At 75.8% G+C, this 56,294-nt stretch carries 56 protein-coding genes and 2 riboswitches (2 of these 58 only partly in view); of the genes, 31 read left to right on the forward strand and 25 right to left on the reverse strand.

Features of this window, described 5'->3' with window-relative positions:
* Together ABDB74_RS00270 and ABDB74_RS00275 are read left to right on the forward strand one after the other, a co-directional pair.
* Positions 1–231, forward strand: partial view of a dynamin family protein gene (locus ABDB74_RS00270; protein WP_346620885.1) — the 3' end only. It extends 1,608 nt beyond the left edge of the window; 231 of the gene's 1,839 nt are visible here — the last part of the coding sequence; its start codon lies off the left edge, out of view; the stop codon is at positions 229–231.
* Positions 228–1,760: a dynamin family protein gene (locus tag ABDB74_RS00275; RefSeq protein ID WP_346620886.1), complete on the forward strand. Its 1,533-nt coding sequence runs from the start codon at positions 228–230 to the stop codon at positions 1,758–1,760. Before ABDB74_RS00270 ends, ABDB74_RS00275 begins: the two co-directional genes overlap by 4 nt.
* Here the strand turns inward: ABDB74_RS00275 and ABDB74_RS00280 are convergent.
* The gene (locus ABDB74_RS00280) at positions 1,728–2,318 is read right to left on the reverse strand and encodes a hypothetical protein (protein ID WP_346620887.1); all 591 of its coding nucleotides are present in this window, start codon (positions 2,316–2,318) and stop codon (positions 1,728–1,730) included. The two genes, ABDB74_RS00275 and ABDB74_RS00280, sit on opposite strands and share 33 nt — an antisense overlap.
* Before the next feature lie 46 nt (positions 2,319–2,364).
* Complete coding sequence (locus ABDB74_RS00285) at positions 2,365–3,141, reverse strand: enoyl-CoA hydratase-related protein (RefSeq protein ID WP_346620888.1); 777 nt, start codon at positions 3,139–3,141, stop codon at positions 2,365–2,367.
* Positions 3,142–3,535: 394 nt separating this feature from the next.
* Here ABDB74_RS00285 and ABDB74_RS00290 point away from each other — a divergent pair, with 394 nt between their 5' ends.
* Positions 3,536–5,134, forward strand: coding sequence for a protein kinase domain-containing protein (locus ABDB74_RS00290; RefSeq protein WP_346620889.1), 1,599 nt, complete (start codon positions 3,536–3,538; stop codon positions 5,132–5,134).
* Between the two features lie 18 nt (positions 5,135–5,152).
* On the opposite strand, the gene ABDB74_RS00295 is transcribed toward ABDB74_RS00290, so the two are convergent.
* Entirely contained in the window at positions 5,153–5,884 is a 732-nt protein-coding gene (locus ABDB74_RS00295; RefSeq protein WP_346620890.1) for a hypothetical protein, read from the reverse strand.
* A gap of 148 nt (positions 5,885–6,032) precedes the next feature.
* On the opposite strand from ABDB74_RS00295, the gene ABDB74_RS00300 reads away from it, so the two are divergent.
* The 9 genes from ABDB74_RS00300 (at position 6,033) to ABDB74_RS00340 (ending at position 17,625) form a co-directional block, all read left to right on the forward strand.
* Positions 6,033–7,316 (forward strand): competence/damage-inducible protein A, encoded by a 1,284-nt coding sequence (locus ABDB74_RS00300; protein WP_346620892.1) that lies wholly within the window; start codon positions 6,033–6,035, stop codon positions 7,314–7,316.
* A 90-nt stretch (positions 7,317–7,406) separates the two neighbouring features.
* Positions 7,407–9,026, forward strand: a complete 1,620-nt coding sequence (locus ABDB74_RS00305) for an acyl-CoA dehydrogenase family protein (protein WP_346620894.1) — start codon at positions 7,407–7,409, stop codon at positions 9,024–9,026.
* A gap of 120 nt (positions 9,027–9,146) precedes the next feature.
* Positions 9,147–11,258, forward strand: a complete 2,112-nt coding sequence (locus ABDB74_RS00310; RefSeq protein WP_346620895.1) for an EAL domain-containing protein — start codon at positions 9,147–9,149, stop codon at positions 11,256–11,258.
* A gap of 125 nt (positions 11,259–11,383) precedes the next feature.
* Positions 11,384–12,085, forward strand: coding sequence for an NYN domain-containing protein (locus ABDB74_RS00315; RefSeq protein ID WP_346620897.1), 702 nt, complete (start codon positions 11,384–11,386; stop codon positions 12,083–12,085).
* A 107-nt stretch (positions 12,086–12,192) separates the two neighbouring features.
* Positions 12,193–12,456, forward strand: a complete 264-nt coding sequence (locus tag ABDB74_RS00320) for a hypothetical protein (protein ID WP_346620899.1) — start codon at positions 12,193–12,195, stop codon at positions 12,454–12,456.
* Complete coding sequence (locus ABDB74_RS00325; RefSeq protein ID WP_346620901.1) at positions 12,453–13,454, forward strand: GGDEF domain-containing protein; 1,002 nt, start codon at positions 12,453–12,455, stop codon at positions 13,452–13,454. Before ABDB74_RS00320 ends, ABDB74_RS00325 begins: the two co-directional genes overlap by 4 nt.
* 163 nt (positions 13,455–13,617) lie before the next feature.
* On the forward strand, positions 13,618–14,256 hold the full coding sequence (locus tag ABDB74_RS00330; RefSeq protein WP_346620902.1) for a PilZ domain-containing protein: 639 nt from the start codon (positions 13,618–13,620) through the stop codon (positions 14,254–14,256).
* A gap of 52 nt (positions 14,257–14,308) precedes the next feature.
* On the forward strand, positions 14,309–16,012 hold the full coding sequence (locus ABDB74_RS00335; RefSeq protein WP_346620904.1) for an ABC transporter: 1,704 nt from the start codon (positions 14,309–14,311) through the stop codon (positions 16,010–16,012).
* Entirely contained in the window at positions 16,009–17,625 is a 1,617-nt protein-coding gene (locus tag ABDB74_RS00340) for a GTPase (protein WP_346620906.1), read from the forward strand. The genes ABDB74_RS00335 and ABDB74_RS00340 overlap by 4 nt, the downstream gene beginning before the upstream one ends.
* Before the next feature lie 7 nt (positions 17,626–17,632).
* Here ABDB74_RS00340 and ABDB74_RS00345 read toward each other — a convergent pair whose 3' ends face one another.
* Positions 17,633–18,142 (reverse strand): ATP-binding protein, encoded by a 510-nt coding sequence (locus ABDB74_RS00345; protein ID WP_346620908.1) that lies wholly within the window; start codon positions 18,140–18,142, stop codon positions 17,633–17,635.
* A 128-nt stretch (positions 18,143–18,270) separates the two neighbouring features.
* Between ABDB74_RS00345 and ABDB74_RS00350 the strand changes: the two genes are divergently transcribed.
* Positions 18,271–18,963 carry a GAF and ANTAR domain-containing protein gene (locus ABDB74_RS00350; RefSeq protein ID WP_346620910.1) on the forward strand — a complete coding sequence of 231 codons (693 nt, stop codon included), beginning with the start codon at positions 18,271–18,273 and terminating at the stop codon, positions 18,961–18,963.
* On the opposite strand, the gene ABDB74_RS00355 is transcribed toward ABDB74_RS00350, so the two are convergent.
* On the reverse strand, positions 18,960–19,907 hold the full coding sequence (locus ABDB74_RS00355) for a nucleoside hydrolase (protein WP_346620912.1): 948 nt from the start codon (positions 19,905–19,907) through the stop codon (positions 18,960–18,962). The genes ABDB74_RS00350 and ABDB74_RS00355 overlap by 4 nt on opposite strands.
* A 2,119-nt stretch (positions 19,908–22,026) precedes the next feature.
* On the opposite strand from ABDB74_RS00355, the gene ABDB74_RS00360 reads away from it, so the two are divergent.
* Entirely contained in the window at positions 22,027–24,576 is a 2,550-nt protein-coding gene (locus tag ABDB74_RS00360) for a SpoIIE family protein phosphatase (RefSeq protein WP_346620913.1), read from the forward strand.
* Between the two features lie 36 nt (positions 24,577–24,612).
* Here ABDB74_RS00360 and ABDB74_RS00365 read toward each other — a convergent pair whose 3' ends face one another.
* From ABDB74_RS00365 to ABDB74_RS00395, 7 genes are all read right to left on the reverse strand, one after another.
* Positions 24,613–25,038, reverse strand: a complete 426-nt coding sequence (locus tag ABDB74_RS00365; RefSeq protein WP_346620915.1) for an ATP-binding protein — start codon at positions 25,036–25,038, stop codon at positions 24,613–24,615.
* A 98-nt stretch (positions 25,039–25,136) separates the two neighbouring features.
* Complete coding sequence (locus ABDB74_RS00370) at positions 25,137–25,742, reverse strand: thiamine phosphate synthase (protein ID WP_346620916.1); 606 nt, start codon at positions 25,740–25,742, stop codon at positions 25,137–25,139.
* Complete coding sequence (locus ABDB74_RS00375) at positions 25,742–26,554, reverse strand: thiazole synthase (protein ID WP_346620917.1); 813 nt, start codon at positions 26,552–26,554, stop codon at positions 25,742–25,744. Before ABDB74_RS00375 ends, ABDB74_RS00370 begins: the two co-directional genes overlap by 1 nt.
* Positions 26,555–26,558: 4 nt before the next feature.
* Positions 26,559–26,759, reverse strand: a complete 201-nt coding sequence (gene thiS / locus ABDB74_RS00380) for a sulfur carrier protein ThiS (RefSeq protein WP_346620919.1) — start codon at positions 26,757–26,759, stop codon at positions 26,559–26,561.
* A 5-nt stretch (positions 26,760–26,764) separates the two neighbouring features.
* A complete protein-coding gene (gene thiO / locus ABDB74_RS00385; RefSeq protein WP_346620921.1) occupies positions 26,765–27,883 on the reverse strand; it encodes a glycine oxidase ThiO in 1,119 nt (372 codons plus the stop codon).
* Positions 27,880–28,506, reverse strand: a complete 627-nt coding sequence (gene thiE / locus ABDB74_RS00390; protein WP_346620923.1) for a thiamine phosphate synthase — start codon at positions 28,504–28,506, stop codon at positions 27,880–27,882. Before thiE ends, thiO begins: the two co-directional genes overlap by 4 nt.
* The gene (locus ABDB74_RS00395) at positions 28,503–29,849 is read right to left on the reverse strand and encodes a cytosine permease (protein WP_346620925.1); all 1,347 of its coding nucleotides are present in this window, start codon (positions 29,847–29,849) and stop codon (positions 28,503–28,505) included. The genes thiE and ABDB74_RS00395 overlap by 4 nt, the downstream gene beginning before the upstream one ends.
* Positions 29,839–29,950: riboswitch (TPP riboswitch) on the reverse strand. It overlaps the preceding gene by 11 nt.
* 46 nt (positions 29,951–29,996) lie before the next feature.
* Here ABDB74_RS00395 and ABDB74_RS00400 point away from each other — a divergent pair.
* Complete coding sequence (locus ABDB74_RS00400) at positions 29,997–30,590, forward strand: TenA family transcriptional regulator (RefSeq protein WP_346620927.1); 594 nt, start codon at positions 29,997–29,999, stop codon at positions 30,588–30,590.
* A complete protein-coding gene (locus ABDB74_RS00405; RefSeq protein ID WP_346620929.1) occupies positions 30,587–31,204 on the forward strand; it encodes a TenA family protein in 618 nt (205 codons plus the stop codon). The genes ABDB74_RS00400 and ABDB74_RS00405 overlap by 4 nt, the downstream gene beginning before the upstream one ends.
* A 33-nt stretch (positions 31,205–31,237) precedes the next feature.
* On the opposite strand, the gene ABDB74_RS00410 is transcribed toward ABDB74_RS00405, so the two are convergent.
* The 3 genes from ABDB74_RS00410 to ABDB74_RS00420 form a co-directional block, all read right to left on the reverse strand.
* A complete protein-coding gene (locus ABDB74_RS00410; RefSeq protein WP_346620931.1) occupies positions 31,238–32,002 on the reverse strand; it encodes an energy-coupling factor transporter transmembrane component T in 765 nt (254 codons plus the stop codon).
* Positions 31,999–33,420 (reverse strand): ATP-binding cassette domain-containing protein, encoded by a 1,422-nt coding sequence (locus ABDB74_RS00415; protein WP_346620933.1) that lies wholly within the window; start codon positions 33,418–33,420, stop codon positions 31,999–32,001. Before ABDB74_RS00415 ends, ABDB74_RS00410 begins: the two co-directional genes overlap by 4 nt.
* Before the next feature lie 54 nt (positions 33,421–33,474).
* Entirely contained in the window at positions 33,475–34,098 is a 624-nt protein-coding gene (locus ABDB74_RS00420) for an ECF transporter S component (protein ID WP_346620934.1), read from the reverse strand.
* Positions 34,096–34,199: riboswitch (TPP riboswitch) on the reverse strand. Its footprint overlaps the gene before it by 3 nt.
* Positions 34,200–34,451: 252 nt before the next feature.
* On the opposite strand from ABDB74_RS00420, the gene ABDB74_RS00425 reads away from it, so the two are divergent.
* Positions 34,452–34,739 (forward strand): hypothetical protein, encoded by a 288-nt coding sequence (locus ABDB74_RS00425; protein ID WP_346620935.1) that lies wholly within the window; start codon positions 34,452–34,454, stop codon positions 34,737–34,739.
* Positions 34,740–34,874: 135 nt separating this feature from the next.
* Here the strand turns inward: ABDB74_RS00425 and ABDB74_RS00430 are convergent, their stop codons facing one another.
* Complete coding sequence (locus ABDB74_RS00430) at positions 34,875–36,164, reverse strand: Nramp family divalent metal transporter (RefSeq protein ID WP_346620936.1); 1,290 nt, start codon at positions 36,162–36,164, stop codon at positions 34,875–34,877.
* Between the two features lie 117 nt (positions 36,165–36,281).
* Positions 36,282–37,007: a Mut7-C RNAse domain-containing protein gene (locus ABDB74_RS00435; protein WP_346620938.1), complete on the reverse strand. Its 726-nt coding sequence runs from the start codon at positions 37,005–37,007 to the stop codon at positions 36,282–36,284.
* A gap of 117 nt (positions 37,008–37,124) precedes the next feature.
* Here ABDB74_RS00435 and ABDB74_RS00440 point away from each other — a divergent pair, with 117 nt between their 5' ends.
* Positions 37,125–37,928 carry an SDR family NAD(P)-dependent oxidoreductase gene (locus tag ABDB74_RS00440; protein WP_346620940.1) on the forward strand — a complete coding sequence of 268 codons (804 nt, stop codon included), beginning with the start codon at positions 37,125–37,127 and terminating at the stop codon, positions 37,926–37,928.
* A gap of 62 nt (positions 37,929–37,990) precedes the next feature.
* On the opposite strand, the gene ABDB74_RS00445 is transcribed toward ABDB74_RS00440, so the two are convergent.
* Together ABDB74_RS00445 and ABDB74_RS00450 are read right to left on the reverse strand one after the other, a co-directional pair.
* A complete protein-coding gene (locus tag ABDB74_RS00445; protein WP_346620942.1) occupies positions 37,991–38,677 on the reverse strand; it encodes an alpha/beta fold hydrolase in 687 nt (228 codons plus the stop codon).
* Positions 38,674–38,883 (reverse strand): hypothetical protein, encoded by a 210-nt coding sequence (locus tag ABDB74_RS00450; RefSeq protein WP_346620943.1) that lies wholly within the window; start codon positions 38,881–38,883, stop codon positions 38,674–38,676. Before ABDB74_RS00450 ends, ABDB74_RS00445 begins: the two co-directional genes overlap by 4 nt.
* Positions 38,884–38,997: 114 nt before the next feature.
* Between ABDB74_RS00450 and ABDB74_RS00455 the strand changes: the two genes are divergently transcribed.
* Both ABDB74_RS00455 and ABDB74_RS00460 read left to right on the forward strand, forming a co-directional pair.
* Positions 38,998–39,735 carry a hypothetical protein gene (locus ABDB74_RS00455; RefSeq protein ID WP_346620944.1) on the forward strand — a complete coding sequence of 246 codons (738 nt, stop codon included), beginning with the start codon at positions 38,998–39,000 and terminating at the stop codon, positions 39,733–39,735.
* Complete coding sequence (locus ABDB74_RS00460) at positions 39,720–39,944, forward strand: hypothetical protein (RefSeq protein ID WP_346620946.1); 225 nt, start codon at positions 39,720–39,722, stop codon at positions 39,942–39,944. The genes ABDB74_RS00455 and ABDB74_RS00460 overlap by 16 nt, the downstream gene beginning before the upstream one ends.
* A 19-nt stretch (positions 39,945–39,963) precedes the next feature.
* Here the strand turns inward: ABDB74_RS00460 and ABDB74_RS00465 are convergent, their stop codons facing one another.
* Positions 39,964–40,980: an NADP-dependent oxidoreductase gene (locus ABDB74_RS00465; RefSeq protein ID WP_407062148.1), complete on the reverse strand. Its 1,017-nt coding sequence runs from the start codon at positions 40,978–40,980 to the stop codon at positions 39,964–39,966.
* A gap of 89 nt (positions 40,981–41,069) precedes the next feature.
* On the opposite strand from ABDB74_RS00465, the gene msrA reads away from it, so the two are divergent.
* The 6 genes from msrA (at position 41,070) to ABDB74_RS00495 (ending at position 47,425) form a co-directional block, all read left to right on the forward strand.
* A complete protein-coding gene (msrA, locus tag ABDB74_RS00470; RefSeq protein ID WP_346620947.1) occupies positions 41,070–41,723 on the forward strand; it encodes a peptide-methionine (S)-S-oxide reductase MsrA in 654 nt (217 codons plus the stop codon).
* 93 nt (positions 41,724–41,816) lie between these two features.
* Positions 41,817–42,734 (forward strand): haloalkane dehalogenase, encoded by a 918-nt coding sequence (locus tag ABDB74_RS00475; protein WP_346620949.1) that lies wholly within the window; start codon positions 41,817–41,819, stop codon positions 42,732–42,734.
* Positions 42,735–42,742: 8 nt separating this feature from the next.
* Positions 42,743–43,873: a methyltransferase gene (locus ABDB74_RS00480; RefSeq protein WP_346620950.1), complete on the forward strand. Its 1,131-nt coding sequence runs from the start codon at positions 42,743–42,745 to the stop codon at positions 43,871–43,873.
* Between the two features lie 118 nt (positions 43,874–43,991).
* Positions 43,992–45,575, forward strand: coding sequence for a methyl-accepting chemotaxis protein (locus ABDB74_RS00485; protein WP_346620951.1), 1,584 nt, complete (start codon positions 43,992–43,994; stop codon positions 45,573–45,575).
* Positions 45,576–45,869: 294 nt separating this feature from the next.
* Complete coding sequence (locus ABDB74_RS00490; RefSeq protein WP_346620953.1) at positions 45,870–46,877, forward strand: sensor histidine kinase; 1,008 nt, start codon at positions 45,870–45,872, stop codon at positions 46,875–46,877.
* A 44-nt stretch (positions 46,878–46,921) separates the two neighbouring features.
* Positions 46,922–47,425, forward strand: coding sequence for a MarR family transcriptional regulator (locus tag ABDB74_RS00495; protein WP_346620954.1), 504 nt, complete (start codon positions 46,922–46,924; stop codon positions 47,423–47,425).
* 9 nt (positions 47,426–47,434) lie between these two features.
* Here ABDB74_RS00495 and ABDB74_RS00500 read toward each other — a convergent pair whose 3' ends face one another.
* From ABDB74_RS00500 to ABDB74_RS00510, 3 genes are all read right to left on the reverse strand, one after another.
* Entirely contained in the window at positions 47,435–49,294 is a 1,860-nt protein-coding gene (locus tag ABDB74_RS00500; RefSeq protein WP_346620956.1) for a sensor domain-containing diguanylate cyclase, read from the reverse strand.
* 41 nt (positions 49,295–49,335) lie between these two features.
* On the reverse strand, positions 49,336–50,370 hold the full coding sequence (locus ABDB74_RS00505; protein WP_346620957.1) for an ATP-dependent DNA ligase: 1,035 nt from the start codon (positions 50,368–50,370) through the stop codon (positions 49,336–49,338).
* Between the two features lie 109 nt (positions 50,371–50,479).
* Positions 50,480–51,007: an NUDIX hydrolase gene (locus ABDB74_RS00510; RefSeq protein WP_346620958.1), complete on the reverse strand. Its 528-nt coding sequence runs from the start codon at positions 51,005–51,007 to the stop codon at positions 50,480–50,482.
* A 60-nt stretch (positions 51,008–51,067) separates the two neighbouring features.
* Here ABDB74_RS00510 and ABDB74_RS00515 point away from each other — a divergent pair, with 60 nt between their 5' ends.
* The 4 genes from ABDB74_RS00515 to ABDB74_RS00530 all read left to right on the forward strand — a co-directional run bounded on the left by ABDB74_RS00515 (position 51,068) and on the right by ABDB74_RS00530 (position 55,426).
* Positions 51,068–51,559 carry a DUF1992 domain-containing protein gene (locus tag ABDB74_RS00515; RefSeq protein WP_346620959.1) on the forward strand — a complete coding sequence of 164 codons (492 nt, stop codon included), beginning with the start codon at positions 51,068–51,070 and terminating at the stop codon, positions 51,557–51,559.
* Between the two features lie 381 nt (positions 51,560–51,940).
* The gene (locus ABDB74_RS00520; RefSeq protein WP_346623822.1) at positions 51,941–54,331 is read left to right on the forward strand and encodes a glycoside hydrolase domain-containing protein; all 2,391 of its coding nucleotides are present in this window, start codon (positions 51,941–51,943) and stop codon (positions 54,329–54,331) included.
* A gap of 31 nt (positions 54,332–54,362) precedes the next feature.
* Entirely contained in the window at positions 54,363–54,761 is a 399-nt protein-coding gene (locus tag ABDB74_RS00525; RefSeq protein WP_346620960.1) for a hypothetical protein, read from the forward strand.
* Positions 54,758–55,426 carry a hypothetical protein gene (locus tag ABDB74_RS00530; protein ID WP_346620961.1) on the forward strand — a complete coding sequence of 223 codons (669 nt, stop codon included), beginning with the start codon at positions 54,758–54,760 and terminating at the stop codon, positions 55,424–55,426. The genes ABDB74_RS00525 and ABDB74_RS00530 overlap by 4 nt, the downstream gene beginning before the upstream one ends.
* Before the next feature lie 73 nt (positions 55,427–55,499).
* On the opposite strand, the gene ABDB74_RS00535 is transcribed toward ABDB74_RS00530, so the two are convergent.
* Complete coding sequence (locus ABDB74_RS00535) at positions 55,500–55,625, reverse strand: hypothetical protein (protein WP_346620962.1); 126 nt, start codon at positions 55,623–55,625, stop codon at positions 55,500–55,502.
* A gap of 131 nt (positions 55,626–55,756) precedes the next feature.
* On the opposite strand from ABDB74_RS00535, the gene ABDB74_RS00540 reads away from it, so the two are divergent.
* On the forward strand, positions 55,757–55,924 hold the full coding sequence (locus tag ABDB74_RS00540; protein WP_346620964.1) for a hypothetical protein: 168 nt from the start codon (positions 55,757–55,759) through the stop codon (positions 55,922–55,924).
* Between the two features lie 61 nt (positions 55,925–55,985).
* On the opposite strand, the gene ABDB74_RS00545 is transcribed toward ABDB74_RS00540, so the two are convergent.
* Positions 55,986–56,294, reverse strand: partial view of a hydantoinase B/oxoprolinase family protein gene (locus ABDB74_RS00545; RefSeq protein ID WP_346620966.1) — the 3' end only. Its footprint extends 1,584 nt past the window's final position; the window shows 309 of its 1,893 coding nt (coding positions 1,585–1,893); its start codon lies beyond the right edge, outside the window; the stop codon is at positions 55,986–55,988.

A 56,294-nucleotide genomic window follows, 5' to 3' on the forward strand; every position in this document is an offset into this window, starting at 1 on the left:
AAGGACCGCCTGCGCCTGGTGCAGCGGACCCTGCGGGACCTGATCACCGACACCGTCGACGAGCTGTCGCGCACGCTCGCCGACGCGGTCTCCGCAGCGCAGCGCTCGACGAAGGCGGCCGCGGCCGAGCGCACCGGCCGGATGCGGTCGGTGCGCGCCCAGCTGGACCTGCTGGACCGCTTCGGCACGGAGGTCGCCCGGCTGGAGGCGGCGCCGGCGGCCCTGTCGTGACCGCTCCGGTGGAGTCCGCGCCGGCCGCTCCGGGCATCGTCGACGACGTCCGCGTGCTGCTCGACGACGCCATCGAGGTCTACCGCGACGAGCCGGACGCCGTCGCGGCGCTGTCGGCCCAGCGCCGGCGCCTGGACGAGCCGTTGCGGATCGCCCTGGTCGGCCGGGTCAAGGCCGGGAAGTCCACGTTGCTCAACGCGCTCGTGGGTGAACGGCTGGCGCCGACCGACGCGGGGGAGTGCACCCGCGTGGTGACCTGGTACCGCCACGGTGCCGTGCCCCGGGTCGCGTTGCACCCGGTCGACGGCGCCCCGCGGGTCCTCCCGGTGCGGCGGGTCGAGGGAGCGCTGCAGCTGGACCTCGCGGGCACGCCGGCCGAGGAGGTCGACCGGCTGGTCGTCGACTGGCCCACGGGGGGGCTGGCCGCGGCGACGCTGCTCGACACCCCGGGCATCTCGTCGCTGGACGTCGGCAACAGCGCCCGCGCCTGGGCGCTGCTCGACGAGGAGGAGCTGCCCGGCGCCGACGCGGTCGTCTTCCTCACCCGCCAGATGCAGCCCGAGGACCTCGACTTCCTCGCCCGGTTCCAGGAGGCGACCGGCGCCACCGGTGTGCACACCACGACGATCACCGTGCTGTCGCGGGCCGACGAGGTGGGGGCCGGGCGGGTCGATGCGCTGCTCGCCGCGCAGCGGGTGGCCCGGCGCATGTCCGAGGATCCCGCCGTGCGGGCGCTGAGCCAGGCGGTCGTCCCGGTGGCCGGCCTGGTGGGCCTGGCCGGCCGGATGCTGCGCCACCGCGACTTCGTGACCCTGCACAGCCTCGCCACGGCCGACCGGGCCGCCCTCGACGCGATGCTGCTGACCGCCGACCGGTTCTGCCGCGCCGAGGCGCCCGTCCCCGTCTCCCGCGAGCTGCGGGTCGCACTCCTCGAGCGCCTGGGCCTCTTCGGCATCCGGCTGGCGGTGGCGCTGATCCGCACGGGCGTCCCCGACGCCGGTGCGCTGGGCGACCAGCTGGTCCGCCGCAGCGGGCTGGCGGAGCTGCAGCGGCTGCTGGCCGTGCACTTCGTGCGCCGCAGCGCCGCGCTCCGGGCGGCGACGGCCGTGCGCCTGGTCGCGCGGCTGCTGCGGCAGCGGCCGCTCCCCGCGGCCGGAGGGCTGGCCGCGCACCTCGAGCGCATCCAGGTCGGCTCCCAGGAGCTCGCCGAACTGGAGCTGCTGGCCCGTTCCCGCGCGGTCGACGGGCCGTTCCCGGCGGGCCTCCGGGCGGAGGCCGAACGGCTGCTCGGTGCGGACGGACCCGCGCCGGCCGAGCGGCTGGGGCTCGCGGCGGACGCTCCGGCCGACCAGGTGCGCTCCGCCGCGACGGCCGCCCTCGACCGGTGGCGGGAGCGGGCGGACGACCCCCGGGCGACGAGGGCCACGGTGGACGCCTGCGAGGCGCTGGTCCGGTGCTGCGAGTCGATCCTGGCGGCGCCCGACGGCGCGCCGGGCTCAGGAACCGGGCCGGCCCAGCCAGCTCCGTGACGGGCGGAGCCAGAGCGTCACCAGGGCGGCCGCCACCAGACCGGCCTGCGCCAGGAAGGCCACCTCGTCGACGACGCTCCCTCCGGCGACCAGGCTCAGCACCAGGGGCAGCAGGGCCAGCGTCAGCACGCCGGCGACCGTGAGGACCCACCGCATCCCGGGCGTGGGCCGTCGCACGAGCACCAGGGACACGGCGGCCACGACGACCAGGGCTCCGGAGGTGCCGAGGACGGCGTCGATCGTCGCGGTCACCCCGGCGTCGAGGACCCCGGGCGCCAGCGCCGGGTCGGTCGCCAGCGCGGCGTCGGACACGCGGGCCCGGATCGCTCCGGCGTTGACGACCGCGGAGACCAAGCCGACGACGCCGGCGGCAACGCTGCCCAGCCACAGCCACGTCGAGGCCCGCAGGGTGCCCGGCCGGCCCGCCGGACCCGCCGGGGCGACGGGAGGCGGCGGCGCGGGACGCCACCCCGGTCGCGGTGGTGGCCGACGGGGCGGCCGGTCCGTGGCCGCGTCGGCCGGGGCGCTCCTGGCGGGCTCGCTGGGCGGATCGGACACCGGACCTCCTCGTCGACGCGGACGGCGTGGCGCGCGGCCGGCCTGCTCAGCGGCCGGTGAACCGGGGCGCGCGCTTGGCGAGGAAGGCCTCGACCGCCTCGTGGTGGTCGGCGGTCCGCCCGACCTCGGCCTGCAGCCGGGCCTCGAGCGCCAGGGTCTGCTCCAGGGAGTCGGTGGCCGCGGTGGCCAGCACCGTCTTCACCGCCCGGTAGGCGGCCGTGGGGCCCGCCGCCAGCCGCGTGGCGAGCGCCTGCGCCTCGGCGAGGACCTCCTCGGGTGCCACCACGCGGTGCACCAGCCCCCACTCGGCGGCGGTCTCGGCGAGGAACGGCTCGGGCATCAGCAGCAGCTGCGCGGCGCGGGACCCGCCGACGCTGTGCACCAGGCGCGCGGCCAGCGCCGAGTCGCTGGACAGGCCGATGCCGGTGAACGCCGTCGTGAACTTGGCGCCGGCGGCCGCCACCCGGAGGTCGCCGCCCAGCGCGAGGCCCAGCCCGGCTCCGGCGCAGGCGCCGTTGATGCCGACCACGACGGGCACCCGCAGCGCGGCGAGCGCCAGGACCAGCGGGTTGTACTCGCGCTCCACCACCGACAGCGGCGGCTCGCCCTCGCCCTGCAGCTTCTGCAGGTGCTCGCCGAGGTCCTGGCCGACGCAGAAGGCCCGTCCGGTCCCGGTCAGGACGACCGCCCGCACGGACTCGTCGGCGGCGACCTCCTGCACCGTGGCGAGGAGGTCGCGGCGGGCGGCTGACGTCAGCCCGGGACGGAGCAGGCTGAGGGTGGCGACGCCGCCGGCGTCCTCCCTGGTCACGGTGTCGGACATCGTCGCTCCGCCTTCCGGCTCGTCGGTGGGCCGCGCTGAGCGGACCATGTCGCCGGTCACCTTGTCACGGGGGTGGGCCGAGCTGGTGCGGTCCCCGCGGCAGAGGACGGCGGTCCCGCCGGCGCGCGGGCCGGCGACCGGTGGAGGCGGGGCGCGGGTCGGTGACCGGGCGCTCCCGTGGCCCTCCGCCTACGCGGCGGGGTCGGCGCGCCGGGTGCGGGGCCCGACACGCCGCCCGGGTTCGGGACCGGTTCCCCGGTCGGGGACCATGAGCCGCCCCATCATGTTCATGCTGGGGCAGGAGTGGACAGAGGGACGCCGGGTGCTGTGCACGCCCGGCGACGGTGAGCGGACGGCTCGAGCGCACGGGCCGGACAGACGAGGAGTGACCCCCGTGGTCGAACCAGGACGCCGGTGCCTGGGGAACCGCTACGAGCTGCACCAGCTGATCGCCGCCGGCGGGATGGGCCAGGTGTGGCGCGGGGCCGACCTCGCCCTGCACCGCCCGGTCGCCGTGAAGGTCCTGCGCAGCGAGTACACCGGCGATCCCACCTTCGTGGCGCGGTTCCGCGCCGAGGCCCAGCACGCCGCCGCGCTCAACCACCCGAACATCGCCGCCGTCTTCGACTACGGCGAGGAGCGCGCGCAGGACGGCTCCGGCGAGACCCTCGCCTACCTGGTCATGGAACTGGTCGAGGGCGAGCCGCTGTCGGCCCTCCTGCGCCGGGAGGGGGCGCTCGGCACCGAGACGACCCTGTCGGTCCTGCACCAGACCGCCGCCGCGCTGGCCGAGGCCCACCGGTTCGGGATGGTCCACCGGGACGTGAAGCCCGGCAACATCCTCGTCCGCCCCGACGGGGGCGTGAAGATCACCGACTTCGGCATCGCCTGGTCGGCGCGCAGCGTGGCGCTCACCCGCACCGGCCAGGTGATCGGCACCCCCCAGTACCTCTCCCCGGAGCAGGCGGAGGGCCGGCACGCCACCCCCGCCAGCGACGTCTACGCCCTGGGCCTCATCGGCTACGAGTGCCTCGCCGGCCACCCGGCGTTCGAGGGCGACAACGCGGTCACGATCGCGCTCAAGCAGCTGCAGCAGGATCCCGATCCGCTGCCGGCCGGCCTGCCGCCCGGCGTGCGGACGCTGATCGGGGCGGCGCTGCACAAGGATCCGGCGGCCCGCATCCCCGACGGCGCCGGGTTCGTCGTCGCCGTCGCGGAGGTGCGGGCCGGTCGGCAGCCGCTGGCCGGCACGGTCTCGAGCCCGGCGGTCCGGCCGCGCCGCGGTCACGCGGACGGGGCGGCGGCCCGCCCGCCGGGGCCGCCCACCCAGCCGGGGGTGACCCGCCCACCGGCCGCACGGCGACGGGGACGGCTCGCGATGGTGCTGCTGCCGCTGATGGGCCTCCTGGCCGGTGCGGGCATCACCGCGGCGCTGCTGCAGTCGCTCACCCAGGAACCGCCCGCCCCGACGGTGGTCGCGGCCGACCAGCGCACGAGCGGCAGCATCGTGCTCACCGAGGCCGACCACGTGGGCCTCCCGGTGGCCGAGGTCGCGGAGCGGCTGGCGGCGCTGGGCCTCACGGTGACCGTCCGGGCGGAGGTGCGCGACGACGTCGTCCCCGACCGGGTCACCGGGATCGACCCCGCGGGCCGGCCGCTGCGGGCCGGTGACCAGGTGGTCGTCCGCTACGCCGTCGCCGCGCAGAGCCGGATCGTGCGGGCTCCGGCCGTCACGGGCGCGGCCGTCGACCGCCCGGCCCCCGCTCCGGAACCGGCCGCGGTCGACGATCCTCCCGCCCCGGTCGTCACCTCCGAGGCGCCGCCCACCACGCTCCCGGCGACGCCGATCTCCGGATCGCCGGACGCGACGCCCACGGAGACCGGGACGGAGCCCTCGCCGTCCGAACCGGCCCCGACGCCCACCGGCACCCCCGGACCGACCACCTCGGCCGCGCCCACCACGACCGGGACGACGACCTCCCCGACCCGCTGACCGGGGCCGCCGGAACGGTCAGCCGTCCCGGTCGGTGGTCAGCCGGAGCGCGCCCCCCAGGGCGCCGAGCGCGGCGGTGAGGAGGAAGCCCCGGTCGGTGGCGGCGCCGGGCAGCACGACGAGTACCCAGAAGACCGCCAGACCGGTCAGCCCGCCGACGGCGACCCGCCGGCCGGTCCGCGCCGCCGGCCGCCGGCCGCCGGGCAGCAGGCGGGCGACGGCGCCCAGACCCAGGGCGACGCAGAGCGTGGCGAACGACGACCACAGCGGGACGGCCGACCAGGCCGACTCGCCCCCGAAGGGCGGCACCAGACCCAGTTGCAGCAGGACCAGGGACAGCAGCACCAGGCCGGCGCCGGCGAGCGCGGTCCGGTCCCGCGGGGCCCGGGGTTCCGGCTCGGCGGTGTTCCCGGGTGCCGTGGCGCCGGTCCCGGGGCTCTCCGGCCAGGTCGCCGTCGGGCCCGGTGCGGTCGCGGGGGCCGGCGGAGGGGAGCCGGCACCGGGCGGGCCCGGCACGAAGCCGACCGGTCCGGTCGCCTGCGGGGCCGGCGGCGGGTCCGCCGGCGCGGGGGCCGGGGTCCCGGCCGGGGCCGCCGTGGCAGCCGGCCGGTGCGCGGGGGCGGACGGCGGCGGGAGCTGCTGCACGGTCGTCCTCGTGGCGGCCGGGGCGACCACCGGGATCTCCTGCGTCGACGACTGCGCCGGGCCGGTGCTCCCGGCGGGCGGGTGGTCCTCGGACGGCGTGCTCACGGTGCCTCCTGACGGGTCCGGCGGGTCGCCGGTCGGTGCAGTGGTTCGGCCCGCACGCTAGCGGCGCGGGCGGGCGGGGCCGGGGAAGGCACCCGGAGGGGCGCACCCTCGACTGCCGGGTGCGGCTCGCCCGCCTAGGGTCGGTGCCGTGGTCACGCGCGCCGGCATCGTCGTCACCGGTACCGAGGTCCTCACCGGGCGGGTCGCCGATCGCAACGGCCCCTGGCTGGCCGAGCAGCTGCGGCAGCTCGGCGCCGACGTCGGGCACGTGGTGGTGGTCGGCGACCGCCCCGACGACCTGCGGGCCGCCCTGTCCTTCCTGGCCGGGACCGGCACCGACCTGCTGATCACCACCGGCGGGCTCGGGCCCACCGCCGACGACCTCACCGCCCAGGTGGTCGCGGATTTCCAGGGGCGTGTCACCAGGGTGGACGAGGCGCTCGAACAGCGGGTCGCGGCGATCGTCGAGCGGCTGATGGCCCGCCGCGGCTGGCGGGCCGACCGGGAGTCGACGGCGGCCGGCGTCCGGAAGCAGGCCACGGTGCCCGACGGCGCCACCGTGCTGGAACCGATCGGCACCGCCCCCGGGCTGGTGGTGCCGCCGGCGGACGGGCGCAGCGGCCCTCCGGTGGTCGTGCTGCCCGGGCCACCGGGGGAGCTGCGCGGCATGTGGCCGGCCGCGACGGCCGCGGCGCCGGTGCGGGCGGTGCTGGCCGGTGCGGTGGAGCTGCGGCAGGAGACGCTGCGGTTGTGGGGCACCCTCGAGGCCCAGCTGGCCGCGACGCTCCGGGAACTCGAGCCCGGCCTCGGCGACCTGGAGATCACCACCTGCCTGCGGGAGGGGGAGCTGGAGATCGTCACCCGGTTCCCCGGGAGCGCGCAGCCGGCGTACGACCGCCTCGTCGCGGCGCTCGGGCAGCGCTACGCCGACACGCTCTTCTCCGCCGGTCCCACCCTCGACGAGCTCGTCGCCGCCGCCCTCGTCGAGCGGGGGCTGACCGTCGCCACCGCGGAGTCCTGCACCGCGGGGCTGCTGGCGGCGCGGCTCACCGAGCGGCCCGGCTCGTCGGCCGCGGTGCTGGGCGGGGTGGTGGCGTACGCGAACAGCGCGAAGGAGGAGCTGGTCGGCGTCCCGCCCGAGCTGCTCGCCGCGCACGGCGCGGTGAGCCCCGAGGTGGCCCGCGCGCTGGCCGATGGCGCCCGGGGCCGGTTCGGCGCCGACGTCGGCGTCGGGATCACCGGGATCGCCGGGCCCGGCGGCGGGACGGCGGACAAGCCCGTGGGCACCGTGCACGTGTGCGTGGTCGGCCCCGACGGCGCGCTGGCGCGGGCGCTGGCGCTGCCGGGCTCGCGGGCGGCTGTGCGGAACCGGTCCGTCACGGTGGCGATGCACCTGCTCCGCGAACTGCTGCTCGGCGGCCCGCCGGCCTGACGGGTGGGTTCGTCGGCGGCCGGGAACGGCAGCCGATCACACCGTCGTCCGGAGGGCGACGGTGTGATCGCGACCACGTACGGTGCGGTCATGACCGTCACCCACGAGGTCACCAACCAGGTCCCGCCGCTGGCCGGGCACGACCCGATCGCCGGCGACGCCGTGCTCGCCGAGGCCTGCCTGCGGCACGCCGACGCGGCGACGCTGGACTCGCTCCGGGAACTCGGCCGGCTCGCGGGCAGCGAGCAGGCGCAGGAGTGGGGCCGGCTGGCCAACGAGAACCCGCCGAGACTGCGCACGCACGACCGCTACGGCCACCGGATCGACGAGGTCGAGTTCCACCCCGCCTGGCACGAGCTGATGCGGACGGCGATGGAGCACGGGCTCGGGGGCGCTCCCTGGGCCTCCACCGGGGCGCACCCGCACGTGCGGCGCGCGGTCGGCTACCTCGGCTGGACGCAGGTGGAGATGGGCCACGGCTGCCCGGTCACCATGACCTACGCCGTCGTCCCGGCGCTGCGTCGTGCCCCGGAGCTCGCCGCCCGGTACGAGCCCGGGCTCACCGCCCGCGCGTACCAGTTCGGCCTCGCCGAACCCACGGGCAAGCGCGGCCTGGTGGCCGGCATGGGCATGACCGAGAAGCAGGGCGGCTCGGACGTGCGGGCCAACGCCACCCGGGCCGTGCCGCAGCCGGACGGCTCCTACCGGCTCACCGGGCACAAGTGGTTCACCTCGGCGCCGATGAGCGACCTGTTCCTCGTGCTGGCGCGCCTCGACGAGGGCGTCTCCTGCTTCGCCGTGCCCCGGGTCCTGCCCGACGGCACCCGGAACGTCGTCGCCCTGCAGCGGCTCAAGGACAAGCTGGGTGACCGTTCGAACGCGTCCAGCGAGGTGGAGTTCGACGGGACGACCGGCTGGCTGGTGGGGGAGCCCGGCCGCGGCGTCCCGGCCATCATCGAGATGGTCAACATGACCCGCCTGGACTGCGTGCTGGGCTCGGCGGCCACGGTGCGCGCGGCCACGACCCAGGCGCTGCACCACGCGCGGCACCGGCAGGCCTTCGGCGCCCGGCTCGCCGACCAGCCGCTCATGCGCAACGTGCTGGCCGACCTGGCCGTCGAGAGCGAGGCGGCCACCGCCCTCGGGGTCCGGCTCGCCGCGGCCGTCGACGCCGGGGAGGAGGCGTTCCTCCGTCTCGCGGGGGCCGCCGCCAAGTACTGGGTCTGCAAGCGCGCCCCGGGGATCGTGGCCGAGGCGATGGAGGTGCTGGGTGGCAACGGCTACGTCGAGGACTCCGGCCTGCCCCGGCTCTACCGGCAGGCTCCGCTGAACTCCATCTGGGAGGGCTCGGGCAACGTGATCGCCCTCGACGTCCTGCGGGCCCTGGACCGCTCCGCGGAGTCGCTGGCCGCCGTCACCGCCGAGCTCGAGCTGGCGCGGGGCGTGGACCGGCGGTACGACGACGCGGTGAAACAGCTGTCCGCCGAGCTCGGCGACCGCGACGGGCTGCCGTTCCGCGCCCGGCGCGTCGCCGGGCTGCTCGCCCTCTGCCTGCAGGGCTCGCTGCTGCTGCGGCACGCCCCGGCGCCGGTGGCCGACGCCTTCTGCGCCTCCCGCCTGGGCGGGGACGGTGGCGGCGTCCTCGGGACGCTGCCGGCGGGCACCCCGGCCGCCGAGATCGTCGCGCGGTCCTGCATCGCGGTCCCCTGAGGACGGCTCCGGGCTATTACTCTCGGGGACGGCCCACGTGCTCCCCGTCGAACGCGGGGTCCGTGCCCCAGGGAGTCCGCGGAAGCGGACCGGACGAACCAGTGGACGAGAGCGGGCAGCGTGCAACCAGGTGAGGACCAGCCCTCGCAGGGCGGGCCCGACCCGTTGAGCGGCGTGCCCGACGCGGTCTACCGGCTGGACCGCCACGGATGCTTCACCTATCTCAACGCGGCGGCCGAGCGGCTGCTCGGGCACCCTGCCGACGAGCTGCTCGGCCTCGACGCGCGCGACGCGTTCCCGGGCCTGCGCGGATCGGTGGCCGAGAAGGAGTACCGCCGGGTGCTCGACGACGGCCGGCCACGGGAGTTCCGGTTCTTCTACGAGCCCCTGGCCCGCTGGTACGAGGTGCGGGTCTTCCCCGATCCGGCCGGCGCGGCGGTGCTCCTCCGCGACATCGACCTGCGCCACCGCAGCGACGAGCATCGTGACGCCGCGCTCCGCGGGTTCACCGCGGTGCTGGAGGCGCTGCCCTCCCCCACCGTCCTGGTCGGCCCCGACGGGCGGATCGTGTCGATGAACGCGGCCTGGGCCCGCGCCGCCGAGTCGCTGCCCGACGTCGCGTGGCCGGGCCGGGCCGGCGAGGACTACCTGATGGTCATGGCGCGAGGGCTGGCACCGCAGGCGCACGCCACGCTGGCCACCGGGCTGCGGGCGCTCCTCGCGGGGACGGAGCCCTCCGGCGACGGCACCCTCCGGCTGGAGTACTCCTGCCCGACCCGCCAGGGCACGGGCTGGTTCCACCTTCAGGCCTCCCGGGTCGACGGCGAGGGCCGGGTCGTCATCACGCACACCGACGTCACCGACCAGGTCCGGGCCCGGGAGGAGCTGGTCTGGAAGGTCCGGCACGACGACCTCACCGGCCTGCCCAACCGGTCGCGGCTGCTCGACCTCACGGGGCAGGCGCTCGCCGACGACGGGATCACCGGCGTCGCCCTGCTGGTGCTCGATCTGGACGGCTTCAAGACGGTGAACGACTCGCTGGGGCACCAGGTCGGTGACGAGCTGCTGCGGCTGGTCGCCGGCCGGCTGTCCGAGCAGATCCGACCCGGCGACGCGGTGGCCCGGCTGGGCGGCGACCAGTTCGTCGTCCTCGCCCACGGGTGCGACTCGTCCGAGGCCGCCGCGCTGGCGTTCCGCCTGCAGACGGCGTTCACCCGGCCCTTCACGACCGGCGACATCTCCGTGCCGCTGAGCGCCAGCATCGGGGTGGCGGTGGCCCGGCCCGAGGTGCGGGACGCCCACCACCTGCTCAGCGACGCCGATGCGGCGATGTTCGCGGCGAAGAGCTCGGGCCGGGACCGGGTGCACCTGTTCTCCCCCGCGTTGCGGGAGGCGGCCCGCTGGCGGCTGGAGGTCGCCACGCGCCTGCGCGGTGACGCCATCGACCAACTGGTCGTCCACTACCAGCCGATCATCCGCCTGGACACCGGGGCGGTCGACGGGGTGGAGGCGCTGGTGCGCTGGCAGCACCCCGAGCGGGGGCTGCTGTCACCCGACACCTTCCTCTCGGTGGCGGAGGAGACCGGCCAGATCATCCCCATCACCCGCTGGCTGCTGCGGGAGACCACCCGCAAGGCCGCGGAGTGGGCGGCGCAGGGCCTGAACCTGCGCATGTCGGTGAACATCAGCGCCCGGCACTTCTCCACCGAGACCCTGGTGCGCGACGTGCGCGTCGCCCTTCAGCACTCGGGGCTGCCGCCTGACCAGCTCGTGCTGGAGCTCACCGAGACCAGCGTGGCCGAGGACCCGACCCGCGCCGAGGACCAGCTCTCGGTGCTGCGCAGCTTCGGCGTCCGGGTCGCGATCGACGACTTCGGCACCGGCTGGTCGTCGCTGGCCCAGCTGTTCGCGCTCCCCATCAGCACCCTCAAGATCGATCGCTCGCTGCTCGCCGCGGCGGAGCGGGCCGCGCCCGGCGATACCGGGGCGGTGCTCGCCGCGATCGTCGGCCTCACCCGGACACTGGACATCCGGTCGGTCGCGGAGGGGGTCGAGACCCCCGAACACCTGCGGATGGTGCGCGAGGCCGGGTGTGACCTGGTGCAGGGCTGGCTGCTCGGCCACCCGATGCCGGCCGAGCGGCTGCCCGGGTGGGTCCGCGAGGTGCAGGCCGCCGGCGGCGACGTCTGCGCGCTCGCCGCCGCCGGCCGCACCGTGCCCGTGCACGGTTGACCGGCCGCCGTCGCATCGGGCGGCGGGCGACGTCGCCCGCGGGCCCGCCCCGCCCCGCCCCCGTCCCCGCGCCGCCGGCGCCGCCCGCGGGGACAGCGCAGGCCGCCGCCCGGCAGACTGTCCCCGTGCTGGACACCACCGAGCCCCCTGCCGAGCCCAGCGGCGAGCCGGTGCGCGCCGCCGGCGACGGCCGGCCGCGTCCTCCGCTGGACCTGCTCATCTGGGACGCCCCGAACATCGACATGACCCTGTCGACGGTCATCGGTGCCCGCCCGACGGCGGCGTCGCGCCCCCGGTTCGACGCGATCGCGGCCTGGTTCGTCGAGGGGGCCGGTGATCCGGGAGCCCCGGAGGCGCCGGAGGTGGAGGCCTGCGTCTTCGCCAACATCCCGCCGCAGCCCGGAACCCTGCAGCGCTGGGTGGAGGCGCTGCGCGGCTTCGGGTACGCCGTCTTCGCCCGGCCGAAGAGCCAGCCGGACGACGACATCGACCAGGACATGCTCGACCACATCGCCGTGCGGCAGCACAGCCACCGGCTCCGGCGCCTGGTCGTCTTCTCCGGTGACGGCCGGAACTTCGCCGAGCCGCTGGAGGACCTGGTCCGCGGCGGCACCGAGGTCGTCGTCGTCGCCTTCAGCGAGGTGGCCGGGTACGCGATCGGCTCGGACCTGCTCGAGTTCATCGACATCGAGGACGTGCCGGGCGCGTTCACCGAGCCGCTGGACCGCGTCCGTCTCGACGCGCTGCCCCCGGACGGCGCCTGGCTGCGGCCCACCCGCAGCCTGCGCGACTTCGTCGCCGGCTTCACCGCCCGCCGCAGCGGCTGACCGTCGCCGCACCGGCGCTGACCTGCGCCGACGCGGTCGACGTCACCCACACGGGTGGCATCGGTGGCCGGCGCTCAGGGAACCCCGGGGGCTGCCGATCAGGAACCGTGCGGTTCCCCCTGCTCGAGCGCCTGGTGGCGGTCCTCCGCCGCGGTGACGTGCTGCCGGCCCCGGCACCGGCACCGTTCCCGGGTGTGCCCGGGGAGCCGCGCGGAGGATTCCGGCCCGGGGCGTCGACCTCGGTCGCCCAGCTGGCGCAGGCCATCCCGGGCCTGGCCGAGGAGCTGACCGAGCGGGCCCGGACGGCGGGGCTGCTGGTCGGGTGGGTGACGCTGCTCGCCGTCCCGCTGTGGGCGCTGGTCGACCAGTGACCGACACGGGCAACGCGCAGGCGTTCCTGACCCTCCGCTTGCTGTGCGAGATCCCCATGGCCCTGGGTCTCGTCGCGCTCTGGCGCCTGCCGCTGGGCCGCCGGAGGCCGGAGCTGCTGACCTTCCTGATCCTCGCGGTCGTGCAGGCCGAGGTGGCCTGGATGGTGACCCGCTCGGCCGACCCGAAGTACCACCTGCTGGGCTTCACGCTGGCCATCTACGGCAGCGGCTGCGTCCTCGTGGCCCGCCCCCGCTGGACGGTCGCGCTCGTCGCCGTCTCCTGGGCCGCCCTCGGGCTGGCCTCGCTCACCACCGACGCGGGGCTGTCGCCGGCCGATCTGCTCGCCGTGAGCGTCTACCTCGCCACCGCCTCCCTCATCGCCGTGCTGGCGCACCTGCGCCGCTACGCCCTCACCACCCGCGAGCTGCTGACCCGGGTGCGGCTGGAGCGGGAGCAGCAGCGCACCGGGGTGCTCCTCGCCCAGTTGGAGCGGCTGAGCCACGAGGACCCGCTCACCGGCCTGGCCAACCGCCGCCGGTGGGACGCCGAGCTCGCCGGGACGTGCGTCGAGGCCCGGCGGCGCGGCGAGGTGCTCAGCGTGGTGCTGGTCGACCTCGACCACTTCAAGGACGTCAACGACCGGCACGGGCACGCGGGGGGCGACGCCGCGCTGCGGGCGGTCGCCGGCCTGCTGTCCACCCGCGTGCGCGGCGGTGACCTGGTGGCGCGGCTGGGGGGCGACGAGCTCGCCGTCCTCATGCCGGGTGCCGACGCCGTACGGGCGACCGAGGTGGCCGAGCGGCTGCGCCTGGAGGCGCGCGTCCTGCGGCCGCCCGGCTTCGGCCCCGGTGAGCTCAGCCTCTCCCTGGGCGTCGCGGCGGCCACCGGCGCCGACGCCTACCCGCTCGAGCTCATGTCCCGCGCCGACGAGCAGCTCTACCGGGCGAAGACCACCCGCAACGCCGTGGGGTCGGCACCGCCGCAGCCGGCCCGCTGACCCGGCGGTGCCCGGCCCCGCCACCGTTCGCGGCGGCGCGCCGGCCCCCGCGCGTCACCGGCCCGGGGGACGGGCTCCCGGGGGCCGGCGGTTACGGTTCCCACCGCGGGCCCGGCGGGGCGAGCGGAGCCGCCTGCACGGAGAACGGATCGGAAGAGGACCCATGACCAGCGTTCCCGGCGTCGACCACCCGGTGGAGCAGACCGAGGCCGAGATCCGGCTGGTCGGCAGCGACGTCGCCGTCACGGCACGGGTGGAGGTCGTGCACGCCGGCGTCATCTCCGTGCGCCCCTCGGCCGGGGAGTACGTCGAGAACTCCGTCGTGCGGGTCGGCGACGTCGTGGAGGTCTTCTGGACCACCGACGCCGGCCACCGCGCCCTGCCGGCCGAGGTTCTCGACGTCCAGCAGGGTGCGGTCGTGCGCTGGCGGCTCCGCGTCACGGGCCCGGCGGAGCACGGCCAGCGCCGGGCGGCGGTCCGCAGCCGGCTGGTGCTGCCCGTCGAGGCGAGGTTCGGGGTCGTCGAGCTCTCGGGGCAGACGGTGGACGTCAGCGAGGCCGGGCTGCGGGCCCAGTTCGAGGGGTTCGGCATCGCCCCGGACGCGGGCACCACGTGCGGCCTGTCGATCGCGTTCGAGGACGGGCCGCTGGTCACCCGGGGCGAGATCATCCGCATCCAGACCCGGGTCACCCGCTGGGTGATGAGCATCCGCTTCGTCGACATCGCCGAGAAGGACCAGGACCGCATCCGGCGGCGGGTCTTCCAGGCGCTGCGGGAGGAACGCGCCCGCCTCGCCGAGTGACCGGCCGGCTCCCGGCGGGTAGCGCGCCGTCGTACGGGGCAGAGCAGCACCCGTGACGACCTCGCCTCCCCGCCTGCCCGAGGCGCTCGCGGTGCTCCGCGACCGGCTGGCCGCCGCGCCCCTGGGCCTGGCCACGCCGGGCCGGGAGGCCGCCGTGCGCGCCGCCCGCGGCGTCACCGACCAGATCGACGACTACCTGCTGCCGCGGCTGCGCGACCTCGACGCCCCGCTGCTCACCGTGATCGGCGGCTCCACCGGCGCCGGCAAGTCGACGCTCGTCAACAGCCTGGTCGGCGCACCGGTCACCACCGCCGGCGTGCTCCGGCCCACCACCCGCGCGCCCGTCCTGGTCTGCTCGGGCGTCGACGCCGCGAGCTTCTCCGGGGACCGGGTGCTGCCCGGCCTGGCGCGGGTCACCGGCGGGGACGGCGGTCCCGGCACGGTCCGGCTCGTCGTCCGGGACGACGTCCCGCCCGGACTGGCCCTGCTCGACGCCCCCGACGTCGACTCGGTCGTCGAGACCAACCGCGACCTGGCCGCCCAGTTGCTCGCCGCGGCCGACCTGTGGGTCTTCGTGACGACGGCGGCGCGCTACGCCGACGCCGTGCCCTGGGACATGCTGCGGACGGCGCAGGAGCGCGGTACGGCCCTGGCCGTCGTCCTGGACCGGGTTCCCCCCGAGGCCGCCGCCGAGGTGGCCGCCGACCTCGCGGGCATGCTGCAGCGGGCGGGGCTGGCCGCCGCCCGGCTGTTCGTGGTCGAGGAGCGCCCGCTGGCCGACGGCCGGCTCCCCGAGGAGCAGGTGGCCGCGCTGCGCGGCTGGCTCCACGGGCTGGCCGCCGACCAGGAGCAGCGCGCCGCCGTCGTCCGGCAGACGCTCGAGGGGGCGCTGGACAGCCTGGAGCAGCGCACCGGCACGGTGGTCGCGGCGGTGGGGGAGCAGCTCACCACCGCCGGCGCCCTGCGCGACGCAGCGGCCGCGGCCTACGACGCGGCCCGGGACGGCGTGGACCAGGGGATCCGCAGCGGCAGCCTGCTGCGCGGCGAGGTGCTGGCCCGCTGGCAGGAGTTCGTCGGCACCGGCGAGTGGATGCGCACCCTGCAGAACCGGATCGGCCGGGCGCGCGACCGGCTGGCGGCGGCCCTGACCGGCCGGCCGGCGCCGGCCGAGAGCCTGCAGGGGGCCCTGGAGAGCAGCGTGGAGCAGCTGCTGCGCGCCGAGGCCGACCGCGCCGCCGAGCGGACCGTGACGGCCTGGCGGGCGCTGCCGGCCGGGCCGCCGCTGCTGGCCGGGGAGGACCGCGAGCTGGCCCGGGCGTCGGCGGACTTCCCCGAGGCCGCGGAGGCGCAGGTCCGGGACTGGCAGGGCACCGTGCTGGACCTGGTGCGCGAGGAGGGGGCCGACAAGCGTTCGCGGGCCCGGCTGCTGTCCTGGGGCGTGAGCGGCGCCGGCGCCGTCGTCATGGTCGCGGTGTTCGCGCAGACCGGGGGGCTCCTGGGGGGCGAGGTGGCGGTGGCCGGCGGCACGACCGCGGTCGGGCAGCGGGTGCTGGAGGCGGTGTTCGGCGACGCCGCGGTGCGGTCGCTGGCCGAGCGCGCGCGGACAGACCTCCAGGAGCGGTCCGACGGCCTGCTGGACCACGAGCGGGCCCGCTTCGACGCGCGCGTGGACGAGGTGGCGCCCGGGCCGGCCGCCGCCGACGAGCTGCGCGCGGCCGTCGGTGCCCTCGCCGCGGCCCGGCGGGCGGGCGCATGAGGAACGCGGAGCGGTCCCTGTCCGACCGGCTGGCCGCGCTCCGGGAGGCGGTCGAGGTCGCCGACGGCCGGCTGGAGGTCCCGGAGGTGGGGCAGGCGCGCGCCGTCCTCGCCAAGGCCGGCGCCCGCGAGGCCCTCGGCGACGCCACCGTGGTCGCCCTGGCCGGCGCCACCGGCAGCGGGAAGTCGACCCTGTTCAACGCGCTGTCGGGCAGCGAGGTGAGCACCCCGGGGGTGCGCCGGCCCACCACCGGGGTCGCGCACGCCACTGTGTGGGGCGCGGCCGGCGACGGCGCCGACCGGCTGCTCGACTGGCTGGAGGTCCCGCGGCGGCACCGGCACGAGCCCGAGCCGGCGCTGGACGGGCTGGTCCTCCTCGACCTGCCCGACCACGACAGCGTGCGGCTGGAGCACCGGCTCGAGGTCGACCGGCTGGTCGGGCTGGTCGACGTCCTGGTCTGGGTGCTCGACCCGCAGAAGTACGCCGACGCCGCCGTGCACGAGCGCTACCTGGCGCCGATGGCCGGCCACGCCGGGGTGCTGCTGGTCGTGCTCAACCAGATCGACCGGCTCGACGAGGTCGCCGCGCGCGCCTGCCTGGACGACCTGCGCGGGCTGCTGGACCGGGAGGGCCTGGCCGCGACGCCGCTGCTGGCGGTCTCCGCGCGCACCGGCGCGGGCGTGGCCGAGCTGCGCGGCGAGCTGGCCCGCCGGGTGCGGGCCCGGCGGGCGGCGACCGAACGGCTGGTCGCCGACGTCCGGAGCGCCGCCGGCGCCCTCGCCGTGCACTGCCCCGACGACGCCGGTGCCCGCCCCCGCCGGTGGGCGCGGGGGAGTGCGGCCGTCGCGCCGGCCGACGACCTGACCGAGGAGCTGACCGGGGCCCTGGCCGACGCGGCCGGGGTGCCGACGGTGGTCGCCGCGGTCGAGCGGTCCACCCGCCGGGCCGGGACCGGGCGCACGGGCTGGCCGCTGCTGCGCTGGACCCGGAAGCTGCGGGCCGACCCGGTCGGCCGGCTGCACCTGGGCGACGAACGGGCCCGGACGTCGCTGCCGGCGGCAGGAGTCGTGGAGGCGGCGCGGGTGAGCACCGCCGTGCGCGGGGCGCGGGAGGCCGTGGGCGACGGCCTGGCGCCGGCGTGGCGGGACGAGCTGCGGCGCACGGCGGAGGTGTCGGAGGAGCGGCTGGCCGACTCCCTCGACCGGGCGGTGGGCGGTACCGACCTCGGGCCGGACCGGGTGCCGCTGTGGCAGCGCGCCGTCGGCGGGCTGCAGTGGCTGCTGCTCGCCGCCGCTGTCGTGGGTGCGCTGTGGCTGCTGGCCCTGGTCGCCCTCGGCTTCTTCCGGCTGGACGACGTCGTGCCGCTGCCCCGGGTGGAGGGGATCCCCGTGCCCACGCTGCTGCTCGTCGGCGGCCTGCTGGTGGGGGCGCTGCTGGCGTTGCTCTGCCGGCCGCTGGTCGCGTTGCGCGCCCGCCGGCGGGCGCGGACGGCCGAGCGGCGGCTGCACGCCGCCGTGCGGGAGGTGGCCGAGGTGGAGATGCTGGCGCCGCTGGCGGACGTCCGGGACGACGCCACCCGGTTCTGCGCGGCGGTGGCCACCGCCGCGCGGTGACCGGGCCCTAGTCCCGGGGGATGCCGGGCGACCGCTGCTCGGGCAGCCGGCCGCGCAGCGGCTCGACGGCCTCCCGGCCCGAGGGCAGCAGCGCCCAGACGTGCTTGCGGCCGGGGCGCTGCTCCCAGCCGTAACCGGTGGAGAGCTGGGCGACGAGGTGCAGGCCCATGCCGCCGAACGCGGGATCGCGGTCGACCGCCGGCACCGGCGGCCGGTCGGGTGCCTCGTCGCTCAGGTCGAGCAGCCAGCCGGCGGGGCCGGCCACGACCAGGGCGCGGACGTCGCCGCCGCCGTGGCGCAGCGCGTTGGAGGCCAGCTCCTCGAACACCAGCAGCAGCCCGTCGCGCGCGTCCTCGGTCGACGCCGCCGACACCGACGGGTGGGCCAGCCGCGCGCGCAGGTCGGTGCGCACCCGGGAGACGACGTGCATGGAGTCCAGCTGCCAGTGCCAGACGTCACCGGGGACGGAGGGGACGGGCGCGCTCGGCCACGCGTCGTGGGCCAGCTCGTCGGCCATCGCTTCCTCTCGCGTCTGCGTCGCAGCGGGGCACCGGGACGCCGTCCCGCCGCACCATCCTGACCGATGAGCCGTCGCCGCGCGAAGGGGGGCGACCGGCGCGCCGCCGGCCGGGCAGACTGGGCCGGGTGGACGCCGTACTGCGTGAACTCAGCCGGGTGACCCTCGAGGGCCGCCAGCTCGCCGACGTCCTCGGCGAGATCACCGCCATCGCGGCCCGCGCCGTCCCCGGCGCGGAGGCCGTGTCGACGACGCTCGTCCGCGCGGACAAGGCCTTCACCGCCGCCTACTCGGGCGAGCTGGCGCTGCAGGCCGACGAGTTGCAGTACGAGGAGGACAGCGGCCCCTGCATCGATGCCGGCCGTGGCGGGGTGGTCCTCCGGATCGACGACGTGCGCACCGAGGTGCGCTGGCCGGCCTACATGGCCCGGGTCCGCGCCACCACGGCCGTCCGCAGCTCGCTGTCGGTACCCCTGCCGTACCAGGGGTCGAGCATCGGGGCGCTGAACATGTACTCGACCGAGCCGGCGGCGTTCGCGACGGGGAGCTCGCTGGCCGCCGGCCTCGGTGTGGCGGAGGCGATCGCGGTCGCGGTCGCGAACGCCGACGCGCACGCCCAGCTCGCCGACCAGGCCCGCAACATGCGCCTCGCCATGGAGTCGCGCGCGGTCATCGAGCAGGCCAAGGGCGTGCTCATGGCGCAGCGGCACGTCGACGCCGAGCAGGCCTTCGAGGTGCTCCGCGAGGCCTCCCAGCGCTACAACCGCAAGCTGCGGGACATCGCCGCCGGCATCGTCGAGAGCACGCAGACGCCCCGCTAGCGGCGGTCCAGCCCGGCCAGCCGGGCGATCAGGAACTCCAGCGCGGCCCCGCTGTCGACCGTCTCGGCCACCTCCACCGCGGCGGGCGCCGCCGAGACCGTCCGCCGGTCGACCAGCGTCTGCCCCCGCCCGGCGCCGTGCGTGGTGTCGACGACGACGTCGCGGCGCACGGTGCCGAGCGTCCCGGGCGCGATCGCCTCCGTCAGCGCGAGCGCGTCGTGCACCACCACGCCCGCCGTGCCGTACGCGTCGCGGGCGTGGTCGACGTACTGCTGCAGGATCGCGGCGGCGCTGCGGCCGATCGGCCCCGCTGCGGCGAAGCGGGCGATCCCCTCCTCGGGGAGCACCGTGGGCAGCGTGACGTCGAGGCCCACCATCACCGTGGGCAGGCCCGAGGCGAACACCGCCTGCGCGGCCTCCGGGTCGGACCAGATGTTGAACTCCGCCGCGGCGGTCACGTTGCCGCCCCGCGCCGCCGAGCCGCCCATGACCACCAGGCGTCCGATGCGGGCCGCCGCGTCCGGGAACACCGCCAGCAGCAGCGCGATGTTGGTGAGCGGGCCGATGGCGGCGACGGTCACCGGCACGGGGGAGGCCAGCAGCACGTCCGCGAGGGCGATCACGGCCGGCCGCGGATCCACCTCCGCCGGTGACGGCGGCAGCTCCACGCCGCCGAGGCCGGTCTCCCCGTGCACGTGCCCCGCCCGTTCCGGCTGGGGGTGGACCAGCGAGGCGACGGCGCCGGCGGCGACCGGCACGTCCGAGCGGCCGGCCAGGTGCAGCACGCGCAACGCGTTCTCGGTGACCTGCGCCAGCTCCACGTTCCCGTGCACGGTGGTGACCAGCTGCAGGTCCACCTCCGGGCTGCCCAGGGCCAGCAGGATCGCGAGGGCGTCGTCGATGCCCGGGTCGGTGTCGATCACGAGGGGGGTGCGGTCGCTCACCGCGGCATCCTCCCAGCCGCCCGGTCGCGGCCGGTCCACAGGCCGCGGGAGCCCCGACACGCCGCGGGTGCCGGCGGCGTCCCGGGACGACCGACGGGCCCGGTCGGCATTTCCACGCTCGTGGACCGGTCCCTTGTCGACAAGGGCACGGCCCGGACGAGCGGTCACCGGACGTCCCGGAACGGCTCCGCAACGGTTCGGTCACGCGGTCCGGCGGAGGTGTCGGAGGAGCGGGCTCCCGGGGCCCGGAATCCCTAGTTTTCTCCTTGTCCGCGGCGCCTTCCCCAGTCGCGGACACGACTTCAGGAGGCGACATGAGCAGCAGCCACCGGGCCGCCCGGCCCGCAGTGCCGCCCGTGCCCGCCGACTCCTCCGGACGCGAGCCGGCCGGCACGCTGGCGGGGCTCATCGACGTCCTCGACCGGGCCGACGGCGGCCCGGCGCGCCAGCGCTCCCGCCCGGCCACCCACCGCACCGCCCGCCCGGCTCCGCTGCGCTCGGTGCAGCCGGCGCCGCCGGCCCGCGTGGTCCGGGCGCCGGCCGCGCCGGTCCCCCGCGTGACCGTCGTTCCCGAGCGGGTGCGCGAGCCCCTGGGCGGGCTCCGCGGCTTCACCCGTCGGATGGCGCTGTGGGGCGCCGGCGAGCAGGGCGAGAACCTGGCCTGGCGGAGCCCCGCCCACCCGCTCCCCGAGCCCGGCCGGCGCCGCGCCGCGCTGCGCGCGTTCACCCGGCGGATGGCGCAGTGGGGCGCCGGCGACCAGGGGCAGCACCTCGCCTGGGGTGGCCCCGCCCGCTCCGGCGCGGCGCCGCGGCCGGCCCGCCCCGAGCTCGACCCGCCCGTGGTGCTGCGCGAACTGCCCAGCACCCCCTCGATCCGGCCCGTGGCGTCTTCCCCCGCCGCGGCGCTCTTTTCCGCGGGACCGGCCTCGTCGCCGGGGTCGCGAACCGGTACGGCCGCATCTGACGCGACCGCCCGTCCCTCCCCCCTCCCGAGTTCCACGGAACCCGCGGGTCGGGCCCAGCCACGCGTCGGCTGGCGTCCACCGCAGGACTGGCCGTCCTCGGGTCGGTACGGGGCGCGGTCCACGCCGCCGTCCCTCCCGGTTCGCTCCTCCGGCACGAGCCGCGCCTCCCGGGTGCCGGCACCGAGATCCCCCGGGGGATCCGGCGGTGCCGGGGCACGGGGTGACCCGGCCGGGTACCCGGTCCGGGGCTCGCCCGCCCCTCCGCGACGAACCGGGCCCGCGAACGGCGCCTTCCCCTCGCCGTTCACCGTGCGGGCACCCTCGTCGCATCCCCGCCCGGCGCCTCCGGCGCCCGGCTGACCACGCAGCGCGACCACGGCAGCCAGTCGTCGGCCGCCGTCCACCGCGCTCCTGTCGAGACCGCCGGAACGGCCCGCCCCCTTCCCCGGGCGGGACCCGATCGTCGACTCGGTCCCTGAGCACGTCCCACCCCGGCCGACCTCGGCCGCACCCGGCCCACCTCCGACGCCGCCCTCCGGGCGCCCGCAGACCTCTCCGCACGACGAATCCGGCCTCGACCTCCCGCACGGCTCCTGCTCCGCAGGCAGCGCGCGGACCCTCCAGGGAGGCACGGATCGCCGGCGGCGGTCGCCCGGGCCCCCGGATGCGTCCTGCGAGGTGGACGACAGGCACCTGTCGGTACCCGGCGGCGCGACTCCTCCCGCGGCCGCCCGGTCTCTGACCGCAGGAACCTGGCCGGCCGTGCGGCGCGGTACGCCACCGGTCCGTGACCGGCAGTGTGGGCAGTGACCGGGGACCGGTGTCCGACGGACGGCCGGTGCTCCGGGACGGCGATCCGGACGGCACCGGCGCCCGGGCCGTGGACCCGTGCCGGTGGACGGGCCTCCCGTCCGCTCGAACCCGCCGAGGGCGGGCGCCCGCCGGAGCGCGGGGCCGGGACCGCGTCCCGGTCCCGGCCCGGGGCCGGGCGCCCGCCACGGCTCCCGCGACCTGCCGCCATCCGCTCCGCGCCGTCGCGCGCCGGGCCGCACGGCTCCCGCTCCCCGGGTGTGGAAACCTCTGTACCGAGCGCCGCGTACCGGAGCAACCGTGCCGCCGGCCCACCTGCGGAGCGTCTCGGGAGGAACCCCCTCGTGACCGCCGCCGACCTCCCCGACGGGCCGGCCCCCCGGGGCCGCCCGGACGGTGCGGCCTCCGGGCCCGGAGATCGCGCCGAGCTGGTGCGGCAACTGGCCGCCGAGGCCCTGGGTTCCCGCAGCCTGCAGCGGCTCACCGACCTGGCCACCCGGCTGCTCGACTGCGACGTCGCCGAGGTCTCCCTCGTCGGCGAGATGCACACCGCGGTGGCCGGCACCGGGCTGCCACCGGGCGGCATCGGGGCACAGCTGCCGCTCCGCGACTCGCTGTGTGCCCTCGCCGTCGCCGCGAACGAGCCCCTGGTCGTGCCGGACACCACACGGGACGAGCGGGTCTCCGAGCGCGGTCCGGTCCGCTCCGGGGGCATCGGCAGCTACCTCGGGATCCCGGTCCGGGTCATGGGCGGGCAGCCGGTCGGCGCCCTGTGCGTGCACGGGGCCGAGGCCCGTCGCTGGACCGAGCGGGACGTCGCCCTGCTCCGCCAGCTCGCCGACTCCGTCGGCACGGAGCTGCAGCTGATGGCGCTCACGGCCGAGTACGAGGCCCACCGGCTGCGCTTCGAGCTGGCCATCGACGCCGCCGGCATCGGCAGCTTCGACTGGAACCTGGTGACCGGGCGGCTGCTGTGGGACGACCGGATGCTGGCCCTGTTCGGGTACGAGCGGGCCGACTTCGACGAGGCCATCGAGTCGTTCGTGGCCCGCGTGTACCCCGACGACCGCGAGCGGACGACGGAGGCCCTGCAGGCGGCGATCGACGGGCTCGCCGACTACGACGCGGAGTTCCGGGTCGTGCTCCCGTCGGGCGAGATCCGCTGGGTGCGCGGCAGCGGCCGCGCGGTCGCCGACGACAGCGGGACGGCGGTGCGCCTGCTCGGCGCCGCTCACGACACCACGCCCCAGCGGCGGGAGGACGTCCGGATCGCCCGTCTCCTCGATGCGATGAAGGCCTCTTTCTTCTCCCTCGACCGGGAATGGCGCTTCTCCTACGTCAACGCCGAGGCCGAACGGGTCCTGGGCGTACGGCGGGAGGACCTGCTCGGCGCCCTGGTCTGGGAGTCGTTCCCGGCAGCCGTCGGCAGCGAGTTCGAACGGCGCTACCGGGCCGCGGTGTCCAGCGGCCAGGAGGAGTTCTTCGAGGCCTACTACCCGCCGCCGCTGGACGCCTGGTTCGAGGTGCGTGCCTGGCCCACGCCCGACGGGCTGTCGGTCTCCTTCCTCGACGTCACCGAGCGGCGGACGGCCGAGGAGCAGGCCCGCCGCAGCGCCTCCCGCCTCGCCCTGGTGGCCCACGCCACCACCGCCATGTCGTCCTCGCTCGACACCCGCGCCGACGAGGAGGCGGCGCTGCGGCGGGTCGCCGAGCTGCTCGTGCCGGACCTCGGCGACTGGGTGATCCTCAGCCTGGCCGACACGGACGGCCGGATGCGCGACGTCGCCAGCTGGCACCGGGACCCGGACCGCCGGGAGCTGGTGGCGCGGTACGCGGCCTCCCGTCTGGCGGCCCTGCAGCCCGACGCCCCCATCCTGCGTGCGCTCGCCTCCGGCCAGGTCTTCGTCGTCCCCGACGTGGGGGCGGCGGTGGGCCGGACCCTGCCGGCCGGGGAGGTGAGCGACGCCTTCTGGCAGCTGGCGCCGCAGTCGGCGGTGACGCTGGCGATGGCCGCCCGCGGCCGCACGCTCGGTGCGCTCAGCGTCTACCGGGCCGCTGACCGCCCGCTGCCGGACCAGGAGGACGTCGCGACGGTGCGGGACGTCGCCGGCCGGATGGCCCTGGCGCTGGACAACGCGCGGCTCTACCAGCAGCAGCGGCGGCTGGCCGAGGGCCTGCAACGCAGCCTGCTGACCGCGCCCCCCCAGCCCGACCGCTCCGAGATCGTCGTCCGGTACCACCCCGCGATGGCGGTGGCCGAGGTCGGTGGGGACTGGTACGACGCCTTCCTGCAGCCCTCGGGCGCGACGATGCTCGTCATCGGTGACGTGGTGGGGCACGACACCGAGGCCGCGGCGGCGATGGGCCAGTTGCGGGGCATGCTGCGCGGCATCGGCTACCGGGACGGCACCGGCCCCGCCGAGGTGCTCACCGAGCTCGACGCGGCGATCCAGGGGCTGGGCATGGGCACGCTGGCCACTGCGGCGATCATCCGGATCGAGCAGACGGCCGAGGAACGCGCCGCCGGGCTGACGCAGCTGCGCTGGTCCAACGCCGGCCACCCGCCGCCGCTGGTGCTGCGGCCGGACGGCCGGATCGAGGAGCTGGCCGGGGAGCGGGCCGAGCTCATGCTGGGCGTCGACCCGGGCGCCCGGCGGTCGGACACGGTGACGACGGTGCCGCGCGGCACCACCGTGCTGCTCTACACCGACGGCCTGGTCGAGGGACGCGACCTCTCCCTCGACGAGGGCACGGCGCGGCTCCGGGCGGCCCTCGGAGAGCTGGGCGACCGGCCGCTGCCGGTGCTCTGCGACGCGGTGATCGAGCGGTTGCGTCCCCAGGGGCTCCAGGACGACGTCGCCCTGGTGGCGATCCGGCTGCACCCGCAGGACTGAGCGCGGCGGCCGGTCCCGGGGCGGGCGCGCGGGGGGTCAGTGCGGGAGCAGGGCCCAGACGTGCTTGTGCCGGCCGTCGACGTACCAGCCGTGCTGCGCGGCGAGCTCGGCGATCAGGTACAGCCCCAGCCCGCCGAGGCTGGGGTCGCGGCCGACCGCGGGTGTCGGGGGCGTGCGGACCGCCTGGTCGGAGACCTCGATGAGGTAGGCGGACCCCGTGCTCCCCACGGTGGCCTGCACCTCCCCGCCGCCGTGGCGCAGGGCGTTGGAGGCCATCTCGTCGAGGGCGAGGACCAGCCGGTCCAGCAGGTCGGGACCGGCGCTGCTGCCGGCCAGCTGCGCGCGCACCTCGGCGCGCACCCCCGGCAGCTGGGCGACACCACTCAGCCGCCAGGAGAGCACCCGGTGGGCCGGCGGCGGGGACGCCGACGGCCAGAGGGTGCCGGCCGCCTGCCCTGTCACGTGCGTGCTCTCCTCGGGTCCTGGCCGCTGGGAATCCGTGTGGCCGAACAATCACGTATCGGCCGCTACGCCCGACGATAAACATCTTGTAACGCAGATCACGCCTGGGGGCCATCGTCCGGCGGTGGAACGCCACCCAGCGCGTCGAGGTACTCGGCCGTCCGTGCCGGGTCCCGCATCACCGCTCCCATGACGGCGACCCCGTGCGCCCCCGCGGCCAGGACCGCGGGCACGTGCCGGGGGAGCACGCCGCCCAGGGCGAGGACCGGCGGCGGCCCGGTGGTCGAGATCATCGCGCGCAGGCCCTCGGGGCCGAGTGCGGGGCCGTAGCCGGGCTTGGAGGGCGTGGGGAACACCGGTGAGACGGTGACGTAGTCGCATCCCTCGGCCCGGGCGGCGGTCAGCTCGGCCGCGGAGTGGCACGACCGGCCGACGAGCGGCGGGCGGGGTGCGGGGAACGGCTCGCTCGCCGAGAGGTGGACCCCTCCGGTGGTGCCGGGGGCGCCGGCGCGCAGCAGCAGCCCTCCCACCCGGCCGAGCAGGCGCGCCAGCTCCGCGGCCAGGTGGTCCCGCTCGTGGGCGGGCAGGTCCTTCTCGCGGAGCACGACCGCCCGCGCCCCGGCCTCGACCGCTGCCGCCACCGCGTCCACCAGCGGCCGGCCGCACTGCGTCCGGTCGGTCAGCACGAGCAGCCGCGGCGGCATCACAGCTCGGGCAGCCCCTGCATCGGGGTCGAGGCCTCGGCGTGCCAGCGCCGCGGGATGCGCCCGGCCCCCCGCGCGAGCCGGCCGGCCTCCACCCCGTGGCGCATCGCCAGGGCCATCCGCTCGGGTTCCCGGGCCCGGGTGACGGCAGAGGCGAGCAGGACGGCGTCGCAGCCCAGCTCCATCGCCAGCGTCGCGTCCGACGCCGTCCCGATGCCCGCGTCCAGCACCACCGGGACGTCGACCGCGTCGCGGAGGAGCGCGATGTTGTGCGGGTTGCGGATGCCCAGGCCGCTGCCGATCGGCGACCCCAGCGGCATGACGGCCGCGCAGCCGATGTCGGCCAGCCGGCGCCCGAGGATCGGGTCGTCCGTGGTGTACGCCAGCACGGTGAACCCGTCGTCGACCAGCTGCTCGGCCGCCTCGAACAGCTCGATCGGGTCGGGCAGCAAGGTGTGCTCGTCGCCGATGACCTCCAGCTTCACCCACGACGTGTCGAACGCCTCGCGGGCCAGCCGGGCGGTCAGGACCGCTTCCCGTGCGGTCCTGCACCCGGCCGTGTTGGGCAGCAGCCGCACCCCGCACCGGTCCAGCACCTCGAGCATCGACGCACTGCTGGAGGCCTCCACCCGGCGCAGCGCCACCGTCACGAGTTCGGTGCCGGAGGCCACGACGGCCCGCTCCAGCGACTCGAGGCTGGGCGCGCCACCGGTGCCCAGCAGCAGCCGGGACGTGAACGTCTCCCCGCCGAGGAGGAAGGGATCGGCCTTCTCCTCCTGCTCCAGCGCGGGGACCACTTCGTGCACGGTCATCGGGTCAACCTCCTGCGGTGGGGGCGAGCACTTCCAGGCTGTCCCCGGCGGAGAGCCGCGTCGACTCCCAGCCGCTCCGGGGGACGACGTCGCCGTTGCGCGCGACCGCGACCTTGCCGTGGCCGCTGGTGCGGGCCGCGACGAGCGCGGCGACGGTGCAGTCGTCGTCCACGTCGGTGGGCACGCCGTTGACGGTCACCTGCATGCGGATCACCTTCCGAACCTGTCTGCGGTGAAGGGGGCGGCGAGCTCGGGCAGCTCACCGGTCGCGAGGTGCTCGGCGACCACCTCGCCGGTCACCGGCGCCAGGAGGACGCCGTTGCGGTAGTGGCCGGTCGCCAGGGCCACGCCCGGCACCTCCGATGGTCCCAGCAGCGGCCCGTTGTCCGCCGTGGCGGGCCGCCACCGGGCGATGGTCTCGACCAGCTCCAGCTCGGAGACGCCGGGGACCACCTCGATCGCGTCGTGCAGCAGGTCGTGCACGCCCCCGGCGGTGACCGCGGCGTCGAAGCCCCGGTCCTCGACGGTGGCACCGACGATCAGCCCGTCCCCGGTCACGCCGTCGTCGTACGGCACCAGGTACACCTGCCGCCCGCGCACCAGCGCCCGGACGGTCCCCTCCAGCAGGCCGGCGGCCCCCCGCATGCGGAGGATCTGCCCCTTGACCGGCCGGACGGGCAGCGGAGGAACCCCGGGGAGCGCGCCGCTGCGCGCGCCCAGGGCCACCACGACGGCGTCGGCGACCAGGTCCGTGCCGTCGGCCAGCCGCACCCCGGCGGCCCGGCCGTCCACGACCCGCACCTCCGCGACCCGGGAGGACACCAGCCGGACGCCGGCTGCCCCGGCGGCGGCCAGCAGCCCGGCGTGCAGGGCCCGGCCGTCCACCGAGTGGTCGCCCGGGACGTGCAGGGCGCCCCGTACCCGCGGCGACAGGGAGGGCTCGCGGCGCCGGGCGGCCCGCGCGGTCAGCCGCTCGACGGCCAGCCCGAGCTCGCGCTGGAACTCCAGCAGGGCGTCCAGCGCGCGCATGTCGTCCTCGTCGAAACCGACGACGACGGTGCCCTGCGTGCGCAGCCCCACCGGCACGCCACCGGCCCGCTCCACCTCCGCGACGAACGCGGGATAGCGCCCCAGCGACGCGAGGCACAGCCGGAGCAGCGCCTCCTCGCCGTAGGCGGCCTCGGTGACCGGCGCGAGCATGCCGGCGGCGGCTTGCGACGCACCACCTCCTGGCGCGTCGTCCACCACGGTGACCGGCAGGCCCCGCTGGGCCGCCCGCCACGCCACCGACAGCCCGATCAGGCCACCGCCGAGGACGACGACGGTCACGGTCCGCCGCCCAGGGCCCGGAGCAGCTCACGGGTGGCTCCGGCCGGGTCGGGCGCTCCGGTCACCGCCCCGACGACGGCCACCCCGGCGGCGCCGGCGGCGAGCAGGTCCGGGATCCGCCCGGCGGTCACCCCGCCGATGGCGATGACCGGCACGGCGACGGCGTCGGCCACCGCCCGCACGCCCGCCGGGCCGAGCGCGTCGGGCAGCCCGGTCTTGGTCGTCGTCGCGTAGGCGGGCCCGACGCCGAGGTAGTCGGCGCCCTGGGCGACCAGGAGGCGGGCGCGTTCCGGGTCGCGGGCCGTGCCGCCGAGCAGGTGCCCCGGGCCGGCCAGCCGGCGGACGACGTCGAGCGGCAGGTCGTCGGCGCCCAGGTGCGTGCCGTGGGCGCCGACGGCCAGCGCGAGGTCGACGCGGTCGTTGACCAGGCAGGTCGCCCCCGCGCCCGCGCAGACCTCCACCACCCGGCGGGCGAAGTCGTAGCGCTCCCGGTCGGTCGCGTCCTTGGACCGCACCTGGACCACCGGGGCGCCGGCGGCGACGGCGGCGGTCACCGCGTCGAGCGCCGCCCGGCCGACCCGGGCGTCGGTGAGGACGTGCAGGCCCCCGAGGGACGCGGTCACGCTGCCGCCCGGCGGTGCCGCAGGGCGCCCGGCAGGGCCACGGCCACGGTCAGCAACGCGGCCACGGCAAGGCTCACCAGCGAGGCCGACCAGCCGTTGGCCGGGTCGATGCCCAGGTCGAGCTGGCGCTCGGTCCACCACGCCGTCCAGGCGGCGCCCGGACCGGCGAAGAAGGTCGGCAGCGTCAGCTGGTAGGCCACGAAGCCGGCCACCCAGGGGAGCAGGAGCGCTGGGCGGGCGCGCGCGGTGTCGGAGGTGTCCCACGCCCCGCGCGGCAGCAGGAAGTAGGCGACGACGAAGACCCCGATGAGCGGGACGAACACCGCGCCGATCAGGAAGAGGAACGGCTCGTAGGCGGCGAGGTCGAAGGCCAGGGCGAGGGTGGTCGCCACCACGCCGACCGCCACGGCGAGGACCCGGCGGTCGAGGCGGGCGACCACGTTCTGCGCCGACACCGCCGTCGAGTACACGTTGGCGAACGCCTCGTCGACCTCCACCACGAGCAGCACCAGCACGGCGACCAGGCCCAGCGGCACGGCGAGCATGGCGTCGATGACGTCGAGCCCGCCGCGGCCGTAGGCGGCCAGGGCGATCACCCCGAGGCTGAACATGGCCACGGTCGCCAGGCCGTAGCCGGACGCCGTCCCGACGAAGGCGGTCCGCCCGCTGCGGACGTGCCGGGTGTAGTCGGCCGCCAGCGGGAACCACGAGATCGGCAGGGCGATGACGATGTCGGTCGCCGTCCAGAAGGACGTCGCCCCGCCCTCGGTGACCGGCGGCAGCGGCTCGGACAGGACCTGGACGAAGAGGTACACGATCGCGGCGATCGCTGCCCAGACGGCGTAGCGCGCGAGCACCCGCACCACACCGAGCGGGCGCAGCGCCATCAGCGTGGCGAAGGTGCCCGCGGCGAGCGCGAACGGCCAGCGCGGCGCGTCGAGGGCCCGCGCGGCGGCCTCGGAGATGATCAGGATCTCGAAGGCGGCCCAGCCGACGCACTGCACCAGGTTGAAGCCGGTGGGCAGGAACGAGGTCCGCCGCCCCAGCAGGCCGCGGAGCAGCACCATCGCCGGCACGCCCTCGCGGGCGCCGGCGGCGGCGCCCAGCCCCAGCAGCACCGAGCCGATGACCGCGCCGACGACGACGGCCCCGATCGTGTGCCACAGCGGCCGGTCGGCGAGGACCACGAAGGTGGCCGCCACGGGCAGCAGCAGGCTGATGCCCAGGCTGGCCCAGAGCCCGGCGGTCTCCCGCAGGCCGAGGGTCCGGGGCGGCGGCTCGGACAGGGTGAGCGGCGCGTCCTCCCCGCGGGTGGCTGCGCCGACGGCTCCGGAACTGCTCATGATCACTCCCTACGCCGGCATTACCCGGTCAGGTTCCAGCGGTCGGCGGCGCGGCAGCCGCCCTCTCAGCCCGGTCGATCCGAGCTCCCGCACCACGGCCTCGGCCGTGACACCGCCACCCTAGGGGGTCTCGTACAGTCGGCGCTCGTGCCGGTCGACGAGCTGCCCGTCCGCCATGCCGACGCGTTCGCGGACGCCACCCGACATCCCTTCCTCACCGCCGTGCGGGACGGCACGATCGCGCCGTCGGCCTTCCACACCTGGCTGGTGCAGGACGCGCGGTTCGTCGCCGACCTCCTCCGCTTCCAGGCCCGGCTGCTGGCCCGTGCACCGCGGGCGGCCCAGGAGGTGCTCGCCCGCGGAGCCCTGGCCCTGGTCCAGGAGCTGGACTGGTTCGAGGAGCGGGCGGCGGCCCGGGGGCTGGACCTGTCCGCGCCAGCGCTGCCGGCCACGACCGCCTACGCGAACCTGCTCGAGCGGCTCGACGGCGCCGACGTCCCGGCCGCGCTGACCGCGCTGTGGACCATCGAGCGCACCTACCTCGACGCCTGGTCGGCCGCGCTCCCGGGCGCGCCCGCCTACCGGGAGTTCGTCGAGCACTGGACGGCGCCGGGCTTCGGCGGCTACGTGGCGGGCCTCGCGGCGGCGGCGGACGCCGTCGGCGGAGGTGACGAGCGCGTCTTCCTCGAGGTCGTCGCGGCGGAGATCGCGTTCTGGGACATGGCGGTGGCGACGCGATGAGCCTGTCCCGCGAGCTCTGGACCGCCGAGGCCGACCGCGCCGCCGCGGCGCTGGCGCACCCCTTCGTGCAGGGGATCGCCGACGGCACGCTGCCGCGGGACCGGTTCGCCGGGTACGTGGCCCAGGACGCGTTCTTCCTGGAGGCGTTCGCCCGGGCCTACGCCCTGGGCGTCGCGCACAGCCCCGACCGCGCCTGCCTCGACGTCTTCGCCGACCTGCTGGCCGGGGTGCGCGAGGAGCTGCGCCTGCACGCCTCCTACGCGCGGCGCTGGGACATCGACCTGACCGCCGTCCGGCCGGTGCCGGCGACGTCGGCCTACACCGACTTCCTGCTGGCCACGGCCTCGCTGGGCGGCGTCGCGCTGACCTGCGCGGCGATGACCCCCTGCATGCGCCTGTACGCCCACCTCGGGCAGTCGCTGGCCGGCCGGGCGTCCGGCCCGTACGAGGAGTGGGTGCGCACCTACGCCGACCCCGGCTTCGAGGAGCTCGCCGCCACCCTCGAGCGGCTGCTGGACACCGTCGCCGTCGACACCCCGGCGCTGCGGGCGGCCTACTCCCGGGCGATGCAGCTGGAGGTCGGCTTCTTCGACGCCGCCTGGCGCGGCGCCTGACACCGGGGCCCCGCCCGGCCCGGTGGGCGCCGGTCAGCCGCCCACGAAGACCGGTGACCAGTTCCCGGTGACCACGCTGAGCGTGACGGCGACCGCGCAGACCGCCGCCGTGGCGAGGACGAACCAGGTGTCGCGGGGGTGCAGCCGCGATCCGCGGGCGTTGGTGCGCACGATGCCGGAGTCGAAACCGCGAGCGTCCATCGCGGTCGCCAGCCGGGAGCCGCGGCGCACCGCACCGACGAGCAGGGTGAACCCCACGCCGGCGAGCAGCCGGACCCGCGCGACGGGGCTCCGGCCGGCCTCCACCCCGCGGGTCCGCCGCGCCAGGCGGACCGACTCGAACTCGGCGACCAGCAGCGGCGCCAGGCGCAGGGCGGCGAGCGCGCCGTAGGCGAACCGGGTGGACACCCGCCAGTGGATGGTGAGCGCGTCGGCGAGCCGGACCGGATCGGTGGACGCGACGAGCAGCACGCCGGGCAGGGCCAGGCCGACCACCCGCAGCGCGAGCCCCACCCCGGTCACCGGATCGGCGTCCCCGGAGAGCAGCACGTTGACCACGCCGACGGAGGTGGCGCCCAGGATCAGCGGCCAGGTGCGGCGCCACAGGTCACGCGGGTCGGTGAGCCCGGCGGCGGGCAGCAGGCACAGCTCGGCGGTGAGCACGACCGCCGGGGTCACGACGTCGAGGCTCGTGAGCAGCACCAGCGTGACGATGCCGATCGCGGTCAGCTGCGCGACCGGGTTGATCCGGGACAGCGGCACGTCCCGCGCGGGGCCGAGGGCCAGCGGCGTCGTCACAGCTCGAGCACCTCGTCGGCCAGCACCTCGACGAGGTCGGCGTCGTGGGTGACGGCGGCGACCGCGCACCCGCGGGCGCGCTGCTCGGCCAGCAGGGTGACGACCTCCCGCCAGGTGGCGGCGTCCTGCCCGAAGGTCGGCTCGTCGAGCACGAGCACCCGGGGCGAGGTGGCCAGCACGGTCGCCACCGACAGCCGGCGCTGCTGGCCGCCGGAGAGGGTGTAGGGGTTGGCGTCGGCGAAGGGGGTCAGCCCCAGCCGCTCCAGCAGCTCCTCCGCCGTCGCCCGGGCGGCGGCCGCGCCGGTGCCCGAGCGCAGCGGCCCGAGGGCCAGCTCGTCGCGCAGCCGGCCGGTGAGGAACTGCTGCTCGGGGTGCTGGAACACCGTGCCGATGCGGGTGACCAGCTCGCCGGCGCGCCAGCGGGCCGGGGCCCGGCTCCCGCCGCGCACGCCCGCGGCGAGCTCCGCCCCGGCCTCGACCCGGCCGGTGCCCGGTTCCCGCAACCCGGCGAGGAGCAGGGCCAGCGTGGACTTCCCCCGCCCGTTGGCCCCGGTGACGGCCAGTGCGGTGCCGCCGCGGAGGGTGGCGTCGGTGGGGCGCAGCGCCGGGTGCGCCGCCCCGCGGTAGGTGAACCCGGCGGCCTCCGCGGTGAGGAGGACCGGTCCGTCCGTCGCGGCGGGCAGGCGCAGCCCCTCGGCGCGCCGCGGCGGGCGCCACGTGGGTGGGTGCTCGACGAGCCCGCCCGGCACCACCTCCATCACGCGGTCGACCAGCGGCAGCCAGGGGCCGGCGTCGTGGTCGACGACGACGACGGTGGCCCGGCGGTCGGCGGTGGCCCGCGCCACGGCGGTGCGGACCAGCTCGGCGCCCGGCGGGTCGAGCTGGGCGGTCGGCTCGTCGAGCAGCAGGAGCCCGGGGCGGCGGGCCAGCGCACCGGCGAGGACGAGCCGCTGCTTCTCCCCGCCGGAGAGCGCATGGGTGGGCCGGTCCCGGCCGTGGCCGAACCCCACCGCCGCCAGCACCTCGTCGACCCGTGGCCAGATCCGGTCGGCGGGCAGGCCGGCGTTCTCCAGCCCGAACGCGACGTCGTCACCGGCCCGGGTCATGACGAGCTGGCTGTCGGGGTCCTGCGCGAGCATCCCCAGCCGCCCGCGCGCGTCCGGCGGTGCGACGCCGGCGACGGTCAGCTCCCCGACGAGCTCGGCGGCCTCCGGGTCGAGGATGCCCGCCAGCGCCCACAGCAGCGTGGACTTCCCCGCCCCGGAGGCGCCGGTGAGCAGCACCCGCTCACCGGGCTCGATGGTCAGGTCGACGCCGGTCAGCGCCCAGGCCCGCCGCGAGGCGTGCCGGACGCCCAGGCCGCGGGCCACCACCCGGGCGGGCCGTGCCTCCTCGGACGGTCGCCCGCTGCCCACCACGGTGGGCAGCGGGCGAGCGTCCGGCGAACGTCTGCCGAGCACGACGCCCGCGCGTCAGACGCGCTGGCGGCCCGCGGCGAAGGAGCTCAGCGCCCCCGTCCGGGCCAGCGCGCGGACCAGCAGCAGGCCGACCACACCGGCGAGCAGCACGCTGGAGAGCACGGTGAACACGGCGTAGGCCACGTTCAGCCAGAACGCGACGTCCGGGTAGTAGAGCGTGATGTCGAGGATCGACGTCGACAGCCCGGCGGTGACGCCGGCCAGGATGGCGGTGCCCCAGCCGAAGCTGCGGTAGCGGGTGAGCAGGAAGCCGAGCTCGGCACCGAGGCCCTGCACGAAGCCGTAGACGATGATGATCATGCCGTAGGGGGACCCGAGCAGCAGGCTGACCGCGGCCGCGAGGGTGGAGGCGAACACCGCCGCGCCCGGCTTGCGGACCAGCAGCCCGGCGACGACGCCGGGCATCAGGTAGACGCCGTTGCGCAGCCCCTTGATCGGCGGGAAGAAGTCCAGCGGGGTCGAGGTGGCCTCGCCGACGAGGTTCCACGCCCAGAAGACGACGCCGAAGGCGACGCCCAGGACGGCGGCGACGACGATGTCGACGGTGCGCCAGCGGACGCCACCGGGGTTGCGCTCGGCGGTGTCGGCGGACGACGGACGGACGGCCGGTTCGGCCATGGTGTTCCTCCAGACTCCCTGCGCCGGCATGACCCGGATCAGGTTCGAGGGTCTGCGGTGTCCCGCACTCTCAGCGCCGAAGCGCTCCCCTGCTGTGAATGTGTGTTCAGTTGTGCCGCCGACCCTAGATGCAGGGCCCGGGGTAGGAGCGACCGGGCTTCGCCGGCTTCTCGATCACTCGTCCGGCAGCGCGCCGAGGCACCCGGTGGCCGCCGCCGGGAATGCGGCCGAGCTTCTGACGGGTATCGGCTGACATGGTCCTCAGATCGCTCGCACCGCAGAGAGGGGCACCTCGTCCGCCATTCTCTCCGCAGGCGACTGGACGGCAGTCCGTTGCGTCATGGGGAGATGGCATGTTCGGCCGACACGAGAACGTGAGCACCCTGACGGCTGAGCTCGCGGAAGTCGATGCACAGATCTCCGCCCATCCTCTGGCATCACGCCGCATTCGCGCCGCCCAGGCGGAAGTGGCCAGTTCTGAGTCCAGGGATGCGGCTGAGATCGACGGGGAGCTCGCGGCCGACGGGCTGCCGAGCGTCGAGGAGCTCGGCAGGGCTCACGTGTCCGGCACGTGGAGCTGGTGGAAGCTCCACCGGAGGAAGAGGAGGCACGAGAAGAGGATCGAACGCGCCGCTCGGTGAGCGCACCGAGGTGTCGTGCGTGCGGGATCTGCTCGTCGTCGGGCCGCGGGGTCGGACAGTGAGGTGTCCGGACGACGGCAGCTGGCACCGCTCCTCCACCCTCCGCGATGCCCTGGCGCACGGGGCAGGCGGCCCTCAGCCGAGGAGGCCGAGGAGCAGGTGGGCGTTCAGGCCGATGATCAGCGCCGCGACCACGGCGCCGGCGACCGTGGTGACCCGGCGGTTCACCCAGCCGGCCATGAGGTCGCGGCGGCTGGTCAGCCAGAGCAGCGGGACGAGCGCGAACGGGATGCCGAAGGAGAGCACCACCTGCGACCAGACCAGGGCGGTCGTCGGGTCGCCGCCGAGCACCAGGACGGCCAGCGCGGGGGCGAGCGTGATCAGCCGTCGGGTGAGCACCGGGATGTGCCGCTTGAGGAAGCCGGCCATCACGACCTGCCCGGCGTGCGTGCCCACGGACGACGACGCGAACCCCGACGCCAGCAGCGCGATGGCGAAGGCGAGCGCGGCCCCGGTGCCGAGCTGGTCGCCGAGCCCGGCGTGCACGCCCTCGAGGGTGTCGGCGCCGCTGCCGCTGGTGAACAGCTGGGCGGCGATGACCAGCATCGCGGCGTTCACCAGCCCGGCGAGCCCCATGGCCAGGACGATGTCGAGGCGCTGGGCCCGCAGCAGCCGGCCCCGGCCCTCCCGGGTGCGGCCGGCGGTGACGGAGTCCCCGTAGCGACCGGGGGTGAGCGCCGAGTGCACGTAGATGACGTGCGGCATGACCGTGGCCCCCAGGATGCCGGTGGCCAGCACGATGCTCTCGGACCCCTCGAAGGAGGGCACCATGCCCCCCGCGAGCCCGGCCGGGTCGACCCCGGAGCCGATCAGGGTGTACCCGAACCCGATCCCGATGACCAGCAGCAGGCCGGCGATGACCCGCTCGAACGGGCGGTACCCGCGGGACTGCGCCGCCAGCAGGATGAAGGCGACGACGGCGGTGATGACGCCGCCGATCGGCAGCGGCACCCCGAACAGCAGGTAGAGCGCCACCGCGCCACCGACGATCTCGGCCAGGTCGGTGGCGATGGCCACCGCCTCGGCCTGCAGCCACAGCCCCCGGGTGACCGGCCGGGGCAGGTTCTCGCGGCACAGCGTGGCCAGGTCGCGGCCGGTGGCCAGCCCGAGCTTCGCCGTCAGCGCCTGGATGAGCATCGCCATGAGGTTGGCCGCGACGATCACCCACAGCAGCGTGTAGCCGAAGGCGGCGCCACCGGAGAAGTTCGTGGCGAAGTTCCCGGGGTCCACGTACGCGACGGCGGCGACGAAGGCCGGGCCCAGCATCGACCACAGCCGACGGCGGCCCGGGGCGGGCGGTGCCGGGCGGGTGGCCGGGCCCAGCGTCGTCGGCAGGACGGCGGCCTCGGTCTTCGACAGGTACACGGCGGCCTCGCAAGGAGTGGGTCGGGCAGGTGGCGTCGCCCGGGGTGGGCGGTCGCTGCTGTCCTGCCCGGCGGTGGTGTCACGCCGGGGCCGACCCGTGGCCCCCGGGGGCCAAGGTCAGCCTGACCTTCCCCGCGCGGTCCGGACCAGCTCGTCGATGCGTCCGGCGTGCGCGCCCCGCCAGTACACGTGCCCGCAGGCCGTGCACCGCGCGAACTCGTCGTAGCTGCGGCGGGTCCCCGGCTCCAGCAGGGCGGCGACCTCGGCCTTGGGCACCGGCTCGACGACACCGCCGCAGGCGGTGCAGCGGGTCAGCGGGGCGAGCGGCGGCGCGAACCGGTCGAGGACGTCGGAGAGCTGGGCAGCGGCTCCCGCCCCGCGGACCAGCGCCCCGTGCGTCACGGCCGCGCGCATGAGCAGCCCGCGGTCCTGGGTGAGCAGCACCCGCTCCTCCGCGCCGGCCCGGGCGACGAGGTCGGCGTCGTCGGCCCGGTTCGACCAGGTCGCGTCGAGCCCCAGCAGCCGGAGCCGGCGGGCCAGCGTGCCGAGGCCGACGTCCAGCAGGTACCCGCCGGGTGGGGTGACCTGCGGCCGGGGGGGCTCGCCGATCACGACCGAGCTCCCCGGGCCGGCACGTGCGCTCGGGGGCGCCGGCTCCCCGTCCAGCCACAGGGTGCCGACCTCCGTCGGCGGCACGCCCGCCGCCCGCACGAGGTGACCCAGGGTCGCGTCGGGGTCGAACCGCAGCCGCCGGGCACCGCCGGCCCGGTCCCGCGCCGGCAGCAGGAAACGCAGCGCCGGCGGGACGACGACGGTGACGTCCCCGGCGGTGTGCCCGGTCATCCCAGGGCCCTACCCGACGGGTCCGCGGGGCGACACGTGCGCGTCCCGGCAGGAGTGGGCGGCGCCCGTCCTGGGCACGGATGCACCACCCGCCGTCCCCCGTTCCGTGGAGGTCCCGTGTCCGAGACGACCGTCCGTCCCCTCGCGCTCGTCACCGGTGCCTCGAGCGGCATCGGCCTCGAGCTCGCCGTGCAGTTCGCCGAGCACGGCTTCGACCTGATCGTCGCCGCGGAGGACGCGGAGCTGGAGGGCGCGGCCCGGCGGCTGCGCGAGCTGGGCGCCGCCGTCTCGCCGGTGCGGGCCGACCTGACCCGTCGCGAGGACGTCGAGAAGCTGGTCGCGGCCGTCCGCGGCGCGGGCCGGCCGCTGGACGCCGCGGCGCTGAACGCCGGGGTCGGGGTCGGGGGGCGCTTCGTCGAGACCGACCTGGAGGCGGAGCTGGGCCTGGTGACGCTCAACTGCGCCGCGACGGTGCACCTGGCCAAGCGGATCGCCCAGGACATGGTGGCCCGCGACGAGGGCCGCATCCTGTTCACCTCGTCGGTCGCGAGCCAGGCCCCGCAGCCCTTCCAGGCGGTCTACGGCGCCTCCAAGGCGTTCGTCCAATCGTTCGCCCTGGCGCTGCGCGAGGAACTCGCCGGCACGGCGGTCACGATCACGACCCTGCTCCCCGGCCCCACCGACACGGAGTTCTTCGACCGCGCCGACCTCACCGACACCCGGCTGGGTGCCAGCGACAAGAAGGACGACCCGGCGCAGGTCGCCGAGCAGGGCTTCGCAGGGCTGATGAAGGGCGAGGCGACGGTCTTCGCCGGCTCGCTGACCAGCAAGGCGATGGGCCGGATGTCCGCGCTGACCCCGGACACCGCCGCCGCGAAGACCATGAAGCCGGTGGCCGCCCCGGGGTCGGCCGACACCTGACCCCTCGGGCACGACCGGCCGGGTGAGCCCGGGGGCGGCCGGCCGACGGCGCGGTGCCCTCCTCAGAGCGGGACGGCGAGCCCCTCGGGGGCCGGTCGCTCCAGCGCCTCGGCCAGCGCGGGCGGCATCGGCGCGAGGCCCCCGCCGGCGAGGACGACGTCGCGCGCGAAGGCGTGCCAGCGGTACGCACGGCGCACCATGCTGTGCCCGCCGGCGACGGTGAACCGCGCCACCCGCGCGCCGGCACGCTGGGCCCGGACCGCGTAGTCGGCCGACAGCTGCGCCGGCACCCAGCGGTCACCACGGCCGTGCAGGATCGCGACGGTGCGGCCCCGCAGGTGGCCGACCGGTTCCCCCGGTGGGGTCCAGGGCGCCAGGGCGCAGACGGCGGCCACCCCGTCGTGCCCGCCCGCGCGCAGCACCGCCCGGCCGCCCATCGAGTGCCCGACGAGCACGACCGGCAGGCCGCCGTGCTCGGCGCGGATCCGGTCCAGCGCCCAGCGGACGTCGGCGTAGGCGTCGGCGGCCGCGCCGTTCCAGCCGGCCACGCGGTAGCGCAGCAGGCAGGTGGTCAGCCCCTGCGGCGCGCCGGCGGCGGACACGGCCTGCTCGATGGCGCGCATCCGCACCAGTGACAGCGCCCGCTCCTTGGGCGGCTCCACGCTGGCCACGGTCCCGCCGTGGCAGAACAGCGCCACCGCCCGCGGGGTGACGCGAGCCGGCCGGCTCTCCAGGACCGGCTCCGTCACGCCCGGCGCCCCCGGCGGCCACCCCGCAGGCTCGTCCGCGCCCGGTCCCCGAGATCGCCGGCCTTGAGCAGGGCGTTGCTGACCGTCGACGGGCCGCGGCGCCGCTCCAGCGCGCGCCCGACGCGGCGCAGGACGCCGGTGCCGAGGGGGACCACGACGGTCAGGAGCAGCCACATGCGCAGCCGGCGGGTGAGGAAGAGCCACATGACGGGGCACTGCCCCGTCTGCGCCCGCGGGAACCGCCGGGGGCGGCCGGTGTCGTGTCCGGGCGCTCGCACGGGGTGGGCCGGCGGAGCGGGCGTGGGGATCGGGCAGGGGTCGTGCGGAGCATCAGGACGACGCTGACCCGTGGGCTCGCCGGCGTCCGCGGGTCCGTCGAGGCGCACGGCCTGTCCGCGGTCGGCCTGGGACTGGCGCTGGGGTACGTGGTCACGGCCACCGCCGGCCTGCACGTGTGGTCCCTCGGGCTGGTCCTCGTGGTGGCCGTGGTGCTGTCGAAGTGGCAGCGGCTCGGGGAGGAGGGCGTGCAGGTCCCGGTCGTGGCGCTGCTGGTCCTGCTGCTCGCCGAGGAGCCGCGGCTCTACGCGGGACAGCTGCTCGCGGAGGGCGTGATCGGCGGGCTGGTCGCCGCCGCGGTGAACATCGTGGTGATCCCGCCGCTGCAGGTGAGGGCCGCCGAGCGGGCGCTGGTCACCCTCCGGCACCGCCTGGGCGACCTGGTCGACGACATGTCGTCGGAGGTCGGTGGGGACTGGCCGCCGGAGGAGCAGCGGTGGATCGACCGGGCCCGGGAGCTCGACGGTCCGCTGCAGGACGCCCGGGAGGCGGTGCGCACCGGCGACGAGAGCACCCGCTTCAACCCGCGGGGGCGCCGGTTCGGGCACGTCCCGCCGAGCCAGCGGCAGACCTTCGAGAGCTGGAGAACATCACCCTCGCCGTCCGGGACCTCGCCACCTCGCTGTCGGAGGCCGCCGACCCCGGTGATCCCGTGCTGCACCTCAACGAGCTGTTCCGGCCCGCGCTGGCCCGGGCGCTCCGGTCGGTGGCCGAGGCCCTGACCTCCTACGGCACCCCGGAGACCTCGCGGGACACCGCCGCCGCCCGGCGCCCGGTCGAGGCGGCGGCCCGCGAGGTCGAGGAGCTGCGCCGGCTGCTGGCCGACTCGGAGGCGCCCGAGGTCCCCTCGCTGCTGGCCGAGGGCGCGGTCGTCACCGAGCTCGGCCGGCTGGTCGCCCACCTGCAGCGTGCTCCGCTGCACCACCACTAGCTCATTCGTGCACCAGGGCTCATTCGTGCGCGAGGCGGACGACCATCTTCCCGGTGTTCCCGCCGCGCAGCAGGTCCAGGAACGTGTCGACGGCGTCGTCCAGCCCCTCCCGCACGGTCTCCCGGACGACGAGCTGCCCGGACGTCAGCAGGTCGCCGACCTTCGCGGTGAACTCGTCGCGCAGGTCCGCGTGGTCGCCGACGATGAACCCGCGCAGGCTCAGCTTCTTCGTCACGAGCATGAACATGTTGCGCGGACCCGGCTGCGGCTCGACGGCGTTGTAGCCCGAGATCGCGCCGCACAGGGCGGCCCGGCCGAACTCGTTGAACGCGCCGATGGCCGCCTCGAGGTGCTCGCCGCCGACGTTGTCGAAGAAGACGTCGATGCCACCGGGCGCCGCCGCCGCGAGCTGCTTCGCGACGGGCCCGTCGTGGTAGTCGAAGGCGGCGGTGAACCCGAGCTCCCCGGTCAGCCAGCTCACCTTCTCCGGCGTGCCCGCGCTGCCGATGACCGCGGAGGCGCCGCTCAGCCTGGCGAACTGGCCGACGAGGCTGCCGACCGCGCCGGCCGCGCCGGAGACGAAGACGGCGTCGCCCTCGCGGAAGGCGGCCAGCCGGAACAGCCCGGCGTAGGCGGTCAGCCCCGGCATGCCGAGGACGCCGAGGTGGTAGCTGGGCGGGATGCCCGGCAGCTCCGGGAGGACCCGGACGTGCGCGGCGTCGAGCACGGCGACGTCCCGCCACGCCGCGTCGGCGAGCACGAGCGCACCCTCGGGCACGTCGGGGGAGCGCGACTCGACCACCCGGCCGACCGCGCCGCCCTTCATCGTCTCGCCGATCTCCCAGCTGGCGGCGTAGGACTTCCCGGCGTTCATCCGGCCCCGCATGTACGGGTCGACGCTCATCACGAGCATCCGGACGACCACCTGCCCCTCGGCCGGGTCGGGCCGCTCCAACTCGACCAGGCGGAAGTCGTCGGAGGTCGGCTCGCCGTGCGGCCGCGCCGCCAGCTGCCATTCACGCGTCGTCACGGGCACGCCCGCGATCCTGCCCCGTGCTGGTCAGGGCCGCAGCGGACGGTCCGGTCGTGCGCCGCCGGGTTGCGGGCCGGGCCTAGGCTCGGGGCATGTTGTTCTCCCGGTTGAAGACGCAGCCCGTCCCGGCCCAGGACGCGCTGCCCGGCCGTCCCGACCCGTTGCCGCACGTGCCCGAGGTGCACGCGATCAACGGCAACCGCATCCAGCCGCCGTTCCCCGACGGCATGCAGACCGCCGTGTTCGGCGCGGGCTGCTTCTGGGGCGTGGAGAAGGTGTTCTGGGAGCTCCCGGGCGTCTACTCGACCGCGGTGGGCTACGCCGGCGGCCACACGCCGAACCCCACCTACGACGAGGTCTGCTCGGCGCGCACCGGCCACACCGAGGTCGTCCTCGTCGTCTTCGACCCGGCGCTGACCTCCTACGAGCAGCTGCTGAAGGCGTTCTGGGAGGACCACGACCCGACCCAGGGCATGCGCCAGGGCAACGACATCGGCACCCAGTACCGCTCGGCGATTTACTACGCCTCGCCGGAGCAGGAGGCCGCCGCACGGGCCACCCGCGACGCGTACCAGGAGCGCCTGAAGGCGGCCGGCTACGGCGAGATCACCACCGAGATCGCGCCGCTGGGCGAGTTCTTCTACGCCGAGGACTACCACCAGCAGTACCTCTACAAGGTGCCGAACGGCTACTGCCCGGTGCACTCGACCGGGGTCTCGTGCCCGGTCGGCCTGCCCGGCGTCTGACCCGCTCCGCCCTGGCATAGGAGGCTATGCCTACGGTTCAGGCCCAGAAACCGTAGGCATAGCCTCCTATGCCTGGAACGTGGAGGCCGGTTCATGGAGACCCTCAGGACGCCCGACGACCGCTTCGCCGACCTGCCCGACTTCCCGTACGAGCCGAACTACGTCGAGGTCGGCGACGGCGACGGCGGCCGGCTCCGGATGGCCTACGTCGACGAGGGGCCCCGGCACGCCGAGACGGTGCTGCTGCTCCACGGCGAGCCGTCGTGGTCGTTCCTGTACCGCCACATGATCCCGGTGCTGCTCCGGGCCGAGCTGCGCGTCGTCGCGCCCGACCTGGTCGGCTTCGGCCGGTCGGACAAGCCTGTCGCGCGCGAGGACTACAGCTACGCCCGCCACGTCGGGTGGCTGCGCGAGGCGCTGTTCGACCAGCTGGACCTCTCCGCCGTCACGCTGGTCTGCCAGGACTGGGGCGGCCTGCTCGGGCTGCGCCTGGTCGGCGAGCACCCCGACCGGTTCGCCCGGGTGGTGGTCGCCAACACCGGCCTGCCGACCGGCGACCAGCGGATGAGCGAGGCGTTCCTCAACTGGCAGCGCTTCTCCCAGGAGAGCCCGGAGTTCGAGATCGGGCGGATCGTGTCGAACGGGACGGCCGGTGAGCTGAGCCCCGAGGTCGTCGCCGCCTACGACGCGCCCTTCCCCGACGACCGGTACAAGGCCGGCGCGCGGGTGTTCCCCAGCCTGGTCCCGACCCGCCCCGACGACCCCGCGGCCGAGGCCAACCGGGCCGCCTGGGCGGTGCTCCGCGGCTTCGACCGGCCCTTCCTCACGGCCTTCTCCGACAGCGACCCGATCACCGGCGGCGGGGAGCGCGTCTTCCAGAAGCTGGTCCCCGGCGCGCAGGGGATGCCGCACACGACGCTGGCCGGTGGCGGCCACTTCCTGCAGGAGGACGTCGGCCCGGAGCTCGCCCGCGTCGTCGCCGGCCTGATCACCGCCACGCCCCGCCCCTGAGTGCAGGCATGGACATCCCTGCCCATGAGCTGTTCGCCGCCCTGCGGCGGGTGCCCGACGTCGAGGCGCCCGACCTGGTCGCGGTCGACGCCACCGACCGCCTGCTGCTCGACACCGCCGCCGACCTCGTCGCCGGGTGCGCCCCCGGCGAGGTCGCCGTCGTCGACGACTCCTACGGCGCCCTGACCCTCGGCCTGGTCGCCGCCCACGGCGCCACGGGGGTGCGGGTGGCCCAGGACCTGCTGGTGGGCGAGCTGGCGCTGGCCGCCAACGCCGAGCGGGTCGGCCTGGCCGGCAGCTACCGCTCGTTGCCGCTGGGTCCGGAGCTGGCCGAGGGCGCCCGGGTCGTGCTGGTCAAGGCGCCCCGGGCGCTGGACGCGCTGCGGGAGATCGCGGAGGTGTTCGCCGCGTCGGCCGCCCCCGACGTCACCGTCCTCGTGGGCGGCCGGGTCAAGCACATGACCCACGCGATGAACGACGTCCTGGGGTCCTCGTTCGGCGAGGTGTCGGCGACGCTGGCGAGGCAGAAGTCGCGGGTCCTCGTCGCCCGGGCACCCGAGCCGGCGCCGTCGTCCTTCCCGCGGTGCCAGGTGCACCCGGACCTCGACCTCACCGTGTGCGCCCACGGGGCGGCGTTCGCCGGCACGAAGATCGACATCGGCACCCGGGCGCTGCTGCGGTCGCTGCCGGAGATGGACGGCACCGCGCGCACCGCCGTCGACCTCGGCTGCGGCACCGGGGTGCTGGCCACCCTGCTGGTCCGGAGCCGGCCGGAGCTGCGGGTGCTGGCGGTCGACCAGTCGGCGGCGGCCGTGGCCTCGGCCGCGGCGACCGCGGCCGCCAACGGCGTCGCCGACCGGGTGGACGTCGTCCGGGACGACGCGGCGGCGACGGTGGCCGACGGCAGCATCGACCTGGTGGTGTGCAACCCGCCGTTCCACGTCGGCGCCGCCGTGGTGACGACGGCGGCCGACCGGCTCTTCGCGGCCGCGGCCCGGGTGCTGCGACCGGGCGGTGAGCTCTGGGCGGTCTACAACTCCGCGCTGCGCTACCGCCCGGTGCTCAACCGGGTGGTCGGCCCCACCCGCGTCGCCGGGCAGGACCGGAAGTTCACCGTCACGGTGTCCAACCGTCGCTGAACCGTCACGGCACGGCCCCTCGCCCTGCGGCCGGATGTGAACTGCGCTTGATTCCGACGGTCGCCCGCCGAAAAGGAGAGGGACGGCGACCGGGCCGTGCGACGGAGGAGCAGGGCACATGGGGCGATGGTTCGGTTCGACGAGGATCAGCACGCGCCTGATCGCGATCGCGCTCGCGGCGGTGATCGGGATGGCGACGATCGCCGTCATCGGTGCACTGCACGTGCGCAGCACGATCGAGGCCGAGCAGCGGAACAAGGCCCGCTCGGCGGTCGAGACGGTGCTCGGCGTCGTGGCGTACTACGGGGCCCAGGAGGAGTCCGGCGCGCTGACCCGCCAGCAGGCGCAGACCGCCGCGATGGACGCCCTGCGCGGGCTGCGCTACTCCGGTGAGGAGTACTTCTGGGTCAACGACATGAGCCCGGCGATGGTCATGCACCCCATCAAGCCGGAGCTGGACGGCACGGACCTGTCCGCGAACGAGGACCCCACCGGCAAGAAGCTCTTCGTCGAGATGGTCGACGTGGTCGAGCGGGACGGCTCCGGCTTCGTCGACTACATGTGGCCCAAGCCCGGTGAGGAGGAGCCCCAGGCGAAGGTGTCCTACGTCGCGGGCTACGAGCCGTGGGGCTGGGTCGTCGGCTCCGGCATCTACCTGGCCGACCTCAACGGGGCCTTCCGGGCCGAGCTGCTGACCATGGCCCTGTGGGCGGCACCGTTGATCGCCGTCATCGTCGCGCTGACCCTCGTCATCGGCCGCAGCGTCACCCGGCCGATCCGGACGATGACCGACGTCCTCACCACCGGTGACCTGACCCGACGGCTGGACGAGGGGGCCGGGCGCAACGAGCTCGACCAGCTCGCCACCGCGGTGAACACCACGCTGGACCGGGTGACCGACGTCGTGAACGAGGTCGGTCAGGCCTCGGAGCTCCTCCAGGACGCCGCGCGCACGCTGTCGTCCACCGGTGCGGCCATCTCGCAGACCGCCGAGCGGTCGCAGGGGCAGGCGGAGAGCGTCACCACGGCGGCGACCGAGGTGAGCGGCGGCATCGAGGCGGTGGCCGCCGGCGCCGAGGAGATGGGGGCCTCGATCCGCGAGATCGCCCACAACGCGGCCGAGGCCGCGCGGGTCGCGGGCAGTGCCGTCTCGGCGGCGGAGTCGACGACGGCGACGATCGCCAAGCTGGGGGAGTCCTCGGCCGAGATCGGCAACGTCGTCAAGGTGATCACGAGCATCGCGGAGCAGACCAACCTGCTGGCGCTCAACGCCACCATCGAGGCCGCCCGGGCCGGCGAGGCGGGCAAGGGCTTCGCCGTCGTGGCCAACGAGGTGAAGGAGCTGGCGCAGGAGACCGCGAAGGCCACCGAGGACATCGCCCGCCGCGTCGAGGCCATCCAGACCGACACCGGCAGCGCGGTCCACGCCATCGGCAGCGTCACCACGATCATCGCCGAGATCAACGACTACCAGACGACGATCGCCTCGGCGGTGGAGGAGCAGACGGCCACCACCAACGAGATGACGCGGGCGATCAACGACGCCGCCCGCAGCGGCCGCGGCATCGCCGACACGGTCGCCGACGTGGCCAGGGGTGCGCAGGAGACCCACGCCGGGGTCGGCGACATGCAGTCGGCCGCCACGGCCCTGGTGGAGATGTCCGAGGAGCTGCGGAAGTCGGTCGACGCGTTCCGCCGTTGACCACCACCGGCCGGGGCCCGTGGGACCGGTGCGGATCCGGAACCGATCAGCCCTCCCGTCCGCGTGATTCGGCTGTAGCCGGCCCACCGACGTGACGATGACGAGGTCGGAGCCCGGTCGCGAGGGTCGGGCTCGCCACCGGTCTGCGTCGCGGCCGTGCAACGGTGGACGTGCCCGATGGGGTGACGTGGTACCGGTCCACCGCGCCCCGGTGGCACGGGGTGGCCGATGATGTCCGAGAATGGTCAACCAGTCGGCCGGGATCGCTCCGGCCCCGCACGAGCAGAGGGCCGGATGCACCAGGCGGCGGACGTGGACGCGGCGGTGGCCGTCCGGTCCGCTCGCGTCCGTGCCGCCGCCGCGTGGGCCCCGCCGCCGCACACCGCCGCACTGGTCGGCTCCGACGACGAGCTGCTCGCCGGCACGCTCCCGTACGTCGAGGAGGGGTTGCACGCCGGTGACCTCGTCGTCCTGGCCTGCCCGCCCCACACGGCCGCGCTGATCAGCGGCGCCCTGGGGGTGCGTGCCGGCGCGGTGGAGACCGATGCCCGCCTCTGCCTGCTCGACGCGTCGGTCCCCGATGCGGTGACGGCCCTCGGCGAACTGGTGCGACGGGCGACGGGGACCGGCTCCGGCCGGCTGCGCCTCGCCGGACAGGTGCAGTTCGGGCCCGCGCCACGGAACTGGCGGGAGGGGCTGCGGTACGAGGCGGCCATGAACGAGCTGCTGTCCCGCATGCCGGTGTCGGCCCTGTGCCTGTACGACCGCCGGGTGCTGCCGGCCGACGTGATCGCCGCCGCCGGCGCCACGCACGCCTCGGTCCTCGCCGACGGGCGTTCCCGCCGCAGCGCCGGGTTCCGGGATCCCGCCGACTTCGTGCGCGAGCTGCCGCTGCCCCGCGAGGCGGTCGAGGACGCCCCGCCGGTGCTCGCGATCGAGGACGCCCCGTCGCTGGCCGGTCTGCGCCGGCACCTCCGCGTGGCCATCGGCGCGCAGGTGCGCGATGGCGACCAGGCCGCCGACCTGCACCTCGCCGCCAGCGAGATCGCGGCCAACGCCTTCCGCCACGGGGCCCGGCCGGTCTCGGCCCGGGTGTGGGCCGATGCCGAGCGGATCGTGTGCACCGTCACCGACCGGGGGCGCGGGCTCGACGTGCCGTTCGCCGGCATCCGCCCGGCCCACGGCCCCGACCTCACGCGGGGCGGCATGGGGCTGTGGCTGGCCCGCAAGCTGTGGGACCACGTCGACCTCCTCCCGGCGGCGCCCGGGCTCACCGTCCGGCTCAGCAGCCGGCTCCGCTGACGCACCGCGACTCCCCACCGCACCGGGCCACTACGGTGAGCGACGTGGAGGACGCGGTCGACCTGATCCTGGAGCAGTGGGCCCGGGAACGGCCGGATCTCGACTGCTCGCCGATGGGGATCATCGGCCGGATCACCCAGCTGCAGCGGGAGGTCCACCTCGCCCAGCGCTCCACCTTCGCCCGGCACGGGCTCGACGCGCCGTCGTTCGACGTCCTGGCGGCCCTGCGGCGGGCGGGGGCGCCCTACCAGCTCACCCCGACCGCCCTCATGCGCACCGCGCTGGTCACCTCCGGCGCGATCACCCAGCGGCTCGACCGCCTGGAGGAGAAGGGCCTGATCACGCGCGAGCGCAGCGAGGCCGACGGGCGGGCCGTGGTGGTCACCCTGACGGCGGCCGGACGCGCGGCGCTGGATGCGGCGCTGCCCGATCACCTGGAGACCGAGCGGGAGCTGCTGAACGGGTTGTCCGACCGCGACCGGGAGCAGCTGGCCGACCTACTGCGCCGGCTGCTGGTCGCCCGGGGCCGGGTGCCGCAGCAGCCGTAGCGGCGCCGCTCACTGCAGCGCGGTCTCGGGCTCCCCGGTGCCGAGCAGGGTGCAGGAGTCCTTGCCCGCGCGCTTGGCGGTGTACATCGCCGTGTCGGCGCGGTGCAGCAGCTCCTCGGCGGTGCAGCCGGGGCCGGCGAGGGCGCCGCCGATGCTCGCCGTCACGGTGATCGCCCGGCCGGGGAGCTCCACCGGGGTCCGCAGGGCGGCGAGCAGCCGGTCGGCGACGTCCTGGAGGCGCACGCCGCCGGCGTCGGACAGCAGCAGCGCGAACTCGTCACCGCCCAGCCGGGCCACGACGTCGTCGCCGCGCACGTCGGCCGACAGCCGGCCGGCGACGGCCAGCAGCAGCTCGTCACCGGCGGCGTGCCCCAGGGAGTCGTTCACGCTCTTGAAGTCGTCCACGTCGACGAAGAGCACCGCCGGCGGTGCGGCCGGGTCCACGGCGGCGGTGGCCTCGGCCAGCCGCTCGTTGAAGGCGGTGCGGTTGAGCAGCCCGGTCAGCGGGTCGGTGGTCGCCTGCCGACGCAGTTCGTCCTCGAAGAGCTTGCGGTCGGTCACCTCCCGCAGGTTGACCACCCAGCCGTCCAGGCCGACGGCCTCGACCTTGCCGCTGATGCGGGCCTCGACCCACCGGCTGCCACCGGCGCTGTGCCGGATGCGGATGTCGGTGTCCACGACCTGGGGCACGGTGACCGGCCCCGTCGAGACCTCCCCCGCGGCCGCGAGGGCGGCGCGGAGACGGGTCTGGTCGCGCGGGTCGGCGAGCTCGATGGCGGCGCGGCCGACGTACTCGCCGGCGGGGCGGCCGAGCAGCGACTCCGCCGCCGGGCTCATGTAGCTGATGGTCCCGTCGGTGTCGATGATCGCGATGACGTCCGCGGCGTTGGCCAGGAGCAGCTGCATGCGGGTCTGGCTGGCGACCAGGGCGGCCCGGGCGCGCTCCCGTTCCCGGTCGAGCGCCGTCAGCCGCCACAGCGCCAGCCCGGTGAGCAGCGAGCTGCCGGCGCCGAGGACGTACCCGATGCCGCCGTGCCCGACGCTCCACAGCAGCAGCAGCGCCGGGCTGATCAGGAGCGCGGCGCCGAGGCCGAGGACCCGGCTGGAGGATGCGTCCTGGGCGGAGTCCGGGCGCGTGCCCATGGCGGCGACCGAGGGGTGCCGCGCCGAGAGGGTGATCGCCGCGACCGCCAGCAGCGGCAGGGGGTCCAGCAGCGGGTTCTCGCGCAGCGGCCCGAGGAGCATGCGTCCGGCGTAGCCGGCGACGACGAGGACGGCGGCCGCGAGGAGCGCCGTCGTGCTCACCGAGCGGCGGCCGCGGGCGACGGCCAGCGGGATGCAGACGATGAGCAGGACGGCGGTGATCAGCGGGGTGCCGATGTCGACCTCGACGGCGTCGTGGGACACCGTGTGCCGGTCACCCCGGATGGCGAGGACCGCGAGCCCGGTGGCCAGCAGCAGCGTGCCGGTGTCCGCGAGGGCCGCCCAGTCGCGCCGGCGCCGTCCGCCCCGGAGGACACCGATCGCGGCGACGACCAGCCCGGTGTAGGCGGCGACGTCCAGCCCGGACTCCAGGGCGCCGAGCACGCCGGGGAGCACGCCCGCCATCGCGAGGGCCTCGACGGCGCTGCTGGCGGCGAAGCAGAGCAGGGCCGCGCCCAGTGCCCGCCAGGTCAGGACGAGCGGCGCCCGGTGGTGGCGCAGGGCGGAGCGGACACCCGCCACGCCGAGCAGGAAGACCGGCACCTCGGCGGCCGGTCGCCACGGGCCCAGGGGCACGGCGGTCACGACGACGGCGACCACGGCCACGACCAGGGCGGCGTGCAGCCAGGCGGCGCGGGCGGACGCCCACGTGGCGGAGGTGGTCACACTTCTGTCATCGGCCGGCTGCGGGCGGGGGGCGACCCGGTTCACCCGCACGGGGGGTACCCGGGATCAGAGCGGGGCGACGTCCTCGGGGTGCAGGTCGGGGCGGGTCCGGACGAACCGCAGCGGGTGGCGGAAGACCCCGCCTGCAGGGCGGCGTCGGCGCTGACCTCGACCACGACGGTGGGGTCGACGCGGGTGAGCGGGACCGAGAGCCGGCCGCCGCCGAACCGGCCGGTGCCGATGCGCGCGGGCCACGGGTGGTCGTCCCGCGCCGGGCGGAGCGCGGCCGCCAGCTCGGCCGACTGGTGCGGGGAGAGCGGGCTGGTCCGGCCGACGACGACGAGCTCGCCGTCCCGGTACCGGCCGGCCACCAGCTGGCTCGGGCGCTCGAGCGGGCCGATGACGCCGCCGGCGAGCACCTCGGTGGTCTCCCAGCTCTTCACCTTCAGCCAGTCGCGGCGGCCCGGGGCGTAGCGGGTGGCGGCTCCCTTGACGACCAGCCCCTCGACGCCGGCGGGGCGGAAGTCGTCGAACCACTGCTGTGCCTGCGCGGGGTCGGCGGTCACGGGGGAGAGCTGCAGCGGAGGCGCCCACCGCCCGGCGAGCTCCTCCAGGGCGGCGCGGCGCCGGGTGAAGGTGCGGCCGCGCAGGTCCTCCAAGCCCGCGGCCAGCAGGTCGAACGCGACGTAGGAGGCCGGTGCGGCGGCCACCTGCGCGGCGATCCGGCCGGGAGAGGCGACCATCCGGCGCTGCAGCAGCCCGAAGTCCAGCCGCTCGTCGTGCCAGATGACGACCTCGCCGTCGACCACGCACCCCGGGGGCAGCTGGGCCAGCGCGGCGGCGGCGACGTCGGGGAACCGGTCGGTGAGGTCGCGGCCCTGCTTGGACCACAGCCGGGTGGAGCTCCGGTCGCGCACGATCACCAGCCGGTAGCCGTCCCACTTGGGCTCGTAGCGGCAACCGCCGGCCAGCGCCGGGGGCTGCGGGATCGCGCGCACCGGCTTGGCCAGCTGCACCCCGACCGGCCCGGCCAGCTCGGGTGGCAGCGCGGGCAGGCCCGGGGCGGACGACGGCACCCGGACAGCCTGCTGGCCGGCCACTCCCCGCGCACCCCGGCCGGGGGCGTACCCACCCGATCGTGGGCCGGTCGCCACGCTCCGTGCCGCGGTCCTCCGGTGGCCGGGCTCAGGGGCGCGACAGGAGCAGCAGCGAGTAGGCGGCGAGCGACGGACCGTCGGTGAACCGGCCGTCGCCGATCATGACCCGGAGCTCCGTCTCGGTCACGAAGGCCGCCACCATGTCGGCCTCGGTGACCTCCCGGGCCGTCGGGCCGGAGGTCAGGTCGGTGGCCAGCCAGACGTCGAACTCCTGGGTGGACAGCCCCGGGGCGAGGTCCAGGCGGCCCAGGTGGTCCAGCGCCCCCGCCCGCAGCCCGGTCTCCTCGGCCAGCTCCGCGCGGGCGAGGTCCGCCGGCGAGCCGCCGTCGCCGTCGGCCCACGTGCCCTGCGGGAACTCCCAGGTACGGCGGCCGACGGGGTGGCGGAACTGCTGGACCACCCAGAGCCCGTCGCGCTCGGCGGCCAGCACGACGGCGAAGTGCGGCTTCTCGACGACGCCGTACACCCCCGACGAGCCGTCCGCCCGCTCCACCGTGTCCTCGCGCACCCGGATCCACGGGTTCCGGTACACCTCCCGGCTGCCTGTCGTCCGCACGTGCCGAGCGTGTCAGACGAGGCGACCATGGGAGTGGTGACCGAGCGCAAGCCTCACGGAATGTCCTTCGAGACCTGGGTGGAGTCGCAGATCGCCCGGGGGGTGGAACGCGGCGACTTCGACACCCTCTCCGGGGCGGGCCGGCCGTTGCGCCGCGAGGATCTCACCCAGGACGCCCACGACTGGGCCGTGGCCAAGGCCCGGCGTGAAGGGCTGGACACCGCGGCGATGCTCCCGCCGGGCCTGGCCCTGCGGCGCGAGCGCGACCAGCTGCCCGAGCGGGCGGTGCGGCTGGCGTCGGAGGCCGAGGTGCGGGCGCTGGCCGAGGACTACAACGCGCGGGTGGAGGCCTTCTGGCGCCGTCCCCAGGAGAGCCGCTGGGCCCCCGTGCCCGGACTCGCCGACGTCGAGGCGCTGGTGGCCGGATGGGCCGCCGCCCGACCCGATCCCGGGCCGGTCGACCCCCCACCAGTGGGCCCGGCGGCCCGCCGCCATCGTGCCGGGTTGCTGCGGTGGGTGCGGTGGGTGCGGTGGCGAGGCCACCCGGGCTAGCCGTCCCGTCGTCTTGCCGGGACCGGGGGGATGGATCCCTCGGGGTCAGCCGGTCACGTCCGGCCCGGCGCTACTGATCTCCGTCGGGCAGGGCACGGAGTACCGGACGATCCACACGTTTCCGAGAGAGCTCCAGTTCTCCCCCTGGATGGGGCGAGCGGCCGGCCTTGGCGGCGGGGCGGTGCCCCATCTGCGCCCCGCCCGGCGTACCGCCGGCCCGCGGACGACGAGCCCCTCGTGCTGCGCCGACCGACGCCGGCGCAGGCTTCTTGACAGTGCGTGTTCGATCCAGCACTGTTCGTTGCAGTAATTCCGGGCTGCGTCAGCGACTCCGTCGTCTCGGCGAAGCATCGAGACGACGGGCCGACGTCCGTGGACCAGATGGTGTCGGAGGCGCAGCGGTGGGTGAACCGCACCTACGCCGGCCGGGCCGGCTACCAGGGGTGCGAGGAGGACGGGCGAACCGGCTGGCCGGTGATGTACTCGCTCACTCGCGCACTCCAGCTCGAGCTGGGCATCACCACGACGTCGAACACGTTCGGTCCCACGACCCTCAGCAAGCTGCAGGCCAAGGGTGACATCGGCCCCGGGGAACCGAACACGAACATCGTCGCGATCATCCAGGCCGCCCTGTACTGCAAGGGCTATTCTCCCGGGGCCATCAGCGGGTCCTTCGGTCCGGGGACGACCGGCGTGGTCGGCCGGGTGATGTCCGACATGGGCCTGGGGTCGTTCAGCAACGGCACGGTGCAGCCGAAGGTGTTCAAGTCGCTGCTCACCATGGACGCCTACGTGGTCGTGTCATCGGGCACGCCTGCGGTTCGGGAGATCCAGCAGTGGCTGAACAGTCGCTACTGGAAGCGCACCAACTTCTTCATCAGCCCGTGCGACGGCCTCTACACACGGGACGTGCAGAAGGCTCTGATGATGGGCATCCAGTACGAACTGGGCATCGCGGACGCATCGGTGAACGGCAACTTCGGCCCGGCCACGCAGTCAGGGTTGCGGAGCCGCGAGCTGACGCTGAACAGCACGGGCATCTTCGTGCAGTTGCTCTCCGCGGCCTGCGTGTTCAACGGCGCCTTCTCCCTGCCCGACTCGCCGAGCGACACCTACGTCACCACCTTCCGGAGCACCTTCGACGCGAAGCTGTCGGAGTGGATCAGGGCGTTCCAGCAGTTCTCCTACCTGCCGGTCACCGGCATCGGGGACTACACGACCTGGGCGCAGCTGCTGGTTTCCATGGGCGACGTCAACCGGAGGGTGTACGGCTGCGACACGGCCGAGACCATCACCGCATCACGCGCCGCCGCGCTGGTGAAGGCCAACGGGCCCGATCGTCCGGGGTACATGGTCGTCGGCCGATACCTCAAGAACGTCCCCGGCGGCCGGCTGGACAAGGAGATCAAGCCCGGGGAGCTCGAGGTCATCTTCGCTGCGGGCATGCGCGTTCGGCCGATCATGCAGGTGGCGGGGAACGCCAAGACTGACTTCACGCGCCTGGCCGGGCAGGGGCAGGGGTTCGATGCCCACGACCGTGCCGTTGGCTACGGGTTCAACCCGGGTACGACGATCTACTTCGCTGTCGACTACGACGCCACGGACGCCGACATCGACAGCTACGTCCTCGAGTACTTCCGTGGTGTACAGCAGGCGTTCCAGTACAGCGGACGGCGCTACGTGGTGGGCGTCTACGGCTCTCGGAACGTCTGCCGCCGGGTGAGCGCCGCCGGCCTCGCCTCGAAGTCCTTCGTCTCGAGCATGTCCTACGGGTTCTCCGGCAACTTGGGTTTTCCGCTGCCCGCGAACTGGGCGTTCAACCAGATCCAGGAGATCGCCTTCACCACGGGCACCGAGTCCTTCCCCCTGGACCGGGACGCCCACCGACCGGAGATCGATCCGGGCGTCGGACCGGAGAACGTCGGCAGCGAGGCACGCGAGGTCGAGGAGTACATGGCCTACGTAGACGCTCTCTACCAGTGCGCGGTCGACTACGGGGACGGGGACCCCAGCATCCGCGTGCTGCAGTATCTCCGCGGCCGAAAGTACGGGACCGAACCGGGGTGGCCGGAACTGCTTCCCACCGCACCGAGCGCCTGGCTGACGTACGTGGCGGCCCACGCCCCGAGACACGACCCCCAGTTCGTCGAGCCAGGCTCGAACGTCGCGCTCGACATCGACCACTGGGCAGCGGCCGCGTCGACGATCGTGCAGTACGGACACGGCAGCCCAGCGCCCGACCGGTACTCCTCGAACCGAGGCGACTTCGGCGGCTGGATGGGCGATCTGTGCAGCTTCTACGGGGACTGGCGGGCCAACGAGGAGTCCTACGCCTCGGGTTACCTCTTCTGCCAGGACCGGCTGGGTACCGTCACAGGGTTGTCTTCGTTCAGCATGAAGGACCTGCTCGAGGACGTCGACGGTTTCCACATCGGCCTCGCCGTGCGAGCGGGGCAGCCGATCAACCAGGCATTCCGCACGTACTACGCCGCCCAGGGGTGTTACACCACGCGGTTCAGCTCGTTCTGGCGCCAGCGGTATGCCGCCGACCGGTACACCTGCATGAGCGCGGCCAAGACGACTCTCTACGGCGGGCACAACGACCCGCAGGACGTTCTCCTCGAGGGCTTGGCGCACGCCGTGATGCTTCAGCAGGTGGGCTACGAATTGTTCGTGCCGCCGGTGCACATGCCCGACCAGAAGCTCACCCCTTTCCTCGAGGGGTATGCCGACGTCCTCCAGCGGCTGGCGGACGGGGAGTACCAGCGGTGACCGGCAGGACAGTGCTCGGGCGCGGCGGCACATGACTCTGTCCCGGGCCGCCGACACCTGGGGACTGGCGGCGATCGGCTCCCTGTGCGTGCTCCTGGCCCTGTGCGGCATCGGCGCGTTCCACGTGCTGATCATCAGTGCACCGCAGGTGTGCGTGGAGCGGAACCTCCGGTACGACGACGACCCGCTCGTACATACCGGCCCGACATCCTTCCCGTTCTCCAACCGGTGCAACTCGGACCCGGAATCCGAGCTCGTCCCGGACTACGTCAACCCCGGGATCGCGCTGGCCGGAGCCGCGACCCTGCTGTTCCTCGCGGCCGGCGCGGTGGCGCAGCTCCGCTACCGCCGACGTGTGCGGCAGCTCTCGACCGACGGCCACGACGACCGCCTCCCGCTGGGCGCCGACGAAGATTGGGACCGACCATGACCTCCTCCGCGCTCTCCAGGCGACGCTTCCTGGTCGCCGGCGCCGGCGTCCTCACGGCCGCCGTCGTCGCATCTGCTCCGGGGCTCGCGGCAGCTGCGCCGCCGGCGGGACCACGCCCGTGGACCCGGGGGAGGTCGGCCAACGGGTGGCCCGTCCTCGGCACCGTCGACGCCGTCCCGATCGAAGGCAGCGACCTCACCGTCCGGGTGGCCGGCGGCGACGTCGCCCTCATCCTCACCCACGTCGCCCGCCGCTTCCACTACGACATCGACGGTCTCCGGGTGGGGGACCTCACCGGCCACGCATCCACTCGCGAGGTCACCGAGGACTACGAGTCGAACTACCTCTCGGGTACCGCGATCGCCATCCGTGCCGGCGGATATCCGCTGGGCGCCAGCGGGAACCTCTATCCCAATGAGCTGATCGTCGTCCGCGACATCCTCGCCGAGTGCGACGGGGTGGTCCGGTGGGGCGGGGACGAGCGGGTGCCCAAGGAGAGCCACTTCCAGATCGACCGCGGCCCGAACGACAAGCGGGTCCGGCAGCTCGCGGACAAGATCCGGTCGTGGGAGCACAAACCCAGCCAGGGCGCCGGAACCGTCGATCCGTTCAGCGTGGGGCGCCGCGAGGCTGCGCGTGACATGGAGCGGCAGCAGACCGACTGAGTGAGCGGTCACGGCCGTCACCACCACCTGCGCCCGAACCCCCGGCCACCTGGTGTCGGCGCTGACGTGCCGGTCAGTCCTGCTCGTCGTCTCGGCGCGCGTCGTGCTCGCGGGTGGCCATGCCGCCGTGCCCGCCCTCGTCGTGCTGCCCCGGGCGCAGGTTGTTCGTCTCGTCGTCGTCCGTGCGTGGCTCGGTCATGGCCGCCAGCCTGCGCTCCCAGGCCCGTCCCCGCCCGCCGAGTCGTTCGCTCGTCGCGAACCCGGGGCCGCGGTCGGATGCTCGTGGCCCGCCCGGGTACGGGTCGGCTACCAGCGACGAAGGAGACCGGCATGACCGAGGTACCAGGGACCGACCGCGACGAGGCACGGGAGAACGTGCTCGAGGAGACGCCGATCACCCCGGAGGGCGTCGAGCAGGACACGTCCACCGGGGGCGACGAGGGACAGACCGGCGACCAGGCCAAGCCTGAGGCCGGCGGCACCGAACCCATCACCTGACCCGAGCGCAGTCGGTCTCTGCCCAGCCGGGCTGGGCAGAGACCGACTGTCCGCGGAACCCCTACAGGACGTCGAACTCGTTGAACGCGGCGCCGCCGGAGAGGGTGGCGTAGCCCGGCCCGCGGTCGAAGAACGGCTCCTCGCCGGTGCGCGCGGCCCGCAGCGACGCACGCAGCTCCTCGGTCGCCCCGAGGTCGGCCAGGCCGTCGTCGAGGACGACGACGCCGTAGTCCTCCCGCGCGCCGGCCACCGACACCTTGCGCCAGGCGATGTCCCGCAGCACCTCGTCCACCGGCCGCTCCAGCGGGTCGCCCCAGCCGCCGCCACCCGTCGTCCGGATCCGCACCACCGTGCCGGCCTTCAGCGGCTC

The sequence above is a fragment of the Blastococcus sp. HT6-4 genome, from assembly GCF_039679125.1.
Classification (GTDB): Bacteria; Actinomycetota; Actinomycetes; order Mycobacteriales; family Geodermatophilaceae; genus Blastococcus; species Blastococcus montanus.

Bases quoted from the DNA above. Each gene is read 5' to 3' on its own strand.
- ABDB74_RS00435 (WP_346620938.1), bottom strand. From the start codon at position 37,007: ATGACCGGGCACACCGCCGGGGACGTCACCGTCGTCGTCCCGCCGGCG.
- ABDB74_RS00480 (WP_346620950.1), top strand. From the start codon at position 42,743: ATGGACATCCCTGCCCATGAGCTGTTCGCCGCCCTGCGGCGGGTGCCC.
- ABDB74_RS00345 (WP_346620908.1), bottom strand. From the start codon at position 18,142: ATGGCCGACGAGCTGGCCCACGACGCGTGGCCGAGCGCGCCCGTCCCC.
- ABDB74_RS00520 (WP_346623822.1), top strand. From the start codon at position 51,941: ATGGTGTCGGAGGCGCAGCGGTGGGTGAACCGCACCTACGCCGGCCGG.
- ABDB74_RS00395 (WP_346620925.1), bottom strand. From the start codon at position 29,849: ATGAGCAGTTCCGGAGCCGTCGGCGCAGCCACCCGCGGGGAGGACGCG.
- ABDB74_RS00530 (WP_346620961.1), top strand. From the start codon at position 54,758: ATGACCTCCTCCGCGCTCTCCAGGCGACGCTTCCTGGTCGCCGGCGCC.
- thiS (WP_346620919.1), bottom strand. From the start codon at position 26,759: ATGCAGGTGACCGTCAACGGCGTGCCCACCGACGTGGACGACGACTGC.
- ABDB74_RS00405 (WP_346620929.1), top strand. From the start codon at position 30,587: ATGAGCCTGTCCCGCGAGCTCTGGACCGCCGAGGCCGACCGCGCCGCC.
- ABDB74_RS00420 (WP_346620934.1), bottom strand. From the start codon at position 34,098: ATGGCCGAACCGGCCGTCCGTCCGTCGTCCGCCGACACCGCCGAGCGC.
- ABDB74_RS00450 (WP_346620943.1), bottom strand. From the start codon at position 38,883: ATGTGGCTCTTCCTCACCCGCCGGCTGCGCATGTGGCTGCTCCTGACC.
- ABDB74_RS00285 (WP_346620888.1), bottom strand. From the start codon at position 3,141: ATGTCCGACACCGTGACCAGGGAGGACGCCGGCGGCGTCGCCACCCTC.
- ABDB74_RS00425 (WP_346620935.1), top strand. From the start codon at position 34,452: ATGTTCGGCCGACACGAGAACGTGAGCACCCTGACGGCTGAGCTCGCG.
- ABDB74_RS00330 (WP_346620902.1), top strand. From the start codon at position 13,618: ATGACCAGCGTTCCCGGCGTCGACCACCCGGTGGAGCAGACCGAGGCC.
- ABDB74_RS00515 (WP_346620959.1), top strand. From the start codon at position 51,068: ATGTCCTTCGAGACCTGGGTGGAGTCGCAGATCGCCCGGGGGGTGGAA.
- ABDB74_RS00340 (WP_346620906.1), top strand. From the start codon at position 16,009: ATGAGGAACGCGGAGCGGTCCCTGTCCGACCGGCTGGCCGCGCTCCGG.
- ABDB74_RS00540 (WP_346620964.1), top strand. From the start codon at position 55,757: ATGACCGAGGTACCAGGGACCGACCGCGACGAGGCACGGGAGAACGTG.
- ABDB74_RS00375 (WP_346620917.1), bottom strand. From the start codon at position 26,554: ATGACCGTGCACGAAGTGGTCCCCGCGCTGGAGCAGGAGGAGAAGGCC.
- ABDB74_RS00475 (WP_346620949.1), top strand. From the start codon at position 41,817: ATGGAGACCCTCAGGACGCCCGACGACCGCTTCGCCGACCTGCCCGAC.
- ABDB74_RS00485 (WP_346620951.1), top strand. From the start codon at position 43,992: ATGGGGCGATGGTTCGGTTCGACGAGGATCAGCACGCGCCTGATCGCG.
- ABDB74_RS00525 (WP_346620960.1), top strand. From the start codon at position 54,363: ATGACTCTGTCCCGGGCCGCCGACACCTGGGGACTGGCGGCGATCGGC.
- ABDB74_RS00490 (WP_346620953.1), top strand. From the start codon at position 45,870: ATGCACCAGGCGGCGGACGTGGACGCGGCGGTGGCCGTCCGGTCCGCT.
- ABDB74_RS00370 (WP_346620916.1), bottom strand. From the start codon at position 25,742: ATGCCGCCGCGGCTGCTCGTGCTGACCGACCGGACGCAGTGCGGCCGG.
- ABDB74_RS00305 (WP_346620894.1), top strand. From the start codon at position 7,407: ATGACCGTCACCCACGAGGTCACCAACCAGGTCCCGCCGCTGGCCGGG.
- ABDB74_RS00535 (WP_346620962.1), bottom strand. From the start codon at position 55,625: ATGACCGAGCCACGCACGGACGACGACGAGACGAACAACCTGCGCCCG.
- msrA (WP_346620947.1), top strand. From the start codon at position 41,070: ATGTTGTTCTCCCGGTTGAAGACGCAGCCCGTCCCGGCCCAGGACGCG.